The sequence below is a fragment of the Planomonospora sp. ID91781 genome (assembly GCF_015711595.1).
Classification (GTDB): Bacteria; Actinomycetota; Actinomycetes; order Streptosporangiales; family Streptosporangiaceae; genus Planomonospora; species Planomonospora parontospora.
Window position 1 is genome coordinate 1 of sequence record NZ_JABTEY010000005.1, and the last position, 55,602, is coordinate 55,602.

A 55,602-nucleotide genomic window follows, 5' to 3' on the forward strand; every position below is an offset into this window, starting at 1 on the left:
CACGGTCAGGCAGATGACCACGATCCCGTCGTGGGGGTCGGGGGTGACGCCGAGGAGCAGGGGGCCCAGGCTGGAGGCCAGGGGGCCGAGCAGGGCCAGAGCCAGGAACGTGGCGGCCCGCGCCCGGCTGGAGACGACGGGCGGCCTCAGCCGCCCGGCGGCCGCCACGCTGGGGTGCAGCGCGGCGGAGCCGACCAGGACCGCCCAGCCCAGCCAGGTGATCGTGGAGAGGGCGCCGGCCGGCCGGCCCGCCGCCAGGTCGAGCAGGTAGGCGCCGTCCGCGACGAACAGGGAGACGTAGGAGACGCTCAGCAGGAGCAGCCACGGCGCCCGGCCGCTGTCGAGCGTCATCCGCAGGATCATGCCCAGCAGGAACAGGTCGACGATCGGGCTGACCAGTGCGAAGGCGAGCTCCGCGCCGGTGTAGCCGCTGTGGTCGATCACGGGGTTGATGAAGAACGCCCAGAAGGGCATGGCCACGCCGACGGTGATGATCGCGCCGTCGAGCAGCCCCGCCCAGCGCGAGCCGCCGCTCCGCAGCCCCAGCACGGTCAGCGCGACCAGGCCGAGGCCGTACGAGAGCAGGGTGGTGATCTGGTAGGCGCTGAGGGCCGCGGGGAGCCGCAGCCACGTCCAGCCGACGCCCCAGAAGAACGCGGACGCCACCCAGGCCAGCGTGACGGTCGTGCCGATCAGCCGCCAGGCCCACAGGCGGCCCAGGCCGTACCGGCGGATGCCGACGAGGACGGCCGCCAGCGACGAACCCTGCAGCACGACCCAGCACAGGGCGTCCAGGACGGGGGAGACCGCGGCCGCCAGCGGAGCGGCCAGGGCCAGCGCGCCCGCGGCCAGGAGGTACGCCAGCCAGCCGTACGGCTCGCGCACCAGGCGCGATCCGCCGGTCGGCGTGACTCCGCGGGATGTCCGGCTCATGCTCTTCTCTGGATCTGCTCCGGCAGGAGGGTCGTGGAGCGGGGCGAGCCCCGCTGCGGGCGCGCGGGACCGCCGGTTCCGGTGCCACCGGGGTGCCGGTCCCGGCGGCCGCCGGGCGTCCCCGGGAGGGCCGGATCCGGTGCGGTGAGCGAGGGGCCGCAGCCCCTACGCGTCCGCTCCGCCGGTCTCCCCGCCGCCGGCGCCCTCGGTCCCGCCGGGAGCCCCGGGGCGCAGCATGCGGCGCAGTGCGGCCAGGGCGTCCTCGTTGGGCGAGGCGGCCTCGCGGTTGGCGGACTGCAGCTCGCGGAAGATCTCCTCGCGATGCACCGGCACCGAGCGCGGCGCGCGGATGCCGATCCGGACCACGTCCCCCCGGACGTCGAGCACGGTGACGACGACGTCGTCACCGATCATCAGACTCTCCCCCGAGCGGCGGGTCAGCACCAGCACGTGCGGCTCCTTCTCTCACCGGGGGACGTATCGGCAGCCTAACCGATCTCAGACGGATACCAGGGGAGCCCGGACCGGCAGGTCCGAACCGCTGAGCACGGTCTGGACCGCCCGGCGGGTGGCGGTGTCCACCACGATCGGGGCCATCAGGTTGGCCGTCGCGTCGGTGATGGAACCCGGCGCGGTGACGATGAGCAGGACGAGCAGGTTCGAGGTCTCGCCCGCGCCGAGCATCGCCAGGGTCTCGTCGTCGATCTCGGGCTCGTAGCCGGGGAAGAACGGGTTCGGCGAGATGACGAGGAAGCGCAGGTCCGGGTCCTCCAGCGAGCGCAGGGAGTACAGCACGCCGTCCTCGTCGACGCGCACGAGCACGAACCGGCGGTGGTTCGCGAAGCCCGGCATCGGGCAGACGAACTCGATCGCCGGCAGCTCGCCGCCGGTGGTGTCCACCGGGGCCGCGGTGTCTGCGTTCATCGGGCGGTCCTCTACAGAGATCATTTCAGGAAGTCCACGAGTGAGGGCTGCACGACCTTGGCCGTCGCCGCCAGCGCCGCCTGGTAGGCGGTCTGCTGCAGGGTCAGCTCGGTGATCGTCTTGGGCAGGTCGATGTCTTCGATGTCGGACAGCTGGGTCTTGAGACTCAGAATCCGGGAGTCGGCCGTGTCGCGCATCTGTGTCACGCGATTGTAACGAGCACCGACGTCGGCCACCTCGGTCTGCATGCTCTTGATGTTCGTGTCGAGGCGGGTGAGGTCGTCGCCGAGGGCGGACGGGTCGTTCCTCAGGTTGTCGGCGATGTCGCTCAGCACCTTGAAGAGCTGGTCGTCGCCGTCGCCGAAGACCTTCTTGCCGTCGGAGTTGACCGGGATCTTGGTGTTGTCGCCGATCGTGCGGAGCACCTCGCCGCCCTGGCCGTTGTAGGTGCCGTCCTTCTCGTACGCCACCGAGCCGGAGGCGGCGCCGCCGAAGACCGGCCGGCCCAGGTAGGTGGTGTTGGCGATGCCGATCAGCGAGTCGCGGATGTTCTCGATCTCGGTCGCCAGCGCGGTGCGCGCGCCCACCGAGCCGCCCGCGCCGGAGGACATGCCCTGCAGCACCAGTTCCCTGGCCCGGTTGACCTGGCTGTTCGCGCTGGTGAGCGCGGTGTCGATGGTGCCCAGCCAGCCGAGGCCGTCGTCGGTGTTGCGGGTGTACTGCTCCTGCGTGCGGATGTCGCTGCGCAGGGACAGGGCCGAGGTCGTGCCCGTGGGGGAGTCGGAGGGGCGGGAGAGCTGCTTGCCGCCCGACAGCCGCTGCTGGATGTCACCCAGCCGGGAGATGTTGCCCTGCAGGTTGTTGAGCACCCTGGTGGAGATCGAGCTCTCGGTAACGCGCATGTACGTCATGTGTCATCAGCCCCGGATCATGCTGAAGAGGGAGTCGAAAGTGCCGTTGATCGTGTTGATCATCTGCGTGGCGGCCTGGTAGGCGCGCTGGTAGAGCAGCATGTTCGCCATCTCCTCGTCCAGGCTGACCCCCGACTGGGAGAGCCGCTGCGCGTCGTTGTTCTGCGTGACGCTCGCCTGGATGGCGGTCCGCCGCTGCGCGGCCTGGGAGGCGACTCCCAGGGCGGTCACGCTCTCCCGGTAGAACCGGTCGGGGCCGTCGGCCGCGTTGGCGAGGCCCGCCAGGACGTCGGCGTTGCCGGCGTCCAGGTTGCCCTTGGGCGGGAGCACCACGCCGGTGATCGGGTCGGTCTCGACCCTCGGCGGGACGGACGAGACCGCCACCTTCGCCGGGTCGGCGACGCCCACCGTGATCGTGGCGGCGGTGATCACCGTGCCGGTGGTGGGGGTGAAGAAGTCGGCGCCCGCGGCGCCGTTCAGGTCGTAGCCCTTGACGTGCTGGGTGTTGACGGTCGAGGCGAGCTTGGTCGCCACCTCGTCCAGCTTGGCCGCGTAGTCCGGCAGGACCTTGTTGAGCGACTGCAGCGACGAGGCGAGCTGACCGGAGGTCACGCCGGCGTCGGCGCCGCTGTCCTTCCACTGCAGGGCGACGGCGTTGGCGACCGGGTCGGCCATCACGTCGCGCAGCGAGCCCCCGCCGGCGACCCTCAGCTCGCGGGCGGAGGCGCCGTCGACCAGCTTGGCGCCGCCCAGGTGGACGTCGACCGCGCCGTTGTCGAGGGCCTTGGAGGTGGCGCCGGTGAGCTCGGCGAGCCGCAGCACCAGGCCGTCGCGCTTGTCGGCCAGCTCGCTGGCGGGCAGGCCCGCGGCGGTGGCCCGCACGATCGCCTTGTTGAGCTGGGCGACGGTGTCGGCGGCGGTGTTGACCTCGGTGACGTAGGAGTCGAGCTGGGCGGCCGTGCTGTTCCACAGCGAGTCGAGCGCGTCGTCGCTGCTGCGCATGCTGTCGGCGACGGTGCCGCCGCGCTGCAGGAGCTGGGCGCGGGCGGCCAGGTCGCCGGGCTGGTTGACGACGTCGTGCCAGGCGTTCCAGTAGTCGGACAGCTGGGCCTGGAGCCCGGTGTCGCTGGGCTCGTTGAAGACCTCTTCGATGCGGGCGTGGATCTCCTCCTGGCCCGCGAGGAAGGCGAACTTGGCGTGCTCGATCTGCCCGCGCGACTCCAGGAACGCGTCGCGCAGGCGGGTGACGCCCGCCGCAGTGACGCCGTTGCCCAGGCCGTCGCTGAGGGAGTGGACGGCCGGGGTGACGACTCCGCCCACCGAGTTCAGCTCGACCCGCTGGCGGGTGTAGCCCTCGGTGTTGGCGTTGGCGATGTTCTGGCCGTTGACGTCGAGCGCCTGGCGCTGGGCGTACATGGCGCTCAGCGCGGTGGAGATTCCGGAGAAGGTGCTCATCTGCTACATCGCCTCGTTGACAAGTCGTGAGGAACGGCCTGCGGTGACGGTCTCGCCGGAGCGGCCGTAGGTCGCCACGGAGCCCGTGACGTTCATCAGCGCCTCGTGGACCGCGCGCGATCCGACGGTGAGCAGCTCGCGGTTGGCCTCGGCGAGCGCGGTGATCTCGGCGGTCAGCGTCAGGAACGCGGTCCGGTGCTGGGTGAACAGCTCGGCCCACGGGCCGCCGGCGGCGTCGGCCAGAGCGGACAGGCTGGGCGCGGGCGGCAGGCCGAGCTCGGCGGCCACCTCGTCGACCTGGGCCGCGCGCAGGACCTCGGCCCGGCGGATCTGCTCCAGCACCATCTCCACCTCGCGGGTGGCGTGCGGCAGCCAGCGCGTCTTGCCCGCCGCCAGTACGAGTTGCTCCTCTTCGAGCTTGAACAGCAGAAGGTCCAGCATCTCGCGGACTCGCCACAGCGTGCTCGACAGATCGGCCAAACTCATCCGTCCCGCCTTCTCAGTCGTAGGGGGCGCCCAGGCGGCGCGCTTCCTCACCGGACCCCGTCGGCAGCGCACGGCCCGGCCTGAGGACTTCCCCTCCGGGCGCGCGAACTATGACCGCCCGTGCCTGCCCCATGACGAGAAGTGAGTTTCCGCAACCGTTCGGCAACCGAAAGCAACCGGTTCCTACCTCTTTGTGCCTGTTTTCTCTACATGTCGGCACCGAACGGGCCGGATGTACCACTTCCCAGCACATCGTCACGAGAGGGCTGCACGTGAGGACCCAGGGCACCACGACCACCGTCAGCCGCGAGATCGAGAACCTCGTCCGCGAGCACCTGCCGCTGGTGGGTCACATCGTCCGCGAGACGCTCATGCGGGTCCCCTCCCACGTCAACCGTGACGACCTCACCTCCGCCGGTCTGGCCGCCCTGGCCGCCGCCGCCCAGTCGTTCGACCCCGAGCGCGGCACCCCCTTCGGCCGCTTCGCCGCCGTCCGCATCCGCGGCGCCCTCGTCGACGAGCTGCGCGGCCTCGACTGGGCCAGCCGCTCGGTGCGCAGCCGGGCCCGCCAGCTCGACACCGTCCGCCAGCAGCTCAGCGGTTCCCTCGGCCGCACCCCGACCAACCGCGAGCTCGCCACCGCGCTGGGCGTCGCCGAGGAAGAGGTCGAGTCCATCGAGGAGGACGTGCAGCGCGCCGTCGTGCTGAGCCTGCAGGGCTTCGCCCCCGGCACCGCCGAGGACATGGTCCAGGAGCAGACCGCCGGTCCCGAGGAGCTGCTGCTGCACCGTGAGCGCCTGGGCTACCTGACCCACGCCGTCGACTCGCTGCCCGAGCGCCTGCGCCTCGTGGTCACCCGCTACTTCCTCGAGGAGCGGCCGATGGCGGAGATCGCCACCGAGCTCGGCGTGACCGAGTCCCGCGTCTCCCAGCTCCGCGCCGAGGCCCTGGTGCTGCTGCGCGACGGCATGAACGCCCAGCTCGAGCCCACCATGGTCAAGAGCCCCGAGCGCCCCGACGGCTGCGTCGCCAAGCGCCGCACCGCCTACTACGCCGAGATCGCCGCCAAGGGCGACCTGCGCAGCCGCCTGGCCCTGACCGACACCCTCGGCGCCCCGGTCGCCCGCGTCGCCTGACCCTCCCCGCCTCCCGTACGGCGACGCCCCGCAGCGCGCCCCTGCCGTACGGGGCATTCCGGCCCCGGCCGGAAGACGTCTGAAAAAACCTGCTGGGATTCCTCAGCCCCTCCCGGTCGCCGCCGATGGAACAGGCAGACCGGGCCACGGATGGACCGGCACGACCCCGCTAAGGAGAGAAGATCATGGGTCTGCGTATCAACCAGAACATCGGCGCCATGAACGCCTACCGGAACCTGTCGGTCAACGACGGGGCGATGTCGAAGTCGCTGGAGAAGCTGTCCAGTGGTTTCCGCATCAACCGGGCCGCGGACGACGCGGCGGGTCTGTCCATCAGCGAGGGCCTGCGTGCTCAGACCGGTGGCCTGAAGGTCGCCGTTCGCAACGCGCAGGACGGTGTGTCGGTCGTGCAGACCGCTGAAGGTGCGCTCACCGAGACGCACTCGATCCTTCAGCGTATGCGTGACCTGGCCGTCCAGGCCGCCAACGGCGGTTCCCAGGACGCCAAGGCGCAGGAGGCGGCCAACAAGGAGTTCCAGGACCTCAAGACCGAGCTCACCCGGATCTCCGACACCACCTCCTTCGGCAGCCAGAAGCTGCTGGACGGTTCCTACAACGGCACCTTCCAGGTCGGCTCCAACGGCGACGACCTCGCCGAGCGCATCAACGTCGACCTGACCACCGCCACCGTGGGCGACCTCGACGGCACCGCGCTGGTCGGCGCCGCCCAGCTGAGCGGTGGAACCATCGCCGCGAACGTCACCTCCTCGCAGGCCGCGATCGAGACGCTCGACCTCGCCATCCAGAAGGTGTCGGACGTGCGCGCCGGTCTCGGTGCGGTGCAGAACCGGTTCGAGCACACGATCAACAACCTGAACGTGGCCATCGAGAACCTGTCCGCGTCGGAGTCGCGCATCCGTGACACCGACATGGCGCAGGAGATGGTGGGCTTCACCCGCAACCAGATCCTGACCCAGGCCGGCACCTCCATGCTGGCCCAGGCCAACCAGGCTCCTCAGTCCGTGCTGAAGCTCCTGGGCTGATCCTCCTCGGGCGCCTGACCGGCGCCCGCAGGTGAACGGCACCCCGTGAGAGGGCGGCCGGCGTACCCCGCCGGCCGCCCTTTCCGGTGTCCCGGCGCCCTTCCCGCTGTTCCGATGCCCTTTCCCGCTGTCCCGGCCGCCATCCGGACCGCGGCGGTGCCGCCGACCGGACCGGCCGACGGCACCCGGGCGCGGAGCCGTACGGACGCACCGGTCCGGCAGGCCGGGAGGAAATCCGAAGAAATCCGCGGGGTTTCCTCAGCGTCTCCTGACAGCCGCCGATTGAACCGGCAGACCGGGCCACGGACGGACCGGCACGACCCCGTCAAGGAGATCATCATGGGTCTGCGTATCAACCAGAACATCGGCGCCATGAACGCCTACCGGAACCTGTCGGTCAACGACGGGGCGATGTCGAAGTCGCTGGAGAAGCTGTCCAGTGGTTTCCGCATCAACCGGGCGGCCGACGACGCGGCGGGTCTGTCCATCAGTGAAGGCCTGCGTGCTCAGACCGGTGGCCTGAAGGTCGCCGTTCGCAACGCGCAGGACGGTGTGTCGGTCGTGCAGACCGCTGAAGGTGCGCTCACCGAGACGCACTCGATCCTTCAGCGTATGCGTGACCTGGCCGTCCAGGCCGCCAACGGCGGTTCCCAGGACGCCAAGGCGCAGGAGGCGGCCAACAAGGAGTTCACCGACCTCAAGACCGAGCTCGACCGGATCTCCGACACCACCTCCTTCGGCACCCAGAAGCTGCTGGACGGTACCTACAACGGCACCTTCCAGGTGGGCTCGAACGGCAACGACGCCGCCGAGCGCATCAGCGTGGCCATCACCAACCAGGACTCGGCCACCCTGGGTCTGACGGCTTCCAAGCTGTGGACCACCGGTGAGACCATCGCGCAGAACGTCGGCAACGCCCAGACCGCGATCGAGAACCTCGACACCGCCATCCAGACGGTGTCGGACACCCGCGCCGCCCTCGGTGCGGTGCAGAACCGGTTCGAGCACACGATCAACAACCTGAACGTGGCCATCGAGAACCTGTCCGCGTCGGAGTCGCGCATCCGTGACACCGACATGGCGCAGGAGATGGTGGGCTTCACCCGCAACCAGATCCTGACCCAGGCCGGCACCTCCATGCTGGCCCAGGCCAACCAGGCTCCTCAGTCCGTGCTGAAGCTCCTGGGCTGATCCTCCTCGGGCGCCTGACCGGCGCCCGCAGGTGAACGGCACCCCGTGAGAGGGCGGCCGGCGTACCCCGCCGGCCGCCCTTTCCGCTGTCCCGGCGCCCTTCCCGCTGTTCCGATGCCCTTTCCCGCTGTCCCGGCCGCCATCCGGACCGCGGCGGTGCCGCCGACCGGACCGGCCGACGGCACCCGGGCGCGGAGCCGTACGGACGCACCGGTCCGGCAGGCCGGGAGGAAATCCGAAGAAATCCGCGGGGTTTCCTCAGCGTCTCCTGACAGCCGCCGATTGAACAGGCAGACCGGGCCACGGACGGACCGGCACGACCCCGCTAAGGAGAGAAGATCATGGGTCTGCGTATCAACCAGAACATCGGCGCCATGAACGCCTACCGGAACCTGTCGGTCAACGACGGGGCGATGTCGAAGTCGCTGGAGAAGCTGTCCAGTGGTTTCCGCATCAACCGGGCGGCCGACGACGCCGCGGGTCTGTCCATCAGCGAGGGCCTGCGTGCTCAGACCGGTGGCCTGAAGGTCGCCGTTCGCAACGCGCAGGACGGTGTGTCGGTCGTGCAGACCGCTGAAGGTGCGCTCACCGAGACGCACTCGATCCTTCAGCGTATGCGTGACCTGGCCGTCCAGGCCGCCAACGGCGGTTCCCAGGACGCCAAGGCGCAGGAGGCGGCCAACAAGGAGTTCCAGGACCTCAAGACCGAGCTCACCCGGATCTCCGACACCACCTCCTTCGGCAGCCAGAAGCTGCTGGACAACAGCTACAACGGCACCTTCCAGGTGGGCTCGAACGGCGACGACGCCGCCGAGCGCATCAACGTCGACCTGAGCACGGCCAACGTCGACGGCGCCTCCCTGGTCGGCACCTCGGTGCTGTGGACCAACGCCGCCAGCATCGCCGACAACGTCACCTCCTCGCAGGCCGCGATCGAGACGCTCGACACCGCCATCCAGTCGGTGTCGGACACCCGCGCCAAGCTCGGTGCGGTGCAGAACCGGTTCGAGCACACGATCAACAACCTGAACGTGGCCATCGAGAACCTGTCCGCGTCGGAGTCGCGCATCCGTGACACCGACATGGCGCAGGAGATGGTGGGCTTCACCCGCAACCAGATCCTCAGCCAGGCCGGCACCTCCATGCTGGCCCAGGCCAACCAGGCTCCTCAGTCCGTGCTGAAGCTCCTGGGCTGATCCTCCTCGGGCGCCTGACCGGCGCTCTGCGGAGGAGAGGCATCGCAGTACCGGAAGGGGCGGTCGGCGTAACCGCCGGCCGCCCCTTCGTCTGTTCGGCGCGTCCATCCGACGGGACGGACGTGAACGCCCGTCCGACGGGACGGGCGACGTAGAGAGGACTCGCATACGTGGCTGGCAGCACCGTCGACGGCCTGGTCAGTGGCCTGAGCACCAGTTCCCTGATCTCCCAGCTCATGCAGGTGGAGAGGGCCCCGCAGACCCAGCTCAAGACCAAGGTCAGCGCCCAGGAGAAGGTGAAGCTCGCCTACCAGGCGATCAACACCAAGCTGGCCGCGCTCAAGAGCTCCGCCGACGACATGCTCAAGGCGACCTCCTGGCAGCTCGCCAAGGTGTCGTCCTCCTCGACCACGGTCACCCCGACCACGACGGCCGGCGCCGTCCCCGGCAGCGTCACCTTCAACGTCACGAGCGTCGCCAAGGCCCAGGTCAGCACCGCCAAGTACGCCTCGGCCACGGACCCCGCGCTGGCCGGCGGAGCCACCAAGGTCAGCCTCACGATCGGCACCGCCGCCGCGGTGGACATCGACGTCACCACGAACACCCCGCAGGGCGTCGCCGAGGCGATCAACGCCAAGGGCCTGTCCGTGCGCGCCTCGGTCCTCACCACCGACCAGGGCACCGTGCTCCAGCTCAGCTCCACCAAGACCGGTACGGCTTCCGGCTTCAGCATCACCGGCCTGGCCGGAGGAGCCCCCGACGACATCACCCCGGCGGCCGACGCCAAGATCGACGTGGGTGACCCGGCGGCCGGGGGCTACACCGTCACCAGCGCCAGCAACGCGATCACAGGAGTGCTGACGGGCACGACCATCAACGTGACGAAGCTGGAGAACAACGTCACCGTCACGGCAGACGCGGACAATGAGGCCGTCGCCGACAAGGTGAAGGCGTTCGTCGACTCCGCCAACGCCGTACTCAGCGAGATCGGCTCCCAGACGGCCTACAACGCCGCCTCCAAGACCAAGCAGCCGCTCTCCGGGAACTCCACCGTCCGCCAGATGGCGCAGACCATCCTCGGGCAGACCGGTAACGGCCAGACCGGCTACGGAAGCTTCTCCCAGTTCGGCGTGGAGCTCGACAGCACCGGAAAGCTCACCTTCGATCGCGAGAAGTTCCTCAAGGCGTACGCCGCCGACCCCGCCAAGGTCATGAACGCGATGACGGCCGAGGACCCGGCGGTCCAGGTGACCACCGCGGCCGACGGCACGCAGATCCCCAAGTCCCGGGTGACGGCGGTCATGGGCCTGGCCGAGCGGTTCTCGATCATCGCCAACAACAGCACCACCGCCGTCACCACGGCCGTCAAAGGCAGCGAGAGCCTGGTCACCGACCTCAACAAGCGGATCGACGCGTGGGACCTGCGCCTCGAACGGCGTGAGGCGGCGCTGCGCAAGCAGTTCACCGGCCTGGAAGTCGCGCTCGGCAAGTTGAACCAGCAGTCGACCTGGCTGTCCGGCCAGATCGCCAGCCTGCCCAAGCCCGAATAGCTGAGAACGGATAGCGCGTCATGAACAACCCCTCCATGCGGGCCCGGTACATCGCCGACGCGGTCACCACCGCGTCCCCCGGCAAGCTGCTCGTCATGCTCTACGACCGGCTGGTCCTCGATCTGGTCAAGGCCGAGGAGGCACTGGGCGCGGGAGACAGGCAGGCCGCTTCCGTCCAGCTCCAGCACGCCCAGGACATCGTCATCGAGCTGCGTACCACGCTCCGCACGGACGTCTGGGACGGGGCGGCGGGGCTGGCCGAGCTCTACGGGTTCCTGCTCACCCAGCTCATCCAGGCCAACGTGCGCGGGGACGCCGCCCAGGTCGCCTCGTGCCGGTCCATGGTCGAGCCGCTGCGCGACGCCTGGCGCACGGCGGTCCTCGAGGCCGGAGCCGTCGGCGTCGCCGCCCGGGTGGCGTAGCCATGAGCCCTCAGCCCCCTGCCGCAGGCGACTGGCGTGCTGAGTGGTGCGCCGCGCTGGACGCCCTGGAGATGGACGTGGTCGCGGTGGAGGAGATGCTCTCCGACGACCGCCGCAGCCGTGAGATCCCCATCGCCGATCCCTGGTCACCGCCCGAGGGGCTCGGCCCGCTCCCGCTCGATCTGCGCCCCCGCGCCGACGCCATCCTGGCCCGGCAGCTCGCGGCGGCCCAGGCGATGGTGCTCATCATGGCCGGCAACCGCCGTCAGGCCGCCATGGTCGCCCGCGTCGAGTCCGGTAGCGCCGGCACCCCCCGTCCCGTCTACATCAACTGCGCCGCCTGACCTCCTCCCGGATCACGACGGGGAGGAGACCGGAACCGGATGACCGGGACGGGGTCCACTCCCCCGGCACCGAGGGCGAAGGTTCCGCACGGTCCGAACGGAGGAGGCCCGGAGCGTTCACGCCGTGAACGCTCCGGGCCTCCTCCGTTCGGCCGGGGCCTCGGTCATGCCCGGCCGTCCAGGCGCCGGACCCTGAGGACGTTGTCCGTACGGGTGACCGGCCGGCCGTCGGGGGCGGTCTGGGTCCGCTCGTGCTCCTCGCAGCGCTGCACCTCCCACCGCCCGTCCGCGAGGTCGAGGGATTCGAGGACCTCCTGCGGGGTGGGCAGGTGCACGCCGTGGTGGTCGTGCTCCCAGGGCGGGGGCCCCGAGTGCCCGACGATGAGGAGCGTCCCGCCGGGAGCGGTGACGGAGGCGGCGGTCCGCAGGATCTTCTCCCGCGGCAGGTCGCCGTGCGAGTGCAGGAAACAGGCGGAGACGAGGTCGAAGGCGCCGTCGGGGAAGGACGCCCCGAGGTCGTGCCACTGCCAGTCGACGCGGTCGGCGACACCGGCCTCGGCCGCGTGCCCGGCCGCACGCTCCAGGGCGACGCGGGAGATGTCCACGGCGGTGACGTGCCAGCCCTGCTGCGCGAGCCAGATCGCGTCGGCCCCCTCACCGCACCCCAGATCCAGCGCCCTGCCCGGCTCGAGGCCGGTGACCTCCCTGACCAGGACGGCGTTGGGATTCCCGCTCCAGATCCGCTCGCTCTCGCTGTAGCGGGCGTCCCAGAGCTGCTCGTCCGTGACGGTTTCGTCCGACATCGGGGTGTCCTCCTCTGTGTCTTCTCCGGGGTGCGGTGATCGCCGTCCCCTGTCCGAACTATCCGCCGACGGCGATCGGTTTGACAAATACCGTTGCCAAAACAGCAAAACCGAGGCCGTGAAGGCCGCGAGCGGCCACACCTCCCGCCCCGACGGTTGCGCCCCCTGCGCGGCGAGCGCGACGTCTTCGCGAACCCCCGCTGTTCACGCCGTAAACACCCGCCGGGCCGACGGCGTCCCATGGCCGCCACCCCGGGAGGAGCGTTCTCGCCGGTCACCGCTGTGACCTCCCCCTTTCGTGCGGCGCAGGATCGGACCCGGCCGTCGCCCGGACGCCGGGACACCACGGACCCCGGCCCGTGCCCCATGCCGCCTCCCCTGGGGAAGGCTCGGTTCCCGGGCGCGTGAGAGGTCCGGGATCCCCGGTGGTTTCGGGGCTTTAGGGTTTCCCGGATCCGGCAACCGGGCTGCACCTCTCCCGCACTGGCACCGCTACGTCCGGACGGCTTACTGGATGTCGAAGGCCGCTACAGCAGGGCTTTCACCGGCCCCGCCCGAGCCCTTCCGGGAGCTCGGACGGAACCGGAGTCCTGTCGCCGCACAAAGGAACCGCCTTCATGACGTTCGCCGCCCGCCTCACCACCAGTGCCCGTCTCCTCACCGCCACCCTGGGTCTGACCCTGACCGCCGGACTGAGCGTGATCACTGCCGGTACGGCCAGCGCGGACACCGGTGAGGGTGAGCAGGTCATGCTCAAGGGCGCCACCACCGCGTCCTACTACTGGGACGACGCCTCCGGCCGCGCCGGTGACACCGGGCTGCCCGCCTCGGGCAAGCCGATGCAGAAGGGCCTGGCCGCCTCCCCCTCCTGGCCGCTGATGACCGAGGGCTACGTGCTGTACAAGGGCAAGAAGGCGCCGTTCTTCGTGGGCGACCGCGGCCCGGGCATCCCCTCCAACCGGGGCATCATGCTGGACCTGGACGCCAAGACCTTCGCCGACCTGACCGGCGGGGAGTTCAACGCCGACACTCTGGGCGTGGACGGCAACGGCGGCAAGGGCCACATCAAGGTCACCTACGTCATCACCAAGTGGGGCAAGGGCGTCGGCAAGAAGAACCACCCGGTGCCGTTCGAGACCCGCGCCTGGTCGAAGAAGGACCGCAACCCGGCCGAGCCGGTCATGCTCGCCACCTCGGCCAAGGCCGAGCCCAGGGACGAGAACAAGTCCGGCAAGGCGGAGACCGAGAAGGCCACGCCGAAGACCGACGAGATCAAGACCAAGAACGTCGCCGCCGCTTCGGAGACCGGCGAAGCCGGCGGGATCTCCACCGGATTCGCTCTCGGAGGACTGCTCATCGCCGTCGGCGGTGCCTACGCCGGCCGTCACTTCCTGAGCGAGCGTCTGAGCGTCAAGCGCAGCTGAGCGAGACCTGGTCCTCCACATGACGGATATGAGGCCGCCACCGGTTGACCCGGTGGCGGCCTCGACGCGTTGCCGTCTGCTGGTGATCTGCGCGGAGGACATCCGCTGGCTTCGTCTCCGGAGTGTTTACGCCTTGACGTCCTCCCTCGTCTGAAGACGGGGGATTCCAACGGCGACTACCCCGCAAGGAGGAGGTCGCGTTGAGGTTCGCGGTTCACCGGCCCGCCCGACGGCGAGCCTCCCCGCGCAGCCACCGTGCGCCCCACGGCGGTGTCCCGGAGGTTGCAGGCCGCGTTCACGTCGGCGTCGGCCCGGTGCCCGCAGGCGACGCACCGGAACACCGCTTGGCTCTCGCGGTTGTCCGGGGCGCGGTGCCCGCAGGCGTTGCAGGTCTGCGACGTGTACGCGGGGTTGATCTTGACGACGCGGCCGGGGAGCCTTGTCCTCCAGGCGGGTCACGAGCCGCCCCCATCCGGCGGCGAGGATGGCCCGGTTCAGCCCTGCTTTCTGGCGGACGTTCGTTCCCGGCTGCTCGACGGTGCCCTTCGCCGACCGGGTCATGTTCCGGATCTTCAGGTCTTCGACGGCGATGACGCCGAACCGGCGGGCCAGATCGGTGGAGGTCTTCTCCACCCAGTCCTTGCGCCGGTCGCTCTGGCGGGCTTTCAGCCGGGCGATGGCGGCCTTGACCTTCGCCCGCCGGTGGGAGCCGCGGCGGGCGCGGGCGAGTTTCCGCTCAAGCCGCAGCAGCCGCCTGGCCTCGGGCTCGCGCAGTCCGGGAGCGGTCAGCAGTTGGCCGGTCGACAGCGCCGCCGAGGCGGCCACGCCCCGGTCCACGCCGACGGCCTCACCCGTTGCGGGCGCGGGCACCGGCTTCGGGACGGCGGCGAACGCGACATGCCAGCGCCCGGCCGCATCCCGGGTGATCCGGTAGGACTTCACCCCGCCGGGCACGGCGCGGGACCAGCGGAAGCGCACCCAGCCGACTTTCGGGATCTTCACCTCGCCGGTGTTGCGCGACAGGCGCCGCACCTGGTCGGCTTTGACGGCGACGATCCGGAACCCCTCATTCCGGCCGCGTCTGCGCCAGGTCGGCTTGCGGTGGGTGCCGCCGAAGAAGTTCGCCATGGCCTGGGCGAAGTCCTTGAGGGCCTGCTGCTGGACGATGATCGACCCGGCGGCCAGCCAGCCGAAGGCCGCTCGGGCTTCGGTGAGCTGGCGGCACTGCTCGGCGAACCCCGGCGCGCTTTTCCGGCCCGGCTTCCAGTGCGCGTGCTGCTCGACGGCGAGGTTCCACACGAACCTCGCGTGCGCGCAGTGCTCCGCCAGCGCCGCCTCCTGGGCGGGGGTGGGGGAGAGCCAGTATCGGGGCATGCCATCAGTTTGCCATCAGCGAGATGGGGTCCGGCAGGTATTCTGCCGACATGAAACAGATCACGTTGCGGCTTCCCGACGACCTTCACGCACGGCTCAAGGAGTTGGCCGAGCATGAGCACCGATCCCTGCACGCGCAGGTGCTGCACATCGTGCAGCAGGCCGTCCCGGCTCCGCCGGACCGTCCCGGGCGGGACGCCCATTCCTCCCCGGCCTGAAGGCTGGGGCATCCTGGGCGGACTGAGGTGAACACCCGCGACTCATGAGAGAGGAAATCGGCACCCGACGCCGGAACTCGATGAGCGCCGTATGCGGGACCTGCTGGAGACAGCGTGGTGCAGGCGCACTCCTGCTCCGGTGCTCCGGCCCTGCCGCCCGAGATCACCACGGTCTGTACCGCGCCCTTGGCCACAGCGATGGAGAGCATCCGGTGTTCACGGCGTAAACACCCGACAGGGTCTGTGGGTCCGTGGCGCGTTGGTGCTTCATCTGTGGATGCTCCCTTCCGGGAACGGCTCCGGTCCTCCGGTACGTGACCGGCCGCATCCGGCACCGTTCCCCCCGGTGATCACTGTCCCCGTGTTCTCTCGAGCCCGGAAACCCCGGTGGTTTCGGGACTTTAGAACTTCCGGGTTCCGGCAACCGGGCTGCACCTTTCCTGCACTGGGGCCGCTACGTCCAGACGGCTTACTGGATGTCGTAGGCCGCTACGACACGGGCCCGCACCGGCCACCGGCACCACCGGCCGAGACCTCGTCGCCGCAGCAAAGGACATCCGCTTTCATGACCGCCACCGCCCGCCTCGCCGCCCGCGCCCTGACCACCGCCGCCGCCCTGACCCTGGCCGGCGCGGTCGTGGCCGGCACCGCGAGCGCCGCCACCGCCGACAGCGGTGAGGGTGAGCAGGTCATGCTCAAGGGCGCCACCACCGCCTCCTACTACTGGGACGACGCCTCCGGCCGCGCCGGTGACACCGGGCTGCCCGCCTCGGGCAAGCCGATGCAGAAGGGCCTGGCCGCCTCCCCCTCCTGGCCGCTGATGACCGAGGGCTACGTGCTGTACAAGGGCAAGAAGGCGCCGTTCTTCGTGGGCGACCGCGGCCCGGGCATCCCCTCCAACCGGGGCATCATGCTGGACCTGGACGCCAAGACCTTCGCCGACCTGACCGGCGGGGAGTTCAACGCCGACACTCTGGGCGTGGACGGCAACGGCGGCAAGGGCCACATCAAGGTCACCTATGTGGTCACCAAGTGGGGCAAGGGCGTCGGCACCAAGAACCACCCGGAGCCGTTCGCCTCCGGTGCGTGGGCGGTCAAGGACAAGAACCCGGCCACGCCGGTCACGGTCAAGACCGAGCCGGCCGTTCCGGCCAAGGACCTGGTCGCGACCGTGCTGCGCACCGCCACCCGCTGAGACCCGGCCGAACGTCAGCGAGGCCGCCACCCGGACACCCGGGCGGCGGCCTCCACGCATTCCCGCGTCCGGGAGACCCGTACTCGTCGGCAGGAACCCGCCGATCGTGCCGCCCGGGTGTTCACGCCGTAAACACCGAAGGCTCCCGTCCCACCCTCGGACCGGATGCCCGGGAACCGGCGGCCGCCGACGTCTTCATCCGCCGGGTGTTCACGGCGTAAACACCGTCGCCCTCGCGGGAGCCCGCTCACGCCACCGCTCTCCCTCCGGACGATGCCGGAACCACCAGGCGGTGTTCACGGCGTAAACACCCCTGTCCCTCGACACCGAGGGGGTGGCGGCCGTCTCCGTGTTCGCCGTGACAGCGCTCTGCGGAAGGCCTCCGCTCGGCCTTCCCGGTCGGCCGTACGCCGATTTCAACGGGACGGGAGAGCGGGGAACCCTGCGGCCGCCCATCCGGACGTCCGTGCCGTGAGCACCGCGCCGCCCGGGTGATCTCGCGGTCGCGTGCGGCGTCTCCCGTCTCCGCGCGATGTGGCGGGCCGGGCAGCCGGGCGGCCGAGCGGCCGGGTGTCAGCGGGCCACCGTGGCGGAGAGCAACTCCACCAGTGTCTCCAGATCCTCTCGGGACAGCCGGGCCCGCAGCTCCGCCGCGATCACCGACGGCGGTCCGAGGGGGATGACACCGCGGTCCCGTCTGCCGGTTCCGGTCTGCCGGGGGACGGCGGGTCCGGCCTCCGGGGTGTTCACGCCGTGAACACCCCCCAGGATCCGGCTCTCCCCCGGGGCGGGCGGGACGGCCGGCGGAACCGGCAGGGCCTGCTCCTCCGGGGGGAGCTTTCCGATCTCCCGGGCGTCCTCCAGCTTGAGCGTGCCGTCCACCAGGGCCTGCTGGAGCTCGGGCCTGAGCCTGAGCAGCACCAGCCGCTGGGATCCCCAGCCGGGGGACTTGCCCACCCTGCGGCAGGCCTCCCGCAGCGAGATCTCGCGCAGTTCCATCAGCCGCTGCAGCGCCCGCGCCTCCTCGAGCGGCGTCAGGTCGTCGCGCTGGAAGTTCTCGATGAGGGTGCGCTCCTCGGCGGACTCGGCGGACTCGCGCACCTTGACCGGCACCTCGGCGAGCCCGGCCAGCGCGGCCGCGTGGCGGCGCCGGTGGCCGTGCTGGATGACGTACGGCCGGTCGCCGATCTTCTCGGCGTGGTGCGGGTGGACGGCCAGCCAGATGTCCCGGGGGACGACGACCAGGTCCTGCAGCACGCCCTCGTCGCGGATCGTGTCGGCGAGCCCCTCCAGGTCCCGGAGGCTCTCCCGGGGGTTGTCCGGGTTGTCGGCCAGGTCCTCCAGCCGCAGGGTCTCCGGCCGCTTGGCGGCCGCGAAGGCCACCGGGGCCGGGGCCTTCGCTTCGGGTTCGGCCGGCTGGCCGACCATCAGCGCCGCGAGACTCGTCCTCTTCCCCGCCATCAGTGCTTCCCGTTCCGCATCTGCCCGTGCTCCAGGGCGAGCCGGTAGAAGTCCTCGCGCGCCTCCATCGCCACCCGGTTCTTGGGGTACTGGGTGACGACCAGCCCCTCGGCCGACGCGCGGGAGTGGATCTTGTAGTGCCTGATCACCGTGTTGGCGAGCGGCCAGCCCTGGTTGCGTACGAACTGCAGGGTGTCGTCCAGGTCGGCGCGGCCGTCGCGCGGGTCCCAGTTGTTGGCGACCACGAGGTAGGGCAGTTTGCGGGGCTTGACGACCTTCTCGATCGTGTTGAACGTCGGCTGGAACGACAGCGGCTCCGGCTCGATGGGGACGATCACGTCGTCGGCGTTGTCCAGTACGGCGCGCAGCGCCTCGGCGGCCTTGCCGTCCCCGAGAGGGTCGTCGGAGGAGGCCCCGTCCGACAGGTCGAGCCAGCCGGGGGTGTCCACCCACACGTCGGTGACGTGCGGGATGTGGCGGAGGCCCGCCAGCCCGGCGATGTCGTCGTGGGCCTGGACGAAGTCGAAGGGGAGGGCGTCGCCGACCCGCTCCGACCACCAGACGGCGGATCCCTGCGGGTCGATGGAGACCGTGACTACCGGGGGGTTCTCCCCCGCCACCCCGCCCACGGTGTCCGCCGTGACGGCGGCGAGGTTGACGGCGAGCGTGGACTTGCCGACGCCGCCTTTCTGATTGAGGACAACATGCACTCTGGCCACGTCGGGCTCCTGTTCCGTGTGCTTCCCGTTCCGGTACTTCGGATCAGGAGGCCAACTATTCCAGATGCCTCACGTGTTTACGCCGTGAACACCTGTGGCCCGCGTGGTGTCGGGTGCTCATGATGAAAGGGTCGGGTGCTCATGAGGAGGCCGGACCGGCGCGCCCGGTCCCCACGCGCCGTGACGGACGGCCGCCGTCTCCGGGTGGGAGGGGTCAGGGGCGTCCCATGCCGTCCGCCCGCGGGTGGAGATCGCAATCGTCCCCGGTCACAACCGGCCAGCATGTCTCCCCATATAGGGACATAACTCGTTAGATCATCACTCGGCGTTCTTCCGATGCGCGGGACGGCTGAGCGTAATGTGAAATGAGACCGCTCCAGTCAGGGATGGGAACCATGTCCGGTCCTGAATGCTGACTGCCGCGGCGTCCCTTCGAGTGATCCGTGTCGTCCACGACCGTGACGCGCGGAGCGGAAGGAAAAGATCGCAATGATGACGATGATCCGACGTGCACTGGTGATCACAGGAACCGTTGCGGCCCTGGGGCTCGCCGGTCAGAGTGCCGCCCTGGCGGACACCGACCACCCGTATCCCTACTACGGCGGCTATGGCTACGGCCCCGGTTGGGGTAGCAGCTGGTACTACTCGAACTACCAGTTCGCCGGGCCGTACGGGGCCAGCAGCAACTACCTGTACAGCTACGCCTGGTGAGCGGGCCCGTCACGGCGGCCCGGCCTCCGGGCCGCCGTGACGGAGCATCCGAGCACCACGTGCCCGGGCCCGTCGGCCCGGGCACGGTGACCTAGAGGACCGTAATTCCGAATGAGGACCGTCCGAAAACCGTCCCGCAGCGGACGGGCCCGCAGCCCGGCCCGCCGACAGCGAGCCCGGCGTCCGGCCCGCCGACAGCGAGCCCGGCACCGCGGCCCTCACAGGCCCGAGCCGTGCATGGGGTTGTGCTTCCAGCGGTCCACGTCGCGGATGTACTTGAGCAGTTCGGCCGAGCCGTCACGCCAGCCGCCGTGGCGGCCGATGGAGACCAGGTCGGCCCCCGCGGTGTAGGCGCCGGTCGCGCCTCCCGCCCGCAGGCTGTGCGCGCTCAGGCCGTCGACCGCCAGCCCGGCCCGGTGCGCGGCCCGGACGAGGATCCTCCCGATCGCGTAGCCGGTGAGGCGCCCGTCCGCGGGCCCGCGGCCGGAGGGCGTCGCGCCGGGCACGCCCGCGACGGCGCCGTGGCGGTCGACACGGCGCAGCAGCGGACCGGTCACGGCGCCGTGCGCGGCCAGCAGTTCCCGCCAGGCGCGCAGGGTGCGCACGGGGCAGGTCAGCGGGTCCGAACCGTACGGCACGGCCACCTGCCGCCCGGTCGCGGCCTGGTCGGTCTTCGACCTGCGCACGGTGACGACGAGTCCCTGCTCGACCTCGGTGACGTCGGCCAGGTCGAGACCGGCGAGCTCGCTGCGGCGGGCCATCATGGCCCAGCCCAGCACGACCGCCAGCCGGTCGCGCAGGTCCGCCGGGGCGCCGGTGTCGAGGGCGGCGGCGATCCGCCGCAGGTGGGCGACCGCGAGCGCGGCCGCCTGGCGCTGGTTGGGCAGGCCCGCGGCGGCGCGCTCGCCCCGGTACGCCCTGCGGACGGCGCGGGCGGCGGTGGTGTCGGGCGGGGTCAGGCCGCTCACGCGGTGCGCGGTGCGGATGCCGGCGATCGCCCGGGTGATGGTCGCCGGGGCCTTGCCCTCGTCGGCGAGGACGGAGACGTACTCGGCCAGGGTCTCGGCGGTGGCGGGCAGCGCCGTACGGCCCGACCTCCCGCACCAGGCGGTGAACCGGTTCCAGTCCCCCGCGTAGGCACGGCGGGTGGCCTCCGGCACGCTGGCCGCGATGCGGGCCGCGGTCGAGGCCGACACCACGGCGTCGGGCGGCATCACGCGGGACGGCACCGCATCGAGCAGCACCGCACCGGACGGCATCGCACCGGACGGCATCGCACCGGACGGCACCGTGTCCGGCGGCATCGCACCGGACGGCATCGCACCGGACGGCACCGTGTCCGGCGGCATCGCGGCGGACGGGGCCGCGCCCGGTGGCGCCGCGCCGGTCTCCGGGGCGGTTTTCCCCCGGACGACCCGCTCCGGCGCGCTCCGCCCGTCCGCGGCGGGGCGGACGGAGGCGTCCGCCGAGGCGGAGACGCCCGTCCCGTCGTCACCGGTCATCGATCGCCTCCCCGGCGTACGGCGCGCGGCGCGGCACGCGGCCCGGCCACGCTCGCCTCGGATACTCCCAGGTCCGCGATCATACGGCCAGGCCCGCCCGGAGCCGCGGGCTCCGCCGTACGGGCGCCGGCTCCACGCGGGGCCCCGCGGGCAGGGGAGTCCGCTCAGAGCGAAGTTTGCTCAGTTCCGCCCCGCGCCTGCCGATCGGGCCGCCGTACGGCGTCAATCACGGAGGATCACATGCGGCGCGTCAGGATCGGGGTACGGCTGGCGGTGGCGTTCACCGCGTTGCTGACGCTGCTGGCAGTGATCGCGGTGATCTCCTTCCTCGCGATCCAGGACCAGCGGAACACCGCCGCGCAGGTCCGGGACCTCCAGGTGCTCACCAGCCAGGCCAAGGAGATCAAGTTCTACGCGGCCGGCATGAGCGGCTGGCAGAGCGCCTACATCTCCGACGTCCACCGCCTGGGCGCCGACCGGGCGTTCGGCGGCGACTCGGTCAACTACAAGGCCTGGCAGCAGGAGCGCGAGCGCTTCGAGAAGTTCCTGCCGCAGGTGGCCACCGCCTCGATGACCGAGGCGGAGCGGAAGTTGTTCGAGCGGGTCGGCACCGAGTCCGAGACGTACTTCGCCCTGAACGACACGATCGTCGAGACGTTCAGGCCGGGCACCCCCGAAGCCCTCTGGAAGGGCGACCAGCTGGCCGTCTACGACAGCTGGAACACCTACTACCGGATCCTGCGGGCCTCGCAGCAACTGGCCCAGTCCGTCGACCAGCGCAGCCAGGCCGCGGTCGAGGCCTCGTCCGAGGCGGCCGCCTCCGCCCAGCGCGCGATCACCGTCGGCACGGTGCTGGCCCTCGCGCTCGGCTGCGCCCTGGCGTGGCTGGTGACCCGGAGCATCGTCAACCCGGTCACCACGGCCCGGGACGCCCTGCGTACGGTGGCCGGCCGCAGGCTCGACGTGGAACTGCCCACCGAGGGCGCGGACGAGCCCGCGCAGATGGCGGAGGCGCTCAACGAGGCGCTCGCCGCGGTCCGCACCGTCGTCACCGACGTGGCCGCCCACGCGGGGACGCTCGCGGACATGTCGGCCGAGCTGGACGAGGTCACCCGCGTCTTCGCCGACAGCGCGACCAAGACCTCCGAGCAGGCCGGGGCCGCCGCCGCGGCCTCGCAGGAGGTCAGCGACAGCGTGCGCAGCGTCGCCGAGGGGTCGCGTGAGATGGGCGGCGCGATCGAGGAGATCTCCCAGAACGCCTCCGACGCGGCCCGGGTCGCCACCGAGGCGGTGGCCGTGGCGAAGTCGGCCAACGCCACCGTCGTCCAGCTGACCTCGTCGTCGTCCGAGATCGACCACGTGGTCAAGCTGATCACCAGCATCGCCGAGCAGACGAACCTGCTCGCCCTCAACGCCACCATCGAGGCCGCCCGCGCGGGGGACGCCGGCAAGGGCTTCGCCGTCGTCGCCCACGAGGTCAAGAACCTGGCGCAGGCGACCGCCTCCGCCACCGAGGAGATCGGCCGGCTCGTCCAGGCCATCCAGAGCGACAGCGCCGCCGCGGTCGGCGCCATCGGCCGGATCAGCGAGGTCGTCGCGGGCATCAGCGACTACCAGATGACGATCGCGAGCGCGGTGGAGGAGCAGACCTCGACCACGAACGAGATGAACCGCAGCGTCGCCGACGCCGCCGGCGGCGCCTCCCGGATCGCGGAGAGCATCACCGCCGTGGCCTCCTCGGCCTCCGCCGTCGACGCCGACGTCTCCCGCTCGCGCCGTACCGTCGCCGAGCTCACCGGCGTCTCCAGCCGGCTGCGCGAAGCCGTCGAGCAGTTCCGCTACTAGGCCGTGTCCGATGAACGATCACGGCCGGTCGGCGCGTACGCACCGCGAGGACGGCGCGCGCGCACGCCGTGAGCACGCCGTACGCGCCGCAGGACCTCCCGGATCCGCACGTCAGAAGCCCGCAGGGCCTCCCGGATCCGCACGTCAGAAGCCCGCAGGATCTCCCGGATCCACACGTCAGAAGCCCGCAGGATCTCCCGGATCCACACGTCAGAAGCTCGCAGGATCTCCCGGATCCGCACGTCAGAAGGAAGAGCACAGTGGCTGACAGGCCCAACAGGAGCAGGATCGCGCTGGCCGCGCTGGCCACCGCCGCCGCCACGGCGCTCGCCGGGTGCGGGACCGAGGCGGAGCCGGTCGTGCGCGCGGCCGCCGCCGCGGCGCTCGCCGGGTGCGGGACCGAGGCGGAGCCGGTCGTGCGCGCGGCCGCCGCCGCGGGCGGCGACGGCCTGGGACTGGAGCAGGTCCGGGTCGGCCTGGCCTTCGACCAGGGCGGCCGGGGCGACAAGAGCTTCAACGACGCGGCGGCCGCGGGCCTGGACCGGGCGAAGAAGGAGCTGGAGGTCGACGGCGCCGAGGTCACGCTCTCCGAGGAGACCGAGGAGGAGCGGACCGCCAGGCTGCGCGAGCTGGCCGAGCAGGGCCGCAACCCGGTCATCGCGGTGGGTTTCCTGTACGCCACGTCCCTGAAGAAGGTCGCCGCGGAGTTCCCCGGCACCACCTTCGCGATCGTCGACGACGACTCCTTCACCGCGCCGAACGTGGTCTCCCTGGTCTTCGCCGAGGAGCAGGGCTCCTACCTGGCCGGCGCCGCCGCGGCGCTGAAGTCCCGCTCCGGCAGGGTGGGCTTCATCGGCGGCGTCCGCATGCCGCTGCTGCAGAAGTTCGAGGCGGGCTTCGCGGCGGGCGCGGCCGAGGCCCGGCCGGGCGTGCGGGTCAGCGTCGACTACATCTCCACACCGCCGGACTTCGGCGGTTTCGGCGCGCCCGACAAGGCCAAGAAGATCGCCGAGGGGATGCTGGCGTCCGGGGTCGACGTCATCTACACCGCGGCCGGCGGGTCCGGCGCGGGCACGCTGGAGGCGGTCGCCGCACGCAGGGGCGCCTGGGCGATCGGGGTGGACACCGACCAGTACCAGACGGCGGACGCCGGTGTCAGGGACTCCATCCTGACCTCCATGGTCAAGCGGGTGGACAACGCCGTCTTCCAGGAGATCCAGGCCTTCATCAAGGGCGACCGCAGCGGCGGCGTCAAGCGCTTCGACCTCAAGACCGACGGCGTCGGTTACGCGACCTCCAACACCGAGGCGGTGGCCCCGCTGCAGCGGAAGGTCGACGCCGTCCGCCGGCGGATCCTCGACGGGACCGTCACCCCGCCGACCGAGCCGTGAGCAACCCGATCTGGTGACGACCGGGCCGTGAGCAACCCGGCCCGGTGACGACCCGAGCCGTGAGCAGCCCGGCCCGGTGGCGATCGAGCGGTGAGCCGATCCGGGCGCTTCGCCGGTCACCCGGTCACCCGGTGACGCGGTCCTCCAGCTCACCCGGTCCGCCGCCGACCGGTCTGCGGGCCAGGAGGCAGCCCTGCGCGTGCCTCCCGCCCCCCTCGGGTTCGCGCAGCAGCCGGACGGTCGTCTCGAACCCGGCCCGGCCGAGCAGGTCGGCGACGAGGTCGACCGGCCACCGGTAGGCGGGCGCCACCTTGTGGTCGTACGGCTCCGCCGCGCGCAGCGACCCGTCGCCGGACAGGAAGCCGAGCAGCAGGTGACCCCCCGGGGCCAGCACCCGGTGGAACTCGCCGAAGACCTCCGGCAGCCGCTCCGGCGGCGTGTGGATGGTCGAGTACCAGGCCAGGACGCCGCCGAGGGAGCCGTCCGGCAGGTCCAGGCCGGTCATCGAGCCCTCGTCGAAGCGCAGGTGCGGGTACGCCCGCCGGGCGATGGCGACCATCTCCGGCGACAGGTCGATCCCGGACACGGTCAGCCCCAGACCGTGCAGGTGGGCGGTCAGGCGGCCGGGACCGCACCCGAGGTCGGCGACCGGCCCTCCGCCGCCGGCCAGCACGAGCTCGGCGAAGACGGCGAGCATCGCCCGGTCCAGCGGCATGCGGTCGAGCGCGCCGCTGACGAACTCGGTGTAGGGGACGGCCATGGCGTCGTAGGAGTCGCGGGTGGCCCGCAGGAAGTCCGGTTCGGTCACGGCAGAGCACCGTACCCCGCCCCGGCCTCCGGAAGATCGTCCGCGAGGACGATCGACACCGCCGTACGGCCCCGCCCGTTCTCCGCCTCCGGTTGAACGGACGGGACCCGGGGCAAGATCGTCCTTGGTTCCGACCGCCCGCGTCCGTGTCCCGGAGGAGAAGCATGTCCAAGCCCCCGCTGCCCGCCGACGCCGTGGCCATGCTGGCCCGGCCCAACCCGTGCACCATCGCCACGCTGCGTTCGGACGGCGCGCCCGTCTCCGCCGCGACCTGGTACCTGTGGGAGGACGGCCGGGTCCTGGTCAACATGGACGAGGGGCGGGTGCGCCTGAAGCACCTGCGGCGCGATCCCCGGGTGACCCTCACCGTCCTGGACGGGGACGGCTGGTACACGCACGTGAGCCTGATCGGCCGCGCCGTCGAACTCCGCGACGACGAGGGCCTGGCCGACATCGACCGCATCTCCCGCCACTACACCGGCAAGCCGTACCCCGACCGGGTCCGCGCCAGGGTGACCGCCGTCATCCAGATCGACCGCTGGCACGGCTGGGGCGCGTTCAAGGACAGCGACCAGGCTTCTCCCTGACCGGCCGGAGACGGAGCCGTGTCTCATCGACCGCAGGACGGATCCGCGGAGGTCCCGGTCCGCGGCGGGGCGTCCCCGGCGCCCTCCGCGGCTCTCGCGACCGCGGCGGCGTGCTCGTCGGCGGTCATGCCGCGGTCGGGGAAGCGCCGGTTGAGGTCGTACTGGTCGTCGGCCCACCGGCGGTAGTCCCGCCGGACGGCCGCCTCGTCGGAGTCGGTGACGCGGGCGATATCGGCCCAGGTGACCCCGGCCAGCAGCGCGTGGTGGACGTTGGAGGGGTGGCGCACGGTGCGCGCGATGCTCTCCGCCAGCGCCAGCAGTTCGATGTGCTCGGCCGCGGTGAGCGGAGGACGGTCCCCGGATCCGTGCCGGACGGGGTCGTAGACCCCCCGCGCCACCAGCTCGATCCGGGCGCGGGACGACGCGTCTTTGGCGGCCAGCTCGTCGTAGCGCTCCAGCTGCCGGCTGACCGGCATGTCGTAGCGGGCGTCGTGCCAGGCCGTGCCGTGCTCGGGCATGGTCATCGAATCTCCTCGAGCCCGGCGGTCCCCGCCTTCAGGCGCGGGGAAGAAGTCAGGACGGCTTCTCCGGGGGGTGCGGGCGGTCGCCGGGAACTTCTGATCATGAGCTCACCTGGGCCCTGAACCGCTCGTGGGCGCTCTGCTTGGAGATCCCCATCGCCTCCCCGATCTGAGCCCAGGAGGCGCCGTTCTCCCGCGCCCGGGCGACGGCCTGGTCGAGCAGGGTGCGCTGCCAGCTCTCCACCTGGGACAGCAGGGCGAGAGCGGCCAGGGGACGCTCGGCGGCGAGACCGGTGATCCGCTCGCACAGCAGGTTCGACCTGGCCACGAGCTCGCCGGGCGGTGCGGCCGCGATCAGAGGGGCGGCGTGCCGGCTCCACCACCGGTACTCCGTCTCCTTGGCGCCTTCCGGCGTGGCCGGGAACCGGCGCCGGTCGGTCCATCCGCAGGAGCACGCCGCCTGGTGGCCGACGAAGGTCTTGGTGAAGGCGGCGGCGGACGGGGCCGACTCGCCGGTGGGGAGCACCGGGGCGGCGAAGCCCTCGTGGTCGGGGATGTCCGGGGACGTGAACGTCATGTTCGTCAGGATATCCTGACGGCCTGTTGCGGTGGGGGCGGACGGCGATCCACCGGCAGGCGTCGTCGCCGGAGGGCGCGATCCCGTACGAGGGCCCGGCTGCGGCGGTCCTGGGCGCCGTCCGGAGTAAGGGGTCAGACGCTCGTGGGGACCGGTTCCGCGGAGAGGTGCTCGGCGAAGAACCGCAGGCTCTGGCGCCAGGCGTCGGCGCGGGCCGCGGCGTTGGCCTTCGGCGTGCCCCCCATGCTGAAGCGCGCACCCGGGCCCGGGACGACCAGCGCGGTGGTGGGGGTGAACGGAGGCGGCGCGATCAGGTGACCCGCCTGCGGATAGTGCACGTGCCGGTAGGCCGGGTCGTCCAGCCGGGCCATGGCGACCCCGCTCAGCTCGCGGGAGGGCCAGCAGTGGTCGTCCCCGGCCGTGAGGAACAGGATCGGTCCCCGGATCCGCTCCACCGGGATGGTGGCCGCGGCCAGCAGATCGGGCCCGGCCAGGTCCGGGCGGAAGGTCGGCCCCAGCAGGACCGGCTCGTCCTCGGCGATCTGCCGCCGGAACTCGGGAGTGATCGTGTGCGGGAGGAACGGCAGCGGCTCGCCCTCGCGGGTCCAGGACGGCCGGGCGTTCTCCAGGGTCTCCGGCAACGTGGGGCGAAAGGAGATGCCCTGGGTGACGACCCCGCTTCCAACGGTGCATACCACCGCGCTCACTTGCGGGAACGTCGCCGCGACAAGGAGAGCCGCCTCTCCTCCGCGGGAGGCTCCGATCACCCCGATCGCCTCGGCCCGCACCTGCCGCAGCCCCTGGAGGAAGGAGACGGCCGTGCCGAAGTACTCCAGCGGGATGTCCACCAGCTCCGGCGGCAGGTGCTCGACGCCGAAATAGGCCAGGGCGAGTACGGCGAACCCGTGCCCGGCCATCAGCGCCGCGTCCAGCTCGTGCAGCCCGCCCTCGGAGCCGCCGAGCAGGATCACCCCCGGCCACGGCCCACCCTCCCCGGGATGGAACAACGTGCCGACCAGCCCGTGGTCACGGACCTCGGTCCGCCGTACGGCGGGCGGCAGCCGCAGCCGGTCGAAGGCGGTCTCGGCGAGGCGCTCCCCGCCCGTCTCTGCGCCCGCCTCCACGGTGAGCGTGACCGTCACCGGGGCGAGCGACTCGGGTTCCGGCACCCTGGGACCGGGAGTGCCGTCCTGGTCGGACATCGACCAGATGAGGCCCATCGGGTCGGCACCGTCGTACGTCCCGGACAGCGGTGCCTGGGATGAGAGGTCGATCTCTCCCCGCCGGTCGGCCGGGTAGGTGGCGTGCGCCGCGAGCCGCCGTCCGGACGGGTCGTGCTGGCGGGCCCGCACCGTGACGAGCCCGCCCGGGGGCAGGCCGGTGAGCCGGATCCGGAGCGGGGTGTCCACGGTGGGCTCGGGCGGATCGACGACGATGCGGGGGGACTGCTGATCGTTTCGGCTCATGGGTCCGTCCTCACGGGGAGACAGCGATTCCGGACAAGGATCAAGGAGACCTGGTGACACCGTTATGTCACCATTTTCTGGTGAACCGCACCGACCGTCTCTACGCGCTGGCCGAGGAGCTGCGCCGGGCCGGGCCGCGAGGGCGGACCGCGCGGCGGCTGGCCGACCGGTTCGAGGTGAGCACCCGTACGATCAAGCGCGACCTCGCCGCCCTGCAGCAGTCCGGCCTGCCGCTCCGGACCCAGGCGGGCCCGGGTGGGGGATACGTCCTGGACGCGGCGGCGACCCTCCCGCCGATCAATCTCACTCCGTCGCAGGCGGTCGCGGTGGCCGCCGCGCTGGCCGTGGCCGGGGACGGCCCCTTCGCGCGGGACGGCGCGGCCGCCCTGGCCAAGATCTTCGACGTCCTGGACCCCGCCTCCCGGCGGCAGGCGGAGGACCTGGCGGGCCGGGTCTGGGTGGAGGAAACCGCCTCGGGGCCCTCTCCCCTGGAGATCGTGGCCGAGGCCCTGCGCCGCCGGGTCGTCGTCGCGATCACCTACGTCGACGCCCACGGCCGGGACAGCCGCCGCCGGGTCGAACCGATTAAGTTCGCCCACATGTGGGGCCGCTGGTACCTGGCCGGGTGGTGCCGGGAACGCGAGGCCGTCCGCTGGTTCCGCCGGGACCGCATCACCGCCGCCCGCCTCACGGCCGAGCCGGCCCCCGAGCACGACATCGCGATCGTCGGCACGCCGCCTCCCGAGGCCCGCCCGGTCGGCCCGCCTGAGCCCGCCTGACCTTCCCCGGGGGAGCCGGTTACGCGGCGGTCGTGAGGCGGCCCCCGCGCAGGGGCAGCCGGGTCCCGGTGAAGCCGCTGGAGAAGCGCGTCGATGACGTCGTGTCGGCATAGTCGGCCAGCAGCAGCCCCGCGGAGACGGCCTCGCCCGGGAGCGGAGCTCTTGTGACGCAACTGCTCGATGCACTGGTCGATGCCGGCCTTGCCGGGACCGGAGACTCTACTGACAACAACCGGGCGCAAATCACCGACAACAACCGGGCGCTCAACACTCTCACCGGCAGAGCACTGTGACCAGCGGAACCCGGAATGTACTCGGGATCCGCCAGCCCCTACGTACCAGGATGGGACGCGCTGACGGCGCTGCGGCTCAGGCGTTGTAGCCGCCGTGGGCGTCTAGCTTGGCGCCTGTGACGTACGACGCGGCGGGGCCGGCCAGGAAGGCGATTGCCGCGGCGATCTCGTCGGGGTGTCCCATGCGTTGCAGGGACAGCGAGCTGAGCAGGGCCTTGAGGGTTTCAGGATCCGGTGCGTCCATGCCGCCTTCCATCAGCCCGGCTTCCACGACGTTGGCGGTGATGCCTCGGGAGCCGAGGTCGCGGGCGACGCCCATGGTGTACCGTTCGATCCCCGCTTTGGTCGCCGCGTAGTCGGCCACGCCTGGGACGCCGACTCGCGTGCCCAGCCCGGAGCTCACCGTGATGATGCGGCCGTCCTCGCGCAGCACTCGGGAGGCGGCCCGGGTGACGGCGATCACGCCGAGGTAGTTGGTGGCGTGCATCCGGTCCAGGGCGGAGGTGTCGGCATCCGGGTCGTCCACCGTGCCGCTCACCGAGATCGCGGCGTTGTTGACGAGGATGTCCAGGCCACCGAAGTGCGCGACCACGTCGTCGATCAGTGCCGGCGCTCGGCTCACGTCCGCCTGGTCGGACTTGAACGCGGCGGCCTTCGCTCCCTTGCCGCGCACCTCGTCGACGATGGCCTGGGCCTGCTTGTCGGAGTTGACGTAGGTGAACGCGACGTCGGCGCCCTGCTCGGCAAGCAGCCGTACGGTGGCGGCTCCGAGCCCGCGGGACCCTCCGGTGACCAGGACGACCTTGCCTGTCAGCGGCTTGTTCATTCTTCACCTCACTGGTTGACCCTCTTCGAGTTGTCGTAACAGTAATAGTTACATCTTTCTGTCGCAACCTTGTCTGTTACGACAGTTGTTGTCGTAACATCGGGAGTTGCGATCGGGAGGAACGGGTTCATGAGCGCCAACAGCAGGTTGACCATCGCCGCCCACGCGCTGGCCTGGATCGGCCTCTACCAGCGCCAGGGCCATGAGGTCGCCACCTCCGAGCAGATCGCGGCCAGCGCGAGCACCAATCCCGTGGTGATCCGCCGGCTGCTCGGCGACCTGCGCCGGGCGGGGCTCGTGGAGTCCCGGCGCGGGGTGGGTGCGGGCTGGTCGCTGGCACGCGACCTGGAATCGATGACCCTGCTCGACGTGTACGAGGCGGTGGAGCCCGGCCCGCTGTTCGCGCTGCACCGCGCCGCCCCCGACCCGGGATGCGTGGTGGGTCACGGCATCCAGCCGGCGATGCAGGGCATCTACGACGTCATCGAGGAGACCCTCCGGCGCGAGCTGGCCCGCGTCACGCTGAAGGACGTACTCCAGGACGTCCTGGCAGTACCTCGTTGACAACTCCTAGCAGAATGATCAGCGGACGAGGCGCCGCCGGCAGATGATCGATGCGGCCGGCGTCATGAAGGCCTCGTGCATGTCGTCGCGGATCTCCCAGCGGATGCGCAGGCGGCGGAACCGGTGCGGCAACGCGATCGTCTGCTCGATCACCCATCGGTGCGCGCCCAGGCCGGAACCGTGCGGGGTGCCCCGGCGGGCGATGACGGGTTTCACGCCCTTGGCCCAGACCGTGCGGCGGTACGTGTCGTGGTCGTAGCCGCGGTCGGCGTACAGCGTCTTCGGGCGCTGCCGGGGCCGCCCGCGCCGGCCCCGGACCGGTGGGATGCCCTTGAGCAGCGGCATGAGCTGGGTGACGTCACCCACGGTTGCCGCCGGTCAGGCTGATCGCGAGGGGGATGCCGTTGCCGTCGGCGATCACATGATGCTCAGAGCCCGTCCGAGACGATCCACGGAGGCTGCCCACCCTTCCTCACGCACAGATCAACGATCATCCGGAAGGGTGGATACGGCCAAGGTCATTTTGTTAGGAGTCGTTAGCGAGAACCGCTCCCCTTCAGGGAGCGGAGGAGTCACCTCAAGACGGTGTACCTACCCATACCTGAGGTGTGCACGTAGTCGGATTCCGGCGGTGAACCGGCTTTTCTATCGTCGTCTCCATGGAGATCATTGAGGCGACACGCGTCGGCAAGCGCTCCCCGGGCCATGCGACCGCCGACACCATGCTCCGCCATCGACAGAAGGAAGCGGTCGGCGTGATAGAAGATCCAGGTGTCAGCGGGCCCGGGGTGGCACCGGGCGTTTACCGCATAGACCCGGGTGCGACGACGGTCCGGTTCACGACACGTGCGGTGTTCGGTCTGCTGCCTGTGCGGGGGTCCTTCACCGTCGATCACGGCCGGATCTCGATCACCGAGGACATCGGCGACTGCGCTGTGGAGGCGGTGGTCCGGGCGGCCAGCTTCGAGAGCGGTAACCCGCAGCGGGATGAGCATGTCCGGTCCTCGGACTACCTCGACGCCGCTGTGCACCCTGAAATCGTCTTCCGCAGCCGGAATGTCGGACGATCCGCTGAAGGCGTCAGCGTGCAGGGGTCGTTGACCGTGCGGGGCATGACCCGGCCGACGGTCCTGGCACTCGGCCCGGTCATCACCGATGACCAGTGCTTGAGAGTCCGGGCCACGACCAGCGTCGACAGGTACGCCTTCGGCCTGACGAGGGCGAAGGGCATGACAGGCCGCCACCTCGGTATCACTCTTGAAGTCACCGCCGTCCTGATCGGGACAGAGGCTCTCCTCACCGGTTGAGCACGAGCCGGTGGCGGTGCCGGGTATCGACAAGACCCAGCGAGGTCGTCCACGCCGACCGAGTCGTCCTTCGCGGCTCTCGAGCGGGGACACGCGACCGGAACGCACGCCGACACCCTCGGGCCCCCTCCTGGTCGCTCTGCCGAGCTGCTCGAACCGGCTTGACGTGCGTTCCGGTTCCGCTGCGGGTCCACCCCTACTACGGCGACCCCGGCACGGGCAGGAGCCCTGAGAGTGCGTTCTTCGGCCCTTTGTTCTGAGTTGCGTTAACCGGGTGTTATCGCAACTCAGATGGGGTCGAGGAAAGTGTTTCGCGACGCGTGATTCTTTTTAGCGATGACGCGAATGCTTTTGATGTTAAGCTCCAGCCATGATCGGCGACCTCTGTGACCAGGACGACCAGGACGATCCCGAGGAGACCGCGTCGGCCCCGCGGACCGGCTCCGCGCCGGAGCGGCGGACCGAGGACTGCGTGCACTGCGGGGAGCCCCTGCCGCCCGAGCCGCTCGACGAGGAGGGGCGGCGCAGGGGAGGCCGCCCCCGGTTCTACTGCCGGAAGGCCTGCGCGGACGCCGCCTCCCGGGCCCGGCGGGCACGGCAGGCCGCCGATCTCACCGAACCCCTCGCCGAGGCGGGCGCGCTCGCCGATCGGCTGCTGCCCGCCGCCGGAGAGCTCGGCGCCCTGCTGGCGCGGCTCGTCGAGCGCCTGGAGGCGGCCGAGACCGGCGCGCTGGCCCGCATCGCCGGAGCCGAGGCCGAGGCGGCGCAGGCGCGGGCGGAGGCCGAGGCGGCCGGGCAGCGGGCCGAGCAGGCCGAGCGCCGCCGCCGTGAGGCCCTGGCCGCCGCCCGCGAGGACCGTTCGGCGCGCGAGCAGGCCGAACGGCTGGCCGACCGCGCCCGAGCCGAGGCCGAGGAGGTCCGGCTCCAGGCCTGGCAGGAGGTGGCCGCCCAGGAGCGGTCGCGCGGCCAGGCGGAGGCGGCCCGGGAGGCCGCCGAGACCGGCCGGGCGGCCGCCGAGGCCGAACGCGGGGAGCTGGCCGCCGAACTGCGTGCCGTACGGGAGGAGCTGCGCGGGCTGCGGGCCGCCCATGAGGACAGGGCCGGTCGGCTGGCGGAGGCCGAGCGGGCGCTGGCCGAGGCGGCCGCCGAGTGCGCGGCCCTGCGCGAGCAGGCGCGCGGTGCCCGGGAACGGGCCCAGGAGTTCCAGGTGAGGGCCGAGGCGGCCGAGACCGCGCGCGAGCGGGCCCGCGCCGAGACCGAGACGGCCCACGGTGAGGCCTCGGCGGCCCGGACCGAGGCCGAGCGCACCCGCCGGGATCTCGATCGGGTCCGCGAGGACCTCCACCGGGTCCGTGATGAGCTCGGCCGGGCCGGTCAGGAGGCGGCCTCCGCGAGAGCCGAGGCCGAGCGGGCGCACTCCGGACGGCTGGCCGCCGAGACCAGGGCGCGGGAACTGCACGCCGCGCTGGAGGCGGCCGAGGCGCGCGGCGCCCGGATGGACGAGCTGCTGGCCGCGCTCTCCTCGCTCACCCCGCCGGCCCCCGGGCGTCCCGCGGATGCGGCCGGAGGGCCGTAGCGGGGAGCACGGGGGCGAGGCGGATCCTCCCCGGTCGGCGAGAGACGGCGCGGCGCGGGGTCGGGGTTCGGCGTGCCGGTCCGGGTCCGCGGGTCAGGGCGAGGGTCCGGGTCCGGGTTCGGTTCCGTGGGTCAGGGCCAGGGTCAGGGTCAGGGTTCGGGTCCGCGGGTCAGGGTTCGGCGTGCCGGTCCAGGCCGAGCGTGGCGATGAGGTCCTCGTGGAGCTCGAACCAGACACGGTGGCAGGAGTCGACGTCCGTGCGGTCGACCCAGGCGCCCTCCCCGGCCCGGGCGCGCGCCAGGGCCGCGGCGAACCGCGTGTCGTATCCGCGGAACCGGGTGAGGACGCTCCCGAGCCGGTCGGCGAGGGGTGCGAGCGCCCGGTCGATGTCGGCGAGCTCGCGGAGGATCCTCGCATCCCAGGCGGGGTCGGAATGGTCGTTGACGGCGAGCCGGTCCCCGGCGGCGGGCCGGATCTGCCAGTCGGTGCAGGCCCGCAACAGGCGGGCGTTCAGCGGGAGGAACTCGCGGTGGACGGCCCGGACCTCGTCGGCCCCGCCGGCGCGTGCGAGTTCGGCGGCGAGCCGGCGCTCGTTCTCGGCCCGGCCCGAGTCGGTCAGCGACCAGCCCCCGGTGCCGGCGAACGCGGTGTGCCCGACCCAGCCGCGGGACTCGGCGTCGCGCAGCGCCTCCTCGGCCTCGGTCGCGTCGAGCCCGAACCGGTGAGCGATCACCGGGGTGTCCGCGAACCCGGTGAGGCGTACGGCGTGCAGGACCAGCAGGTCGGGCGGGGAGTCCCGCGTCACGAGCCGTCGTCCTGCCGTGCGGCCAGGCGGGTGTACCGCTGCTGGCACGCCTGCGGGGAGTTGAACCCCATCGCGTGCGCCATCTGCGCCCAGGTCAGCCCCGCGCTCCGGGCCGTGAACAGCAGGCCGGCCTCGAGTTCCTCGATCTCGGCGCGTGCGGCGGGCAGGAGGGCGAGCGCGCTCAGGACGTCCTCCGGGCCCAGGTCGGCCCAGCGCCAGAGGGCGAACTGCACGAGGTCGACCGCCGACGTCGGAGTGGGTGCGGGCCGCCACGGGCGGGCGTCGAGCGCGTCCGCGCCCAGGCGCAGAAGGCGCTCGCGCGCGTCCCGCTCACGCTGAGCCTGGACGTGGTCGGTGCGCCCGGCATGAGCGATGTCGTGCTTGCGTTCCATGCGGCCCATGATCCACAATCAACAGAACATTGTCAATTTTCTGTTGAAAGGCTGGGTGGATGATCGTACCGCTCGCGGAGGCGGTCGCCGAGACCTGCGGGGGCAAGGCGGACGCCCTCGGCGCGATGCTCCGCGCGGGCCTGCCGGTTCCCGGCGGCTTCGTCGTCCCGTTCGCCGCCTACCTCGACGCCGCTCACCTCGGCGCCGCCTACCTGGACGCCGTTCCCGACCCGGAGCCCGGGCGGTCCGCCGGCGAGCCGGACGGACCCGGCGCGATGCGACGGGCGATCGGGACCCGCCCGCTCCACCCCGCCCTGATCGGTGCGCTGGGACGCGCGCTCGACGAGCTCGGCGATCCGCCCGTGGCGGTGAGGTCGTCGGCGGCGGGCGAGGACACCGCCCAGGCATCGGCGGCAGGCCAGTACGAGAGTTTCCTCGCCGTGCGCGGAGCCGACCGGGTCGCCGAGGCCGTCCGGGCCTGCTGGGCCTCGCTGTTCTCCCCCCGGGCCGTCGGCTACCGGCGCGCCTCCCGCCGCGGCGACCGGCCGTCCGGCGCTCCCCGGATGGCCGTCATCGTCCAACGCCACCTGGACGCCGAGGCGTCCGGGGTCATGTTCACCCCCGCGGACCCGGACGGCGCCACCCGGATCGAGGCGTCCTGGGGCCTGGGCCCCGGCGTCGTCGGCGGTACGGTCACCCCCGACGCCTACCTCGTCGCCGTCGGCGGTTCGGTCACCCGCACCGTCGCGGACAAACGGACCCGCCTCGACCGGCGGGGCACGCGGCTCGTCACCCGTGCGGTGCCCGTCCCCGCCCGGAATCGGTCGACGATCGACGACGCGACCGCCGCACGGCTGGCCGGGCTCGGCAGAGACGTCGCCGCCCTGCTCGGCGGAGCGCAGGACATCGAGTGGGCGATCGCCGGCGGCCGCACCTGGATCCTGCAGGCGCGGCCGGTCACCGCCGCGCTCCCACCGCCGGCGCCGCCTTCCGGCGCCCCGGACGTCCCGGCCGCCGCGCTCACCGGGACACCGGGCAGCCGCGGGACCGCGACCGGCACCGCGAGAATCGTCCGCGGCCCCGGCGACTTCGCACGCGTGCGCTCGGGCGACATCCTCGTCTGCCCCTTCACCGACCCCGCCTGGACGCCGCTGCTACGCATCGCCGCCGGCGTGGTCACCGAGACCGGAGGCGTGCTCTCCCACGCCGCGATCGTCGCTCGCGAGCACGCCATCCCCGCCGTCCTCGGCGTCCCGGACGCGACCGGCAGGCTCTGCGACGGCACCGTCATCACCGTCGACGGCACCGACGGCACCGTCACGGCCGCGAACGCTTGACCGACACGAAGGCGCGAGCCGGAGCCCGAACCGGGCGGCGGGCGGTCAGCGGCCGGTCCGGGAGAGGAGCCAGGGCCGCAGGATCGGCAGCACGCGGGCGGGCTGCATGGCCTGCGTGTGGTCGAGCCCGTCCAGGACGCGCACGTCCCAGCCGAGGGCCTCGAGCTCGGCGCGCCGGTCGATGACCGGGGCGGCCAGGCTGACCCGGACGCCGCCCCAGCGCTCGCCGTAGGAGATCTCGTCCGCCGAGCCGACGAAGCACAGGCGGGGGCAGGTGACCCGCGGCTGGGCGGTCCGGTCGTCGAAGTCCTGCAACGCCCGGTAGAGGGTGACGAACTGGCGGGTCTGAGGTTCGGTCAGCGTCACCTCGATGGTCGACCAGTCGAGGTCTCCGGCGTCTCCGGCGTCTCCGGTGCCTTCGGCGTCCCGGGCGGGTTCCTCGAGGGCTCGCCCGTCCCGCGCCGGATCTCCGGACGCCGACTCGCTCTCCGTGCCGTCCCCGGACGCCCGCCCGCTCTCCGTCCCGTCCCCGGAGGCCCGCGGGGACGGCGACTCCCGGGACTCGGGCGGGGCGCCCGCGGCGACGGCCAGCTCGTGGGTGGCCTCGGTGACCTTGAGCATCTCCGCGTACGGCCCGGCCAGGGGCGGGAACCCGCCCATGGCCAGCGCCCAGAGGCGGCCGGTGCGGACGGCGAGCTGGAGTCCGCTGAGGGCCAGCCAGGAGTAGCCGTAGTAGGCGAACCTGTCGGCGCCGACGGCGTCGGCGACCGCCAGCAGGTCGGCGGCGACGGCGTCGGGGGTCAGGGTGCCGGGTTTCGGGGCGGCCATGACGTGGCCCTCGTAATCGAAGGCGACGACCCGGAACACGTCGCCGAGCCCCTCGACGAGGGAACGGCCCAGCGCGGGGTCCATGCCCCAGCTGCGCAGCTCCTCCGCCCGCTCTCCGGCGGCCGGCCGGGGATCGACCGGGAGCAGCAGGGCCGGGCCGGTGCCGTGCACCTCGATCTCGATCACGCTTCCGTCGTGCAGTCTCGCCTCGGGCATGGGATCTCCGTTCCTTCACCGGTGCGGCGCCGGGGCCGATAACTCCATACGCCATAAACTGATCTCGGAGAACGATGATAGCTTATGTAATAAGGAGTTAATTCGTGAGCGTGTTCGCAGGTCAGGGTGACGCCGAGCGGTCAATGGCGCTGCTGTGGGGCGGGCCGGAAGCGCCGCGGAACCGCACCCGTGACGCGCGCAGGGCTCCGGGACCCAAGCGCGCGCTGAGCGTCGGCGCCATCGTGGAGGCGGCGATCGCGGTGGCCGACGAGGCGTCCACGGCCGAGGTCTCCCTGCGCGCGGTGGCCGAGCGGCTCGGCTGCACCTCCATGGCCCTGTACACCTACGTGCCGGGCAAGGCGGAGCTCCTGGACCTGATGTACGACCGGGCGCACGCCGAACTGCCCGGCCGGTACGACCTGAGCCGGGGCTGGCGGGCTGCGGCGACCTCGTGGGCTGGAGAGCTCAGATCGTTCTACCTGCGGCATCCGTGGGTGCTGCGGGTGTCCTACGCCCGCCCCGTGCTGGGTCCCCACGAGCAGGCCGTACTGGAGTCGCTGGCGGGCGTCCTCTTCCACACGGGACTGCCCGCCGCGACGCTGCGCGCCGTGGTGTCCGCGCTGTTCGGCTTCGTGCGCGGCAACGCCCAGGCGGCGGCCGAGTCGCGGCTCGCCGCCGCCGCGACCGGCGTGTCGGACCAGGAGTGGTGGGCCGGCCGGTCGGCTCTGCTGGCGCGCCTCGCCCCCGACTTCGCCGAGCGCTTCCCCATGTCGGTACGGCTCTCCGCGCAGGACCCGGCTCCCGCCCCCGTTCCGGCCCGCGACGACGAGCCGGCTCCCGCTTCCGTCCCGCCCCGTGACGACGAGCCCGCGCCCCACGTGGCGCGGCAGGCCGACGAGGCCTTCACCGTCGGGCTGGCCGTACTGCTCGAAGGGGTCGAGGCCACCCGGAGCCGTCTGCTCCCGCCGGCTCCGCCCTCGCCCGGGGCACCCTGAACCACCCCGAACCCATTGCGGAGGGCGGCCGGAATACGCCAAAAAAGGGCCGTGGGCTGCTGTAGTCGCAGCTCAGCGGGTTCGGCGACAGTCGCGACCATCCCCGGCAAGGTGGAGCGGTCCAGGATCGGCGGGTTCGGCGACGTTGGACGGGGTCCGCTTCGGCGGTGATGCGCGCGGAGGTCTCCTCGCCCAAGCGCACATAGCGGCCCAGGCCGGCCAGGTGCTGGTGGCGGCTCTTGGCCTGCAACTCCGGGGCGGTACGCCCGGCCTGGGCGAGATGCTGCAGGGCGCCATGCCGGAGCTGATGCAACGTCCACCCCTGGCAGTGCGGGTCGAGCCGGGCGGTGGCGGTCCTGAACAGGTACTCGGCGCGCGGGTAGGAAAGCCGGCCCCGCCCGGTGACGGGGCGGAGGCCGAACTGGGCGGACAGGATCCGGCGACCGTCAGTTTCTTCGGCCCGCCGTCTCTCCTGCAGGGTGCACTCCGGTCAGCGCAAGGGTGAGCAGCCGGTCGGCCTGGGCCGCACCGTCGGGTTCCTGCTCAACGGCCAGGCAGATGGCGTTGACGAGTTTGAGCAGATCCGTGATCGAGACGTCGGGCCGTGCGGCGTTCGCCCGGCATGCGCGGGCCAGCAGGTCTGCTCCCGCGTTGGTGATCATGCTGTGGCAGGTGGCGCCCAGGGTGGGATCGCCGTCCTGAGCCCCCCGCATCAGCGAGGCGGCCAGGCCCCGGTTGGACACGGCGTGCCTGGCGACGGCTCCCAGCCAGGTCGCCAGCGCGTGCCCGGGATCGGGGTCGGCGGCCAGGTCGGCGGCGGTGGCGCACAGGGCCTCGACCTTGTCGCGGAAGACGGCCTCCAGCAGCCGCTGCCGGGAGGGGAAGTGGCGGTGCAGCGTGGCCGAGCCGACGCCGGCGCGTCGGGCGATCTCCTCCAGGGACGCTTCGGCCCCCTGCTCGGCGATGGCCTCGGCGGCCGCGGCCAGGATGCGGTCGTAGTTGCGGCGCGCGTCCGCGCGCATCGGCCGCGTAGGCGAGGTCGTACGGCTGTCTGGCGGCATGTGACCTCCCGGCGGGCTTGCAAAAACGGAGTGGCCCTCCATATCGTACTCACCCAGAAACGGAGGGACACCCCAGTTAAGCGGGTGGCCTCCGCATGCCTACTGTCGGGAGACATATCGTGAAGACCATCGTGGTGATCGGGGCCACCGGCCTGCAGGGTCGAGCCGTGACGGCGCGGCTGCTCGCCGACTGCTGGCGGGTACGGGCGGTGACGCGCGATCCGGATGCCGCGCCGGCCCGGGCGCTGGCGCAGACGGGCGCCGAGCTCGTCCGCGCCGAGATGGACGACGTCGCCTCGCTCGTCGCCGCCGCCGAGGGCGCCTACGGCCTGTTCAGCGTGCAGCCCACCGTCGGCTCCCCGGGCACCCCGGCAGGCTTCTCGGCCGAGGACGAGGTCCGCTGGGGCTGCAACGTCGCCGACGCGGCCCACGCCGCCGGTGTGCGGCACCTGGTCTACGCCTCGCTCGCCGGCGCGGACCGCCACAACACCGAGAAGCTGCCGAGCAACACGATCAACAAGTGGCGGATCGAACAGCACATCACCCGGCTTGGCCTGCCCGCGACCTTCCTGCGCCCGGTCTCCTTCATGGAGAACTACACCGGTGCCTACCACCTGCACGACGGCGCCGTGGCCACCGCGTTCGCCGCCGACACGCCGCAGCAGATCATGGCCGTCGACGACGTCGGCGCCTTCGCCGCGCTGGCCTTCGCCCAGCCGGGCGAGTGGATCGGCCGGGCGGTCGACCTGGCCGGGGACGAGCTGACCCCATGCCAGATCGCCGCGGCCATCTCCGAAGCCGTCGGCCGGCCGCTGCCGTACGTCCAGATCCCGATCGAGGTGATCGCGCAGATCGGCGAGGAGTTCGCCTACGCCTACACCTGGCTCAACGAACGCGGCTACCGCGCCGACGTCGCCTTCACCCGCGCTCTGCACCCCGGCCTGATGGACCTGCGCACCTGGCTGCAGCGGACGGGAGCGGCCCAGATCGCCGGCTTCCTGGCCGCCCAGGACACCGCCGAGCAGGACCGATGAACGCGCTCGCCCTCGGAAGGGTCGGCATCTGGGCGGGCGAGATGGACCGCTATCCCGCCCTTGCCCTGCGCCAGGCGGCCGCCGCCATTGAGGACCTCGGCTATCCGGCCCTGTGGTTTCCCGAGACGACCGGCCGCGAGGCGATGGCCCAGGCCGCTCTGCTGCTGTCGGCCACCCGGCAGACGGTCATCGCCACCGGCACCGCCAACATCTATGCCCGCAATGCGGTCAGTGCCGCGGCCGCGCAGCGCACCCTTGCCGAGGCCTTCCCCGGGCGGTTCCTGCTCGGCCTCGGCGTCAGCCATCCTGCCCTGGTCACCGACGTGCGCGGCCATCGCTTCGGCCCGCCGGTGGCGACCATGCGCGCCTACCTGGACGCGATGGAGGCCGCCCCTTTCGGCCCGCCGGCTGCTCCCGGGGCGCCTAGGGTGCTGGCCGCGCTGGGCCCGAAGATGCTCCAGCTCGCCGCCGAACGCGCCTGCGGCGCCCACCCGCTGGGCATGCCGGTCGAGCACACCCGCCGGGCCAGAAGCCTGCTCGGACCGCAAGCGCTGCTGGCGGTCACCCAGCTCGTTGTCCTGGACTCATCCCGCGCCCGCGCGGCCGAGTTGGCCCGGGCCCACGCGGCCGCTGCCCTGCCCAACCGGCTCGCACTGCTGCGCGACCTGGGATTCGACGACGCCGAATCCCTCGACGGCCGACTGGTCGACGCCCTGGTGGCCACCGGCGGGGCAGAGGACATCGCTCGGCGGGTTGAGCGGCATCTCGATGCCGGTGCGGATCACGTCAGCCTGCACGTGCTGACGGCCACACCGGATGAGCCGCCATGGCGTCAATGGCAGGAACTTGCCGCGCAGTTGCTGTGAACGAGCTCCTGATCAGGCCATCCAGGAACGGGCTGGGACGTGCCGGTCCGTCATCATGCCACCCCTGCAACGGGCATCAAGCCAGGGCCGCGGCGAACAACACCCGTGGTTCCCGCGGCCAAACCGTGGAAACGTCGTCCGATCGACCGAGGTCATAGCCAACCCCCGCAGATGCGGCCAACAAGACGCCGCCAACCCTAACGATCAGCCATCAGTCCTGCGGCCTCTTTCCGGCGTATTCCGGCCGCCCCCACCGGAGACGTTCAGGTGGCGGTTCCGGGCCCGGTCCCCGCACGGTCCCGCCCGGCGCTCAGGCCGCGGCCGTCCCCGCCGCCGCGGCCCCCGGCCCCACGACCGCCACCCCGCCCCCGGTCTCGACCGCCCTCCCGACCCCGACACCCCCGGGAACCCCGGCGGCCGCGGTCCCCGCCTCGGCCGCCCCGGACACCTCGGCGGCCCCGGACACCTCGGCCGTCCCGGCCAGCATCACCCGGTTCCGACCCGCCCGCTTGGCCGCGTACAACGCCTCATCCGCCGCATGCAACAACTCCCCCGCCTCCATCCCCCCCGAGACCGCCGCCACCCCCGCACTGAACGACACCGACAACGTATGACCCCCCGCCGGCACCCGCCCCGCCGCCACCCACACCCGGATCTCCTCCACCCGCTCCAACGCCTGCTCCCCCGACGCCCCCGGCAACACGATCACGAACTCCTCCCCCCCATACCGCGCCACCACATCACCCGACCGGATCCGCCCCCCCACCAGCTTCGCGAACCGCATCAACACCTGATCACCCGCACCATGACCATAACGATCATTGATCTGCTTGAAATGATCGATGTCCAGCAACGCCACACTCAGCGCCTCCCCCGACGCCGCCGCCAACCGCAACTCCCGCCCCAGCGCCTCCATCAGAAACCGCCGGTTGTGCAACCCCGTCAACGCATCCCGCACCGCCTGCTCGGCCAGATCCGCCCGCAACGCCTCGATCATCGCCACCTGCTCCTGCAACCGCGCGTTCGCCTCCACCAGCGCCCGCCGCTGCGCGTTCAACGCCGTCACATCCCGCCCCACGAACGCCCACCCCACCCGCTGGCCCCGCGCATCCACCAACGCACTCACCCGCACATTCAGATCCACCCCACGACCCCCCGCATCCACCACCGTGTAGTGGGCGTCCATCTGGTCGGCCAGGTCGAGCGGCGCGTCCAGACCCTGGGGGAACAGCTTTCCGGGCACGGCGTCCTTGTGCTCGGCCACGGTCATGATCCCCGGATCGCTCCCCTCCGCAGGGGAGGGGAGCGGTGCGGCCTGCGTGTCGGTGAGCGGAACGTGGGCCAGCACGCCCAGGATCGGCAGCCCGGTCATCCGCTCGGGCGCGCCGGGCGCCAGTTGCCGGAGCATGCGGTCGGCCGCCGGGTTGAGGTCGAGGATGCGACCGGAGGGGTCGATCGTCAGGACCAGGTCGCTGATCCGGTCCAGCACGTGCGTGCGCTCGACCGGCACCAGCTCGTGCAGGGACAGGCGCACCAGCGCCCAGTAGGACAGGACCACGGTGGCGCAGAACCCCACCGGGGTCATGTCCGCCTCGCTGGTCAGGCCCAGCAGGCTGGCGACGTTGACCGCGGTGGAGGGCGTGGCGGCCAGCAGGGTGATCCCGTACAGCCGCCGCTGGGCGCGCGGACCGCGGATCCACGCGCGCACCAGCCGCGCCACGCAGACGGTGAGCAGGACGTAGCTGTAGGCGGTGTGCGCCCAGAAGAGCGGGCCGAGGTCCACCTGGAGGGCGCCCTCCCCGGCGGGGTCCGCGAACGAGATGAACCAGCGGCGCCAGGGGGCGACCAGGAACACGGCGAGGACGAGCGCGGGCTCCACCGACAGCCACAGGGCCGTACGGCGCGACAGCCGCCAGGCGCGGTCGACCACGGCCAGCGACAGGCAGTGGAAACCGGCCATGACGACGCCCACGGCCAGGAAACCCGTGGCGCCCAGCCACACGGACACGCCGGGGTCGACGGTCAGGAAACCGAGCCAGCCGGTAGCCGACCAGACGGCGATGCCCGCGGCGACGACCGCCAAGGTGCCCACCGCCGGCGCCACGCGCCTGCGCCGCCAGCCGACCACCGCGACGGCGGAGGCCACCACCGCCGACAGCATGAAGAGCAGGGCCAGGAACGGCTCCCTCATCGCCACTGCCTTTCCTCAACCGCCGCGTCCCCCGGCGCCCGCACGGGCCGCCGGTCCGATCGCGATCTTCCATCAGATCTAGCGAGGGGACTGCCGGGTTCACCCGGCAGGGGAATCGCTTCCCTGTTACGGTTTCTCTGCTTGAAACGGGCAGGGCTTGTCCGTCGCCCACCTCGGCAGAGGAAAGCGAGAAGCCGCTCCCTTCAGGGAGCGGAGGAGTCACGCCGAAGGCACCCCGCGGGTCTCCCCCGTAGCTTCGGCACGCGGACCGGGCTGTTGACCCTTTCCCTGGTCATACAGGGGAAAGGGTCAACAGCCCGGTCCGCCGGCCGTGCCGCTCTCCGGCGCGTTTTTCCCGGGGACGGACTCAGAATCCCGGATGATCGGCCGATCATCTCTGTATGGCCTCTCTCCGTACCCGATGGCTGCTACCGGCGGCGGCGCTCGTCTCCGTCGCCACCGCGGCGACGGCGGAAGCCGTGACCGGCGACGTCATCTACTTCACCGGTTACACCGTCGTGTGCGCCGCCGCCTGGTGGGCCGCGCTGCGCCAGGCCGGGCCCGGCGAACGGTGGCCGTGGCTGCTGATCGCGGTCGCCCAGACGTTCTGGCTGGCCGGCGACCTGGTGTCGTCGGCCGCGTTCCGGTTCTTCCCGTACTGGGACCCGACCGGCTGGATGGACGCCCCGTGGCTCGCCGGATACCTCGCGCTCGGCACCGGGATCATGCTGATGGCCCGGCTCCGGGCCCGGGGGCAGCTGCGCGAGCCGCTGCTCGACATGCTCACCCTCACCACCGCGGTGACTATCGGCATGTGGTGGCTCCTGGTCGCGCCCGCGCTGGAGGCGAGCGGCGGCCTCTACACCGCGGGCATCGCGCTGGACGCCGGCTACATGCTCGGCGACGTGCTGATCACGGCGGCGGTGCTGCTGCTGGTGCTGTCCCCCGGCAGGCGGAGCGCCCCGACCGGGTTGCTGGTCACGGCGGCCTGCCTGCGGCTGGTCACCGACCTGGGGTACGCGGTCCTGCCGCATCTGGGCGTGGCGATGGAGAGCCTGGCCTCGCTCGGCGGGCTGGTGCTGTTCGGCAACTCGCTGATGGTGATCACCGCCCTGCACCCCGGCCGCGCCGAGCTGATCCGTCCCAACCCGCGGACCCGCACGCTGCACCCGGCCCGGCTCGTCTTCCTCGGCCTGGCGCTGCTGACCGCCCCCGCGGTCGCCGTCGCCCAGGGATCCGGCCCGCAGGCCCAGCGCATCGCGCTGCTGGTGGCCACCGTCGCCGCCAGCGCCTTCATCCTGGCCCGCTTCGCCGGGGCGGTGCGCGAGCAGGAGCGGGCCGAGCGACTCCTGGCCTACCAGGCCTCCTACGACCCGCTGACCGGCCTGGCCAACCGGCGCACGATCACCGGCCGCCTGGACGCCTGCTCCGCCGGCGACGTGCTGCTCTACCTCGACCTGGACGGGTTCAAGGCGGTCAACGACACCTACGGCCACGACGCCGGCGACGCCCTGCTGGTGGAGGTCGCCCGGCGGCTGCGCGCCGCCGTGCGCGAGGACGACCTGGTGGTACGGCTCGGCGGCGACGAGTTCGCGCTGCTGTGTCCGCAGGCCTCGGTGCACACCGACGTGATCCCCCTGGCAGAGCGGGTCCTGGATGCCATCGCCGAGCCGATCGGCTACGACGGCCACGAGCTGCGCGTGGGGACGAGCATCGGCATCGCGGTGGTCGACGAGACCACCACCCCCGGCGACCTGGTCCGCAAGGCGGACGCCGCCATGTACGAGGCCAAGCGCGACGGCCGCGGCCGCTGGGTCCTCGCCGGGCCGCCCCCGAAGCCCGCTCCGCTCTCGCTCGCCGGCTGAGGCCCGGAACGCCGTCGAGGCCGCCGCCCGGGTGTCCGGGTGGCGGCCTCGACGGCGTCTGCTCGGGTGCCCGTCGCCCCGATCAGGGGTCACCGGGCGGTGGTGCGATCCGGGGTGCGGGTCTCAGCGGGTGGCGGTGCGCAGCACGGTCGCGACCAGGTCCTTGGCCGGAACGGCCGGCTCGGTCTTGACCGTGACCGGCGTGGCCGGGTTCTTGTCCTTGACCGCCCACGCACCGGAGGCGAACGGCTCCGGGTGGTTCTTCTTGCCGACGCCCTTGCCCCACTTGGTGACCACATAGGTGACCTTGATGTGGCCCTTGCCGCCGTTGCCGTCCACGCCCAGAGTGTCGGCGTTGAACTCCCCGCCGGTCAGGTCGGCGAAGGTCTTGGCGTCCAGGTCCAGCATGATGCCCCGGTTGGAGGGGATGCCCGGGCCGCGGTCGCCCACGAAGAACGGCGCCTTCTTGCCCTTGTACAGCACGTAGCCCTCGGTCATCAGCGGCCAGGACGGGGAGGCGGCCAGGCCCTTCTGCATCGGCTTGCCCGAGGCGGGCAGCCCGGTGTCACCGGCGCGACCGGAGGCGTCGTCCCAGTAGTAGGACGCGGTGGTGGCGCCCTTGAGCATGACCTGCTCACCCTCACCGCTGTCGGCGGCGGCGGCGCTCGCGGTGCCGGCCACGACCGCGCCGGCCAGGGTCAGGGCGGCGGCGGTGGTCAGGGCGCGGGCGGCGAGGCGGGCGGTGGCGGTCATGAAAGCGGATGTCCTTTGCTGCGGCGACGAGGTCTCGGCCGGTGGTGCCGGTGGCCGGTGCGGGCCCGTGTCGTAGCGGCCTACGACATCCAGTAAGCCGTCTGGACGTAGCGGCCCCAGTGCAGGAAAGGTGCAGCCCGGTTGCCGGAACCCGGAAGTTCTAAAGTCCCGAAACCACCGAGGATCCCGGACGCATGAGCACCCGGAACGACGGCCGGGCACCGTGGCGGCCGGGCACCCGGGAACGGCGACCGGGCGCGGTCCGCCGGGCTCCCCGACGACCGATCACCCGGGTCACGGCGGCGGGTGCGGGCCGTCCGCACGGTCTGCCGGAGCACGGCGGCGGCTCGGCCCCGGCGGCGGTGACGTCACGTGTCGGGGAGGGCGACGGGCAGGGTGAAGAAGAAGGTCGTGCCTCCTTCGGGCCGGGCTTCGGCCCAGATGCGCCCGGAGTGCCGGGTGATGATGCGCTGCACCAGGCTCAGGCCCATGCCGACGCTCTGGTAGGTGCCGGTGGGGTGCAGCCGCTGGAAGGGGGTGAACAGCTCCTTCAGCTGGCCGGGATCGAGTGTGACGCCGTCGTCGTGGACGAGGTAGGTGGTGAAGCCCTCCGGCCCGGCCTGGTAGCCGACCTCGATGCGGGCGACCGGCCGGTCCCGGGTGGATTCGACGGCGTTGTCCAGCAGGGTGGTCACCGCCTGCCGCAGCAGGGCGGGATCCCCCTGGCAGGGCGGCAGGTCGGCCAGGTCGAACCGGATGTCGCGGCCGGCCCGGCGCTCGGCCAGGTCCGCCCACACCTGGCCGGTGAGCGCGGCCAGGTCCACCCGCCGCAGGTCGACCTGACCGCGCTGCAGCCGGGAGAACGACAGCAGGGCGGCGATGAGGTCGGCCATCCGGGCCGCGTTGGAGCGGATCTTCTCCACGAACAGGCCCGCCTCCTCGGCGGACATCCGTCCCGGGTAGTGCTCGGCGAGGACCTCGGCGTACGCGCTCATCGCGGTCAGCGGGGTGCGCAGGTCGTGGGAGATGCTGGCGGCCAGCAGCTCCAGTTCGGTGTTGAAGGCGTGCAGTTCGGCGGCCTGGCGGCGCAGCTGCCGCTGCCCCTGCAGCCGGCGGTGCGCGATGTGCCCGATCGCGGCGACGGCCACCAGCCCGAAGAGCGCGGCCGCCAGCAGGACGACCCCGAAGCGCCGCTGCGCCTCGTCCGCCGGGGCGTACAGCCTCCGGTGCGGGGCCTCGGTCACCAGCCGCCAGCCGTCCGGCCAGACAGGGGCGGAGGTGTAGTGCCAGTCCTGGCCCGCCGCGCGGTAGTCGCCGTCCGGGCTCCGCTCCAGCGCCGCGGCCAGGGGCGGAACGAGCCGGGCCAGGGGGACGATCTGCGGGCCCAGGCCTCTGGTGGCGGCGACGACGTTGCCGAACCGGTCGACGAGGTAGGCGTGGCCGCCGCGGGGGACGACCGCCTCGCGCAGGTAGTCGCCGAGCGGGCTGTCGGCCGCGACGAGCCCTCCGGAGAAGACCCGCCGCCCGTAGGGGGTCGGGAACGGCACGGCGATCGCGGTGAGGGACCGGCCGGGGACCACCACCGACGCGTACACGTCGGAGACGGTGATCCGGTCCCGCTGCAGGGCCAGGCGGACGTGCTCCAGTTCGTCCGCCAGGTCCCGCCCGATCAGGGCGGGCTGCGACGGCCAGGTGAGCATGACCCGGCCGCGGTCGTCGAGCAGGATCATGGACGTGTAGCCCAGTCCCGCCCCGAACACCTCCAGCCGCTCCTGGCTGACGGTCCGGTCGGCCAGGGCCCTGGCGGCGTCCTGCCGCTGCCTGGTCGCGAGCCCGGTCAGGTAGGACCGGGTGAAGGCGGCCGCGACCTGGGTGCGCTGGGCCAGGCCCCCGTCCTCCGCGGTCCGCAGGAACCGGCCGGCCCACGTCCACGTGCCCGCCGCGAGCGCCACGAGCAGCAGCCACGCCACCGGGCCGAGGAGCACGGCGAACCGGTCGCGCAGTCTGCTCTGGCTGTCGGCCTGGGCCACGGCACCTCCGGATCCATCGCAAGCTGACATTCCCGTGCCGCTCGGCGGACCGGCGACCGGCACGCTCCCCGGCGCGAGGGCGGGCCGACGATGACACTCCGTAACAGTCGAACACACAAAGCTAACCACTGCTCCCATCGGCCGGACGCCGCCCCCGGGCGGGTCACGAACCCCTCGGCCGAGGGAGCGCGGCCCGCCGGCGCCATCGCGGCCGGAGCGGGCAGGCCCGGCCGCTCAGGTACCGAGGAGCTCCATGATGCGCAGGGCGCCCGGGCCGATGATGATCACGAAGAGGGCGGGGAAGAGGCAGAACAGCAGCGGAAAGAGAATCTTGATGGGGACCTTCTGCGCGGCCTCCTCGGCGCGCTGGCGGCGGCGCAGCCGCATCTCCCTGGACTGCTCGCGCAGCACGTTCGCGATCGGCACGCCGAGCTCCCCGGCCTGCACCACCGCGGCGGCGAAGCCGCGCAGCTCCACCACGGTCGTGCGGCCCGCCATGGCCCGCAGCGCGTCGCTGCGCGGCTTACCGATCTGCATCTCGCGCAGCACCCGGGCGAACTCGCCCGCCATCGGCCCCTCGGCGTTGGACCGCACCTGCGCCACGGCCGCGTCGAAGCCCAGGCCCGCCTCCACGCTGACGGTGAGCATGTCCAGCACGTCCGGGAGGGTCCTGGCGATCTCCTGCTGGCGGCGCACGCCGAGGTTGTAGATCAGCAGGTCGGGCAGGAGGAACCCGGCGGCCGCGCCCGCCAACGCGCCGATCAGCGCCCCGGAGCCGCCGAGGCCGGAGCCGTACAGCGGGCCCAGCAGGGCGCCGCCCGCCAGGCCCAGGCCCTTGGCCTGCATGACCCGCTCGGCGGGCCACTTCGGCGGGTTGCCCGCGTACGACAGCGAGCGGTGCAGCCGGGCGACCAGCCCGGCGGGGGTGAGCCTGCGGCCGAGCTCGCCGAACCTGGCGGCGAGCGGGCGGAGCACGCGGTCGGCGAACGGCTCCGCCGCGGGCTCGGGCGGCGCCGCGCCCGCGCCGTAGACGTCCTCGACGGCGGCCAGCCGCGCCGCCGCCACCCTCCGCCCGCCGCGGCCCGCGGCCAGCGCCCTCCAGGCGAGCACGACGGCGCCGATCAGCGCCCCGAACCCGGCCATCAGCGTCAGTGCCCCCACCGGCTCAGACCTCCACCTTGATCAGGCGGCTCATCCAGAAGGCGCCGACGGCGACCAGCAGCACCGCGGCGCAGAGCATGACGACGCCGAGCGGCTCGGTGTAGAGGGGGCGCACGTACTCCCCGCGGATGAGGAACATCCAGGCGCCGATGCCGACCGGCAGCGCGATCAGGACGTAGGCCGACAGGCGGCCCTCGGCGGTGAGCGCGCGCACGTGGCGGCGGAGCCGGGCGCGCTCGCGCATGGTGTCCACCGCGGTCGCCATGATCTCGGCCAGGTTGCCGCCGACCTCGCGCTGGATGCGGATGGCCATGACCAGCCAGGACAGGTCCCGGCACCGGGTGCGCCCGGCGGTCTTCTCCAGCGCGTCCTCCAGGTCGACGCCGAGCCGGGTCTCGGCCAGGGCCCGGCCGAACTCGGTGCTGACGGGTTCGGCCGACTCCCGCACCAGGGCGGCCAGCGCCTGCCCGAGGGAGAACCCGGAGCGCAGCGAGCCGACGACCAGCTGCAGGGCGTCGGGCAGGTGCTCGGCGAACAGCCGGGCCCGCCGGTCCGCCCGGTGCCGCCGGTACAGCTCGCAGCCCGCCCAGGCCGGGCCGGGCCCGAGCAGGATCCCCGCCGCGGGGGACAGCAGCAGGCCGACCAGGAGCGCGCCGCCGAACGCGACGCCGACCCGCAGCAGCGTCCACTCGTGGGGCAGCAGTTTCATGCCCGCCTCCTCGAGCCGGGCGGTGATGCGCTCGTGCCGTCCGCGGGCGCGCACCACCTTCTCGGTGAGGGCCAGGGCCGCGCCCGGCACGCCGAGGACCGCCCCGGCCGCCGTGCCGGGACCGCCCGCGGGTGCGGCGCGGCGCTGCGTGAAGCGGTCGAGCTGGGCGAGCCGGTCGGCGGGCAGGCCGCGCCGGGGCCGGGCGAACGCCGCGGCGGCCGCCGCCAGGGACAGCAGCAGCGCGGCGCCCCCGGCCGGGTACAGCCAGGCGGGCGGCCCGGCGGGGGCGGCGACGGCCGCGGGGGGAGCCGCGGAGGGGGCGGCCCGGGGCCCGGCTGCGAAGTCCACGGTCACGGTCGCGCTCGCAGTCGGTGGAGTGCCGGTCGAGGGCGTGCCGGTCGGCGGAGTGCGGGTGGAAGGAGTGCCCGCCGGGGAGGGGACGTCCGCCGGCCGGCCGGGGTCCGCGGCCTTCCCGCCGGTCCGCACCTCGACGGTCAGGCGCGCGGTCCGGCCGGCCAGGGAGCCGGGCACCCGTACGGTGACCAGGACCGGTGCGGAGAACGAGGCCGCCGCCGACAGGAACGCCGCCGCCAGCTCCCCGCCCTCGGCGGCGCGGCGGACCCGCCCGCTGCCGGACGCGGCCAGCCGTCGCAGCGCCTCCTCGTCGGCCCGGGTACCGAACGCCACCACGTCGACGGGGACCGGATCCCGCCGCAGGTGCAGGGCGAGCAGGTTCAGGGAGGTGCCGGAGGAGGTGTCGGCCCCGTCGGACAGGACGAGCAGCCGCCGGTCGCCGCCCCGGCCGGCCAGCAGTTCCCGGCCGGCGGCGACGCCGTCGTACAGGGCGGTGCTGCCGGACGCCCGCATGCCGCGCACCGCCGCGGCGAACGCCCCGCGGTCGCCGGTGGGCTCCAGCAGGGTCTCGGCCCGGTCGCCGACCCGCACCAGGCCGAGCCGGACGTCGGCGGGCACGGCGCGGGCGTAGCGGAGCGCGGCGTTGCGCGCCTGGGTCATGGCCGGGCCGGACATCGAGCCGCTGGCGTCGAAGACGATCACGACGCTCCTGGCCGGTCCGGGCGCGCCCCCGGTCCCCGCCGGTGCGGCGGTGGCGGCCAGCCGTACGTCCCCGGCGCGCACGGTGATCTCGGCCTCCTCCAGGGAGGCGCCTTCGGGCAGGTCGCGGGCCGTCAGGTAGAACTCCGCGGCGCCGGGGAGGACCCGTACGGCGCTGACCGCCAGCGACGGGTCGTCCGCCGCGGCACCGGACGGCACCGCACCGGACGGCGCCGCACCGGACGCCGCGGTGGCGGGCACCGCCTGCGGCAGGGCCAGGACGGTCAGCACGGCCGTCACCAGGCCGAGTGCGACGACCCTCAGCGCGGCCGCCGCCGTGCCCATCGCTGTATCCGCCGCCGTGCCCGCCATCGTGTTCACCGCCGTGCCCGCCGTACCGGCCCGGGTCCGGGGCCTGCGGCTCGCCGGGTTCACCGGGCGCCGCCGAAGAGTCCCGGCGGGATGGTGACGCCCGCCTTGGCGATCTCGTCGAGGAACGACGGCCGCAGCCCCGTGGGCACCAGCGTGCCGCGGTAGCGGCCCGTCTCGTCGATCCCGGCGCGGTAGTCGAAGGCGAAGATGTCCTGGAGGGTGATGATGTCGCCCTCCATGCCGGTCACCTCGGTGACGTGGGTGATCCGGCGCACGCCGTCCTTCATCCGGGTCACCTGCACGATGACGTCGACGGCGGAGGCGATCTGCTCGCGGATCGCCCGCGCGGGCAGGTCCACCCCGGCCATCAGCACCATCGTCTCCAGCCGGGCCAGCGTGTCGCGCGGCGTGTTGGCGTGCACGGTGGTCAGGGAGCCGTCGTGGCCGGTGTTCATCGCCTGCAGCATGTCGAGCGCGGCGCCGTCGCGGACCTCGCCGACGACGATCCGGTCCGGGCGCATGCGCAGCGCGTTGCGGACCAGGTCCCGGATGGTCACCTCGCCCCGGCCCTCGGTGTTGGCGGGCCGCGACTCCAGGCGCAGCACGTGCTTCTGGCGCAGCTGCAGCTCGGCGGCGTCCTCGATGGTGACGATGCGGTCGCCGGCCGGCACGAAGCCCGACAGCACGTTGAGCGTGGTGGTCTTGCCCGAGCCGGTGCCGCCGCTGATCACCATGTCGAGGCGGCCGCGCACGCAGGCCTCCAGCACCTCGGCCACCGGCCGGGTGAACGTGCCGAAGGCGATCAGGTCGTCGACGGTGTAGGGGTCGGCGGAGAACTTGCGGATGGTCAGCAGCGAGCCGTCCAGCGCGATGGGGGCGACGACGGCGTTGACCCGGCTGCCGTCCGGCAGGCGGGCGTCGACCATCGGGCTGGCCTCGTCGACGTGGCGGCCCACCCGCGAGACGATGCGGTCGATGACGCGCCGCAGGTGGGCGTCGTCGGCGAAGCGCGCGCCGACCTCCTCGATGCGCCCGGCGCGCTCCACGAAGACCAGGCCGGGCCCGTTGACCATGATCTCGGTGACGTCGGGGTCGCGCAGCAGCGGTTCCAGCGGGCCGTGGCCCAGGATGTCGTCGGCGACCTCGGCGGCGACGCGGGCCCGGTCGGCGGCCGTCAGCGGCGTCTCCTCCGCGGCCAGCACCTCGCCGATGGTCTCGCGGACCCTGCGCCGCAGGTCGTCGTCGTCGCCCATGTCGGCGTACATCTGCGGGCCGAGCACGTCCAGCAGCGCCTGGTGGGCGCGGCGGCGCACCTGCGCGAGCGGGTCGTCCGGCCTGGCCTGCGCCTGCGCGGACGTCCCGGTCCCGTCCCGGCCGTTCCGCGGTCCTGGGTCGGCCCGGTGGCCTGTGCGGTGGTCGGTCCGGTGGTCGGCGGGGTGGCCGGTCTGCGGGGCGCTGGCGGCCTGGCGCCGGGCGATGCGGTCGCCGAGTCCCATCAGATCCTCCCGTCCCTGCGCCGCAGCAGCCCGCGCCGCCCGCGCCCGCGCCGGGGCTCCTGCGCCGGTACGGCGTGCAGGTGCCGGACGGCGAGGTCGGCGACGGCGCGGCTGACCGGATGGGCCGGGTCACCTGCGGCGAGCGGCACGCCCCGGTTCAGCGAGAGCGGCACGTCCGCGCTGGAGGGGACGTGCGCGTGCGGCGGGACCTTCAGCACCCGCTCGACGTCCTGCGGGGTCAGCCCGACCGGTGAGCCGGACCGGTTGAGGGTCACGACGCGCCGCTCGGCGGGCTGGCCGAGCAGGTCGAGCGTTTCCAGGGCGATGCGGGTGTTCTTCAGCGTCAGCACGTCGGGCGCCGAGAGCACCAGCAGGTGGTCGGTCAGGTCGAGGGCGGCCAGCACGGGGTCGGAGAAGTGCGGGGGCGTGTCGACGACGACGTAGTCGAACATGCCGCGGGCCAGCCGGAGCACCTCGCCCACCAGGGCGCCGTCGATCTGCTCGCCGTCGGTGGGGCGCAGGGGCGCCAGCAGCGTCTCCAGGCCCGGCCGGTAGGAGGTCAGCAGCGAGCGCAGGCCGGTCTCGTCGAGCCGGTCGGCCATGGCGACGGCGTCGGCGAGCCCGCGCTCGGGGGTGAGCTGCAGCGCGATCGCCACGTCGCCGAACTCCACGTCCAGGTCCACGAGCAGGACCCGGTGGCGGCCTCCGGCGGCGAGCGTCACCGCGAGGTTGGTGGCGATCGCGGTCTTGCCGCAGCCGCCCTTGGTGGCCAGCACCGTGACGATCCGGCCGGGCCGCCCGCCGGACCCGTCCTCCGCGCCGGTGGCCGGGAGCGCGCCCTGCTCGCCCGGGGCGCCCGGCCAGGGGGCGGCCGCCAGGTGCCGCGACAGCTCCAGCGAGCGCTCGCACGCCTGCCGTACGGCCTGCGGGTCGCCGGGGTCGGCGATCTCGCGGATCCCGGCGCGCAGCGCCTCCCGCAGCAGGGCGGGGCCGGCGTCGGCGCGCAGCAGCACCACGCCGGTGGCCGGGCCGCGCAGCCGCTGTTCGGCGGCGAAGGCCGTCGCCTCGGCGGTCCCGGCGCCGGGGCCGAAGACCACGAGCGGCTCGCCGGGGTCGGCGGCCAGGAGCGCGGCCAGCTCGTGCGCATCCGCCGCGATGCGGGCGGCCGGGTCCAGGAGCGCGGCCAGCCGCGCGGCCTCGGCGGGCCGCGGCTCGTACAGGACGGTCAACACCGCCTCCCTCCGGTCGGTGCCGCCGCTCCGGTCAGCGGAACAGCGAGCGGTTGTCGACTCCGGCGCCGGGGCCGACGTCGGTGGTGTCGGTGAGCAGGCCCAGGTAGAGGGTGCCGGTCTGGGCGGCGTGCACCAGCCGTTCGGCCTCGTCCTGGTTGACGGCCACGGTGACCAGCAGGGTCCGCTCCACCTCCTGCTCGGCGGTCTCGGGTGCGGCGGGGCGCGGGCCGACGGCCAGCACCTCGACGCGGGGCAGCAGCACCCGGGTGGCCCGGTTGACGGTGTGCCCCTCGGCGAGCCGGTCGCCGGAGGGGACGCCCTGCTCGCCCTTGAGGACGTTGAAGGTGTCGAAGACGGCCACCCGGGTGCCGGGGCGCACGTAGCCGGCGACGTCGGCGGCGGCGCTCAGCTCCACCGCGACGGCCATCCTGCCCTCGGGGATCTCCAGCCCGCCCGCGGCCGGGCTCGGCTCGGCGAACGCGCCGCGCAGCAGCAGCTGGCGCGGCTGGATCTCCGCGGTGACCTGCAGCGCGTCCAAGGAGGCGTCGAGCGCGCCCAGCGCGTCGGCCGGGACGGTCTCGGCGGGCATCCGCACCGCTTCGGCGTAGCCGCCGGTGCGCACGCGCTCGCCGGTGGTCCCGGCCGGGATGCGTTCGGCGGCGACCAGTACGGTGACCGCCTTCTTGCCCGCCAGCGCGCGGGACTCGGCGCCGGAGACGTAGGAGAGCAGCGCGGCGGTGCCCAGCGCGGCCAGGGCCAGGGCGGCCAGCAGCATGAGGAGCCGTGACCTCACCGGCGTGCCCGCCCGGACGGCGCCGCGGCGGAGGCGCCCGCGAGCGGGCTCGCGGGCGGGTTCAGCCGAGACATGGCATGACTCCTCTGCCGGACAGGGTCACCGGCCCGTCCAGGCCGCCGCCGAACATCGTGGCGAGCCCCGCCACGGGGGTGATGAACTCGAAGGCGTGCCCGACCTCGACGACGGCGTCGGCGTCGGGGCCGGGAGTCGTGGAGCAGCCGGTCGCCGTGACCGTCAGGGGTGACAGGCCCTGCGCGGCCGACCGCACGCGGGGCCCGGCGGAGTGGCCGAGGGCCACGGCCCTCGCGCCCTCCCGGGCCGCCTCGGTGAGCGTGATCTGGGCGTTGAACATCCGCCCGAAATCGATGATCGCGAACAGCAGGAACAGGATCACCGGGAGCATCAGCGCCGTCTCCACGGAGGCGGCGCCGCGCTCGCCGGAGGAGCCGCGGACGATCAGCCGATCTGCCCGAGGATCTCGTTGAACTTCAGGTCGAGGCCCTGGCCGAGCAGGATCACGGTGCCGACGATGACGGCGGCGATGAGGGCGACCATGAGGCCGTACTCCACGGCGGTGGCGCCGCGCTCGGAGTCGTCGCGCAGGGCCTGGAGCTTGAGCAGGAGACGGGTGGTCATGGGTCACTCCTCCGTGAGTCACGCGCGGCCGGCGGCGGGACGCCACCGGCTGTTGCTTTCCGTAAGGTGACCACTACGGTAAGTCCTGTTTTGTTGCAAAAATGGTTATAAGACGGGTGCAGGTTGGTTGCACGCTACTTTTAGCGTTTGATTCCCCACGAAACGTAGTCGGGTCCGCTCGGCGGGGCTTCCGGGACGGCGGTCCGGGGCCGGGGACGGTGGTCCGGGACCAGAGG

General features: G+C 72.7%; 54 protein-coding genes and 2 pseudogenes. 24 read left to right on the plus strand and 32 right to left on the minus strand.

The genetic code is table 11. The features are described 5' to 3' along the window. From HS048_RS35685 to HS048_RS35710, 6 genes are all read right to left on the minus strand, one after another. Nucleotides 1–933: hypothetical protein (locus HS048_RS35685; RefSeq protein WP_196470274.1), on the minus strand; the 933-nt coding region annotated here is incomplete at its 3' end. A 165-nt stretch (nt 934–1,098) separates the two neighbouring features. Further along, entirely contained in the window at nt 1,099–1,383 is a 285-nt protein-coding gene (csrA, locus tag HS048_RS38400) for a carbon storage regulator CsrA (RefSeq protein ID WP_196470275.1), read from the minus strand. A 48-nt stretch (nt 1,384–1,431) separates the two neighbouring features. Further along, entirely contained in the window at nt 1,432–1,857 is a 426-nt protein-coding gene (locus tag HS048_RS35695; protein ID WP_068904553.1) for a flagellar assembly protein FliW, read from the minus strand. 20 nt (nt 1,858–1,877) lie between these two features. Continuing rightward, nucleotides 1,878–2,759: a flagellar hook-associated protein FlgL gene (gene flgL, locus HS048_RS35700; RefSeq protein WP_196470276.1), complete on the minus strand. Its 882-nt coding sequence runs from the start codon at nt 2,757–2,759 to the stop codon at nt 1,878–1,880. Nucleotides 2,760–2,774: 15 nt separating this feature from the next. Continuing rightward, the gene (gene flgK / locus HS048_RS35705; RefSeq protein WP_196470277.1) at nt 2,775–4,223 is read right to left on the minus strand and encodes a flagellar hook-associated protein FlgK; all 1,449 of its coding nucleotides are present in this window, start codon (nt 4,221–4,223) and stop codon (nt 2,775–2,777) included. Between the two features lie 3 nt (nt 4,224–4,226). After that, nucleotides 4,227–4,709 carry a flagellar protein FlgN gene (locus HS048_RS35710; protein ID WP_068904559.1) on the minus strand — a complete coding sequence of 161 codons (483 nt, stop codon included), beginning with the start codon at nt 4,707–4,709 and terminating at the stop codon, nt 4,227–4,229. Nucleotides 4,710–4,981: 272 nt separating this feature from the next. Here HS048_RS35710 and HS048_RS35715 point away from each other — a divergent pair, with 272 nt between their 5' ends. From HS048_RS35715 to HS048_RS35745, 7 genes are all read left to right on the plus strand, one after another. Continuing rightward, nucleotides 4,982–5,845 (plus strand): sigma-70 family RNA polymerase sigma factor, encoded by an 864-nt coding sequence (locus tag HS048_RS35715; RefSeq protein ID WP_068904561.1) that lies wholly within the window; start codon nt 4,982–4,984, stop codon nt 5,843–5,845. A gap of 185 nt (nt 5,846–6,030) precedes the next feature. Continuing rightward, a complete protein-coding gene (locus HS048_RS35720; protein ID WP_196470278.1) occupies nt 6,031–6,888 on the plus strand; it encodes a flagellin in 858 nt (285 codons plus the stop codon). A 339-nt stretch (nt 6,889–7,227) separates the two neighbouring features. Beyond that, entirely contained in the window at nt 7,228–8,079 is an 852-nt protein-coding gene (locus tag HS048_RS35725) for a flagellin (RefSeq protein WP_196470279.1), read from the plus strand. A 341-nt stretch (nt 8,080–8,420) separates the two neighbouring features. Continuing rightward, nucleotides 8,421–9,275, plus strand: coding sequence for a flagellin (locus HS048_RS35730; protein WP_196470280.1), 855 nt, complete (start codon nt 8,421–8,423; stop codon nt 9,273–9,275). A 170-nt stretch (nt 9,276–9,445) separates the two neighbouring features. Further along, nucleotides 9,446–10,825, plus strand: a complete 1,380-nt coding sequence (gene fliD / locus HS048_RS35735) for a flagellar filament capping protein FliD (protein ID WP_196470281.1) — start codon at nt 9,446–9,448, stop codon at nt 10,823–10,825. A gap of 20 nt (nt 10,826–10,845) precedes the next feature. Continuing rightward, entirely contained in the window at nt 10,846–11,247 is a 402-nt protein-coding gene (gene fliS, locus HS048_RS35740) for a flagellar export chaperone FliS (RefSeq protein ID WP_068904567.1), read from the plus strand. A 2-nt stretch (nt 11,248–11,249) separates the two neighbouring features. After that, nucleotides 11,250–11,591, plus strand: coding sequence for a hypothetical protein (locus tag HS048_RS35745; RefSeq protein WP_068904569.1), 342 nt, complete (start codon nt 11,250–11,252; stop codon nt 11,589–11,591). 164 nt (nt 11,592–11,755) lie between these two features. On the opposite strand, the gene HS048_RS35750 is transcribed toward HS048_RS35745, so the two are convergent. Then, the gene (locus HS048_RS35750) at nt 11,756–12,394 is read right to left on the minus strand and encodes a cyclopropane-fatty-acyl-phospholipid synthase family protein (RefSeq protein WP_196470282.1); all 639 of its coding nucleotides are present in this window, start codon (nt 12,392–12,394) and stop codon (nt 11,756–11,758) included. A gap of 617 nt (nt 12,395–13,011) precedes the next feature. Between HS048_RS35750 and HS048_RS37895 the strand changes: the two genes are divergently transcribed. Then, nucleotides 13,012–13,818, plus strand: a complete 807-nt coding sequence (locus HS048_RS37895) for a hypothetical protein (protein WP_068904573.1) — start codon at nt 13,012–13,014, stop codon at nt 13,816–13,818. 176 nt (nt 13,819–13,994) lie between these two features. Here the strand turns inward: HS048_RS37895 and HS048_RS39260 are convergent, their stop codons facing one another. Together HS048_RS39260 and HS048_RS35760 are read right to left on the minus strand one after the other, a co-directional pair. Continuing rightward, nucleotides 13,995–14,234 carry a zinc ribbon domain-containing protein gene (locus tag HS048_RS39260; protein ID WP_374058810.1) on the minus strand — a complete coding sequence of 80 codons (240 nt, stop codon included), beginning with the start codon at nt 14,232–14,234 and terminating at the stop codon, nt 13,995–13,997. A 79-nt stretch (nt 14,235–14,313) separates the two neighbouring features. Then, nucleotides 14,314–15,192, minus strand: a pseudogene (locus HS048_RS35760) (RNA-guided endonuclease InsQ/TnpB family protein); the annotation flags it as partial. A gap of 50 nt (nt 15,193–15,242) precedes the next feature. Here HS048_RS35760 and HS048_RS35765 point away from each other — a divergent pair. Together HS048_RS35765 and HS048_RS35770 are read left to right on the plus strand one after the other, a co-directional pair. Beyond that, a complete protein-coding gene (locus HS048_RS35765; RefSeq protein ID WP_196466074.1) occupies nt 15,243–15,410 on the plus strand; it encodes an Arc family DNA-binding protein in 168 nt (55 codons plus the stop codon). Nucleotides 15,411–15,975: 565 nt separating this feature from the next. Next, nucleotides 15,976–16,605 carry a hypothetical protein gene (locus HS048_RS35770; RefSeq protein WP_196470284.1) on the plus strand — a complete coding sequence of 210 codons (630 nt, stop codon included), beginning with the start codon at nt 15,976–15,978 and terminating at the stop codon, nt 16,603–16,605. Between the two features lie 573 nt (nt 16,606–17,178). Here the strand turns inward: HS048_RS35770 and HS048_RS35775 are convergent. Together HS048_RS35775 and HS048_RS35780 are read right to left on the minus strand one after the other, a co-directional pair. Next, the gene (locus tag HS048_RS35775; RefSeq protein WP_196470285.1) at nt 17,179–18,066 is read right to left on the minus strand and encodes a ParB/RepB/Spo0J family partition protein; all 888 of its coding nucleotides are present in this window, start codon (nt 18,064–18,066) and stop codon (nt 17,179–17,181) included. Further along, nucleotides 18,066–18,785, minus strand: a complete 720-nt coding sequence (locus tag HS048_RS35780; RefSeq protein WP_068904517.1) for a ParA family protein — start codon at nt 18,783–18,785, stop codon at nt 18,066–18,068. The genes HS048_RS35775 and HS048_RS35780 overlap by 1 nt, the downstream gene beginning before the upstream one ends. 489 nt (nt 18,786–19,274) lie before the next feature. Between HS048_RS35780 and HS048_RS35785 the strand changes: the two genes are divergently transcribed. After that, nucleotides 19,275–19,496, plus strand: coding sequence for a hypothetical protein (locus HS048_RS35785; protein WP_068904515.1), 222 nt, complete (start codon nt 19,275–19,277; stop codon nt 19,494–19,496). 218 nt (nt 19,497–19,714) lie between these two features. Here HS048_RS35785 and HS048_RS35790 read toward each other — a convergent pair whose 3' ends face one another. Further along, a complete protein-coding gene (locus tag HS048_RS35790) occupies nt 19,715–20,998 on the minus strand; it encodes a site-specific integrase (RefSeq protein WP_196470286.1) in 1,284 nt (427 codons plus the stop codon). A gap of 240 nt (nt 20,999–21,238) precedes the next feature. Here HS048_RS35790 and HS048_RS35795 point away from each other — a divergent pair, with 240 nt between their 5' ends. Both HS048_RS35795 and HS048_RS35800 read left to right on the plus strand, forming a co-directional pair. After that, nucleotides 21,239–22,843 carry a methyl-accepting chemotaxis protein gene (locus tag HS048_RS35795; RefSeq protein ID WP_196470287.1) on the plus strand — a complete coding sequence of 535 codons (1,605 nt, stop codon included), beginning with the start codon at nt 21,239–21,241 and terminating at the stop codon, nt 22,841–22,843. Nucleotides 22,844–23,103: 260 nt separating this feature from the next. Then, nucleotides 23,104–24,234 carry a BMP family protein gene (locus HS048_RS35800; RefSeq protein ID WP_196470288.1) on the plus strand — a complete coding sequence of 377 codons (1,131 nt, stop codon included), beginning with the start codon at nt 23,104–23,106 and terminating at the stop codon, nt 24,232–24,234. A 124-nt stretch (nt 24,235–24,358) separates the two neighbouring features. Here the strand turns inward: HS048_RS35800 and HS048_RS35805 are convergent, their stop codons facing one another. Next, complete coding sequence (locus HS048_RS35805) at nt 24,359–25,042, minus strand: methyltransferase domain-containing protein (protein ID WP_307832764.1); 684 nt, start codon at nt 25,040–25,042, stop codon at nt 24,359–24,361. Nucleotides 25,043–25,206: 164 nt separating this feature from the next. Here HS048_RS35805 and HS048_RS35810 point away from each other — a divergent pair, with 164 nt between their 5' ends. After that, a complete protein-coding gene (locus HS048_RS35810; protein WP_196470289.1) occupies nt 25,207–25,629 on the plus strand; it encodes a PPOX class F420-dependent oxidoreductase in 423 nt (140 codons plus the stop codon). A gap of 23 nt (nt 25,630–25,652) precedes the next feature. Here the strand turns inward: HS048_RS35810 and HS048_RS35815 are convergent, their stop codons facing one another. The 3 genes from HS048_RS35815 to HS048_RS35825 all read right to left on the minus strand — a co-directional run bounded on the left by HS048_RS35815 (nt 25,653) and on the right by HS048_RS35825 (nt 28,193). Beyond that, the gene (locus HS048_RS35815; protein WP_196470290.1) at nt 25,653–26,153 is read right to left on the minus strand and encodes a hypothetical protein; all 501 of its coding nucleotides are present in this window, start codon (nt 26,151–26,153) and stop codon (nt 25,653–25,655) included. A gap of 97 nt (nt 26,154–26,250) precedes the next feature. After that, the gene (locus HS048_RS35820) at nt 26,251–26,727 is read right to left on the minus strand and encodes a hypothetical protein (protein ID WP_196470291.1); all 477 of its coding nucleotides are present in this window, start codon (nt 26,725–26,727) and stop codon (nt 26,251–26,253) included. A gap of 134 nt (nt 26,728–26,861) precedes the next feature. Next, complete coding sequence (locus HS048_RS35825) at nt 26,862–28,193, minus strand: acyl-CoA thioesterase/bile acid-CoA:amino acid N-acyltransferase family protein (protein WP_196470292.1); 1,332 nt, start codon at nt 28,191–28,193, stop codon at nt 26,862–26,864. Between the two features lie 80 nt (nt 28,194–28,273). Here HS048_RS35825 and HS048_RS35830 point away from each other — a divergent pair, with 80 nt between their 5' ends. Continuing rightward, nucleotides 28,274–28,972: a YafY family protein gene (locus HS048_RS35830; RefSeq protein ID WP_196470293.1), complete on the plus strand. Its 699-nt coding sequence runs from the start codon at nt 28,274–28,276 to the stop codon at nt 28,970–28,972. Between the two features lie 164 nt (nt 28,973–29,136). Then, nucleotides 29,137–29,265: a hypothetical protein gene (locus HS048_RS38405; protein WP_255529891.1), complete on the plus strand. Its 129-nt coding sequence runs from the start codon at nt 29,137–29,139 to the stop codon at nt 29,263–29,265. A gap of 76 nt (nt 29,266–29,341) precedes the next feature. On the opposite strand, the gene HS048_RS35835 is transcribed toward HS048_RS38405, so the two are convergent. Further along, nucleotides 29,342–30,091, minus strand: coding sequence for an SDR family NAD(P)-dependent oxidoreductase (locus tag HS048_RS35835; protein WP_196470294.1), 750 nt, complete (start codon nt 30,089–30,091; stop codon nt 29,342–29,344). 129 nt (nt 30,092–30,220) lie between these two features. Between HS048_RS35835 and HS048_RS35840 the strand changes: the two genes are divergently transcribed. Beyond that, nucleotides 30,221–30,655, plus strand: a complete 435-nt coding sequence (locus HS048_RS35840) for an Rrf2 family transcriptional regulator (RefSeq protein ID WP_196470295.1) — start codon at nt 30,221–30,223, stop codon at nt 30,653–30,655. Between the two features lie 18 nt (nt 30,656–30,673). Here HS048_RS35840 and HS048_RS35845 read toward each other — a convergent pair. Then, a pseudogene (locus tag HS048_RS35845) lies at nt 30,674–31,097 on the minus strand (transposase); the annotation flags it as partial. Between the two features lie 217 nt (nt 31,098–31,314). On the opposite strand from HS048_RS35845, the gene HS048_RS35850 reads away from it, so the two are divergent. Then, the gene (locus tag HS048_RS35850; RefSeq protein ID WP_230882631.1) at nt 31,315–31,962 is read left to right on the plus strand and encodes a YceI family protein; all 648 of its coding nucleotides are present in this window, start codon (nt 31,315–31,317) and stop codon (nt 31,960–31,962) included. A 370-nt stretch (nt 31,963–32,332) separates the two neighbouring features. Next, nucleotides 32,333–33,538, plus strand: a complete 1,206-nt coding sequence (locus HS048_RS35855) for a hypothetical protein (protein ID WP_196470297.1) — start codon at nt 32,333–32,335, stop codon at nt 33,536–33,538. Between the two features lie 169 nt (nt 33,539–33,707). Here HS048_RS35855 and HS048_RS35860 read toward each other — a convergent pair whose 3' ends face one another. Both HS048_RS35860 and HS048_RS35865 read right to left on the minus strand, forming a co-directional pair. Continuing rightward, nucleotides 33,708–34,343, minus strand: coding sequence for a transcriptional regulator (locus tag HS048_RS35860; protein ID WP_196470298.1), 636 nt, complete (start codon nt 34,341–34,343; stop codon nt 33,708–33,710). Continuing rightward, nucleotides 34,340–34,735: a DNA-binding protein gene (locus tag HS048_RS35865; RefSeq protein WP_196470299.1), complete on the minus strand. Its 396-nt coding sequence runs from the start codon at nt 34,733–34,735 to the stop codon at nt 34,340–34,342. The genes HS048_RS35860 and HS048_RS35865 overlap by 4 nt, the downstream gene beginning before the upstream one ends. 59 nt (nt 34,736–34,794) lie before the next feature. Between HS048_RS35865 and HS048_RS35870 the strand changes: the two genes are divergently transcribed. Beyond that, on the plus strand, nt 34,795–36,072 hold the full coding sequence (locus HS048_RS35870; protein ID WP_196470300.1) for a PEP/pyruvate-binding domain-containing protein: 1,278 nt from the start codon (nt 34,795–34,797) through the stop codon (nt 36,070–36,072). Between the two features lie 45 nt (nt 36,073–36,117). Here the strand turns inward: HS048_RS35870 and HS048_RS35875 are convergent, their stop codons facing one another. Continuing rightward, the gene (locus HS048_RS35875; RefSeq protein ID WP_196470301.1) at nt 36,118–37,116 is read right to left on the minus strand and encodes an alpha/beta hydrolase; all 999 of its coding nucleotides are present in this window, start codon (nt 37,114–37,116) and stop codon (nt 36,118–36,120) included. 104 nt (nt 37,117–37,220) lie between these two features. On the opposite strand from HS048_RS35875, the gene HS048_RS35880 reads away from it, so the two are divergent. Continuing rightward, the gene (locus HS048_RS35880) at nt 37,221–38,111 is read left to right on the plus strand and encodes a TetR/AcrR family transcriptional regulator (protein ID WP_196470302.1); all 891 of its coding nucleotides are present in this window, start codon (nt 37,221–37,223) and stop codon (nt 38,109–38,111) included. A 446-nt stretch (nt 38,112–38,557) separates the two neighbouring features. Here HS048_RS35880 and HS048_RS35885 read toward each other — a convergent pair whose 3' ends face one another. Continuing rightward, entirely contained in the window at nt 38,558–39,172 is a 615-nt protein-coding gene (locus tag HS048_RS35885; protein ID WP_230882632.1) for a TetR/AcrR family transcriptional regulator, read from the minus strand. Nucleotides 39,173–39,291: 119 nt separating this feature from the next. Between HS048_RS35885 and HS048_RS35890 the strand changes: the two genes are divergently transcribed. Continuing rightward, complete coding sequence (locus tag HS048_RS35890; RefSeq protein WP_196470303.1) at nt 39,292–40,206, plus strand: NmrA/HSCARG family protein; 915 nt, start codon at nt 39,292–39,294, stop codon at nt 40,204–40,206. Beyond that, nucleotides 40,203–41,072 carry a TIGR03620 family F420-dependent LLM class oxidoreductase gene (locus tag HS048_RS35895; protein WP_196470304.1) on the plus strand — a complete coding sequence of 290 codons (870 nt, stop codon included), beginning with the start codon at nt 40,203–40,205 and terminating at the stop codon, nt 41,070–41,072. The genes HS048_RS35890 and HS048_RS35895 overlap by 4 nt, the downstream gene beginning before the upstream one ends. Nucleotides 41,073–41,382: 310 nt before the next feature. Here HS048_RS35895 and HS048_RS38625 read toward each other — a convergent pair whose 3' ends face one another. Further along, nucleotides 41,383–43,263, minus strand: coding sequence for a diguanylate cyclase (locus HS048_RS38625; RefSeq protein ID WP_196470305.1), 1,881 nt, complete (start codon nt 43,261–43,263; stop codon nt 41,383–41,385). 401 nt (nt 43,264–43,664) lie between these two features. Between HS048_RS38625 and HS048_RS35905 the strand changes: the two genes are divergently transcribed. Then, entirely contained in the window at nt 43,665–45,128 is a 1,464-nt protein-coding gene (locus tag HS048_RS35905; protein ID WP_196470306.1) for a GGDEF domain-containing protein, read from the plus strand. A 123-nt stretch (nt 45,129–45,251) separates the two neighbouring features. On the opposite strand, the gene HS048_RS35910 is transcribed toward HS048_RS35905, so the two are convergent. From HS048_RS35910 to HS048_RS35950, 9 genes are all read right to left on the minus strand, one after another. After that, nucleotides 45,252–45,881: a hypothetical protein gene (locus HS048_RS35910; RefSeq protein ID WP_196470307.1), complete on the minus strand. Its 630-nt coding sequence runs from the start codon at nt 45,879–45,881 to the stop codon at nt 45,252–45,254. A gap of 368 nt (nt 45,882–46,249) precedes the next feature. Continuing rightward, nucleotides 46,250–47,911, minus strand: a complete 1,662-nt coding sequence (locus HS048_RS38410; RefSeq protein ID WP_196470308.1) for an ATP-binding protein — start codon at nt 47,909–47,911, stop codon at nt 46,250–46,252. A gap of 234 nt (nt 47,912–48,145) precedes the next feature. Beyond that, nucleotides 48,146–49,072, minus strand: a complete 927-nt coding sequence (locus HS048_RS35920; protein ID WP_153054660.1) for a type II secretion system F family protein — start codon at nt 49,070–49,072, stop codon at nt 48,146–48,148. Between the two features lie 4 nt (nt 49,073–49,076). Continuing rightward, on the minus strand, nt 49,077–51,269 hold the full coding sequence (locus tag HS048_RS35925; RefSeq protein WP_196470309.1) for a type II secretion system F family protein: 2,193 nt from the start codon (nt 51,267–51,269) through the stop codon (nt 49,077–49,079). Further along, nucleotides 51,266–52,702: a CpaF family protein gene (locus tag HS048_RS35930; RefSeq protein ID WP_196470310.1), complete on the minus strand. Its 1,437-nt coding sequence runs from the start codon at nt 52,700–52,702 to the stop codon at nt 51,266–51,268. Before HS048_RS35930 ends, HS048_RS35925 begins: the two co-directional genes overlap by 4 nt. After that, complete coding sequence (locus HS048_RS35935; RefSeq protein WP_196470311.1) at nt 52,702–53,931, minus strand: AAA family ATPase; 1,230 nt, start codon at nt 53,929–53,931, stop codon at nt 52,702–52,704. The genes HS048_RS35930 and HS048_RS35935 overlap by 1 nt, the downstream gene beginning before the upstream one ends. 34 nt (nt 53,932–53,965) lie before the next feature. After that, nucleotides 53,966–54,727: a Flp pilus assembly protein CpaB gene (cpaB, locus tag HS048_RS35940; RefSeq protein ID WP_196470312.1), complete on the minus strand. Its 762-nt coding sequence runs from the start codon at nt 54,725–54,727 to the stop codon at nt 53,966–53,968. A gap of 61 nt (nt 54,728–54,788) precedes the next feature. Further along, on the minus strand, nt 54,789–55,148 hold the full coding sequence (locus HS048_RS38630; protein ID WP_269435924.1) for a TadE/TadG family type IV pilus assembly protein: 360 nt from the start codon (nt 55,146–55,148) through the stop codon (nt 54,789–54,791). 38 nt (nt 55,149–55,186) lie between these two features. Then, complete coding sequence (locus HS048_RS35950; RefSeq protein WP_189239577.1) at nt 55,187–55,366, minus strand: Flp family type IVb pilin; 180 nt, start codon at nt 55,364–55,366, stop codon at nt 55,187–55,189. Between the last annotated feature and the right edge of the window lie 236 nt (nt 55,367–55,602).

Bases quoted from the DNA above. Each gene is read 5' to 3' on its own strand.
- fliS (WP_068904567.1), top strand. From the start codon at position 10,846: ATGAACAACCCCTCCATGCGGGCCCGGTACATCGCCGACGCGGTCACC.
- HS048_RS35785 (WP_068904515.1), top strand. From the start codon at position 19,275: ATGATGACGATGATCCGACGTGCACTGGTGATCACAGGAACCGTTGCG.
- HS048_RS35695 (WP_068904553.1), bottom strand. From the start codon at position 1,857: ATGAACGCAGACACCGCGGCCCCGGTGGACACCACCGGCGGCGAGCTG.
- HS048_RS35885 (WP_230882632.1), bottom strand. From the start codon at position 39,172: ATGCCGCCAGACAGCCGTACGACCTCGCCTACGCGGCCGATGCGCGCG.
- HS048_RS35870 (WP_196470300.1), top strand. From the start codon at position 34,795: ATGATCGTACCGCTCGCGGAGGCGGTCGCCGAGACCTGCGGGGGCAAG.
- HS048_RS35835 (WP_196470294.1), bottom strand. From the start codon at position 30,091: ATGAACAAGCCGCTGACAGGCAAGGTCGTCCTGGTCACCGGAGGGTCC.
- HS048_RS35710 (WP_068904559.1), bottom strand. From the start codon at position 4,709: ATGAGTTTGGCCGATCTGTCGAGCACGCTGTGGCGAGTCCGCGAGATG.
- HS048_RS35930 (WP_196470310.1), bottom strand. From the start codon at position 52,702: ATGGGACTCGGCGACCGCATCGCCCGGCGCCAGGCCGCCAGCGCCCCG.
- HS048_RS35765 (WP_196466074.1), top strand. From the start codon at position 15,243: ATGAAACAGATCACGTTGCGGCTTCCCGACGACCTTCACGCACGGCTC.
- HS048_RS35865 (WP_196470299.1), bottom strand. From the start codon at position 34,735: ATGGAACGCAAGCACGACATCGCTCATGCCGGGCGCACCGACCACGTC.
- flgK (WP_196470277.1), bottom strand. From the start codon at position 4,223: ATGAGCACCTTCTCCGGAATCTCCACCGCGCTGAGCGCCATGTACGCC.
- HS048_RS35750 (WP_196470282.1), bottom strand. From the start codon at position 12,394: ATGTCGGACGAAACCGTCACGGACGAGCAGCTCTGGGACGCCCGCTAC.
- HS048_RS37895 (WP_068904573.1), top strand. From the start codon at position 13,012: ATGACGTTCGCCGCCCGCCTCACCACCAGTGCCCGTCTCCTCACCGCC.
- HS048_RS35895 (WP_196470304.1), top strand. From the start codon at position 40,203: ATGAACGCGCTCGCCCTCGGAAGGGTCGGCATCTGGGCGGGCGAGATG.
- HS048_RS35875 (WP_196470301.1), bottom strand. From the start codon at position 37,116: ATGCCCGAGGCGAGACTGCACGACGGAAGCGTGATCGAGATCGAGGTG.
- HS048_RS35820 (WP_196470291.1), bottom strand. From the start codon at position 26,727: ATGACGTTCACGTCCCCGGACATCCCCGACCACGAGGGCTTCGCCGCC.
- HS048_RS35855 (WP_196470297.1), top strand. From the start codon at position 32,333: ATGATCGGCGACCTCTGTGACCAGGACGACCAGGACGATCCCGAGGAG.
- HS048_RS35905 (WP_196470306.1), top strand. From the start codon at position 43,665: ATGGCCTCTCTCCGTACCCGATGGCTGCTACCGGCGGCGGCGCTCGTC.
- HS048_RS38625 (WP_196470305.1), bottom strand. From the start codon at position 43,263: ATGAGGGAGCCGTTCCTGGCCCTGCTCTTCATGCTGTCGGCGGTGGTG.
- HS048_RS35770 (WP_196470284.1), top strand. From the start codon at position 15,976: ATGACCGCCACCGCCCGCCTCGCCGCCCGCGCCCTGACCACCGCCGCC.
- HS048_RS35950 (WP_189239577.1), bottom strand. From the start codon at position 55,366: ATGACCACCCGTCTCCTGCTCAAGCTCCAGGCCCTGCGCGACGACTCC.
- HS048_RS35910 (WP_196470307.1), bottom strand. From the start codon at position 45,881: ATGACCGCCACCGCCCGCCTCGCCGCCCGCGCCCTGACCACCGCCGCC.
- HS048_RS35795 (WP_196470287.1), top strand. From the start codon at position 21,239: ATGCGGCGCGTCAGGATCGGGGTACGGCTGGCGGTGGCGTTCACCGCG.
- HS048_RS35825 (WP_196470292.1), bottom strand. From the start codon at position 28,193: ATGAGCCGAAACGATCAGCAGTCCCCCCGCATCGTCGTCGATCCGCCC.
- HS048_RS35745 (WP_068904569.1), top strand. From the start codon at position 11,250: ATGAGCCCTCAGCCCCCTGCCGCAGGCGACTGGCGTGCTGAGTGGTGC.
- HS048_RS35790 (WP_196470286.1), bottom strand. From the start codon at position 20,998: ATGACCGGTGACGACGGGACGGGCGTCTCCGCCTCGGCGGACGCCTCC.
- HS048_RS35840 (WP_196470295.1), top strand. From the start codon at position 30,221: ATGAGCGCCAACAGCAGGTTGACCATCGCCGCCCACGCGCTGGCCTGG.
- HS048_RS35850 (WP_230882631.1), top strand. From the start codon at position 31,315: ATGGAGATCATTGAGGCGACACGCGTCGGCAAGCGCTCCCCGGGCCAT.
- HS048_RS35725 (WP_196470279.1), top strand. From the start codon at position 7,228: ATGGGTCTGCGTATCAACCAGAACATCGGCGCCATGAACGCCTACCGG.
- HS048_RS35720 (WP_196470278.1), top strand. From the start codon at position 6,031: ATGGGTCTGCGTATCAACCAGAACATCGGCGCCATGAACGCCTACCGG.
- HS048_RS35815 (WP_196470290.1), bottom strand. From the start codon at position 26,153: ATGACCATGCCCGAGCACGGCACGGCCTGGCACGACGCCCGCTACGAC.
- HS048_RS35730 (WP_196470280.1), top strand. From the start codon at position 8,421: ATGGGTCTGCGTATCAACCAGAACATCGGCGCCATGAACGCCTACCGG.
- HS048_RS35775 (WP_196470285.1), bottom strand. From the start codon at position 18,066: ATGGCGGGGAAGAGGACGAGTCTCGCGGCGCTGATGGTCGGCCAGCCG.
- flgL (WP_196470276.1), bottom strand. From the start codon at position 2,759: ATGCGCGTTACCGAGAGCTCGATCTCCACCAGGGTGCTCAACAACCTG.
- HS048_RS35810 (WP_196470289.1), top strand. From the start codon at position 25,207: ATGTCCAAGCCCCCGCTGCCCGCCGACGCCGTGGCCATGCTGGCCCGG.